The 57,671-nt window shown below is 67.8% G+C and carries 51 protein-coding genes (1 of these 51 running past the window's edge); 29 read left to right on the top strand and 22 right to left on the bottom strand.

Features of this window, described 5'->3' with window-relative positions; genetic code table 11:
• A partial coding sequence (locus JW364_RS12525; protein ID WP_205334267.1) for a helix-turn-helix domain-containing protein occupies window positions 1–226 on the bottom strand: 226 nt, incomplete at its 3' end.
• Between the two features lie 671 nt (window positions 227–897).
• Between JW364_RS12525 and JW364_RS12530 the strand changes: the two genes are divergently transcribed.
• The 9 genes from JW364_RS12530 to JW364_RS12570 all read left to right on the top strand — a co-directional run bounded on the left by JW364_RS12530 (window position 898) and on the right by JW364_RS12570 (window position 11,375).
• A complete protein-coding gene (locus JW364_RS12530) occupies window positions 898–1,746 on the top strand; it encodes a glycosyltransferase family 2 protein (RefSeq protein WP_137809090.1) in 849 nt (282 codons plus the stop codon).
• A gap of 3 nt (window positions 1,747–1,749) precedes the next feature.
• Window positions 1,750–2,856, top strand: coding sequence for a glycosyltransferase family 4 protein (locus tag JW364_RS12535; RefSeq protein WP_065631352.1), 1,107 nt, complete (start codon window positions 1,750–1,752; stop codon window positions 2,854–2,856).
• A complete protein-coding gene (locus tag JW364_RS12540; RefSeq protein ID WP_065631351.1) occupies window positions 2,853–3,887 on the top strand; it encodes an NAD(P)-dependent oxidoreductase in 1,035 nt (344 codons plus the stop codon). Before JW364_RS12535 ends, JW364_RS12540 begins: the two co-directional genes overlap by 4 nt.
• Window positions 3,884–4,651 carry a glucose-1-phosphate cytidylyltransferase gene (gene rfbF, locus JW364_RS12545; RefSeq protein WP_065631350.1) on the top strand — a complete coding sequence of 256 codons (768 nt, stop codon included), beginning with the start codon at window positions 3,884–3,886 and terminating at the stop codon, window positions 4,649–4,651. Before JW364_RS12540 ends, rfbF begins: the two co-directional genes overlap by 4 nt.
• A complete protein-coding gene (locus JW364_RS12550) occupies window positions 4,648–5,832 on the top strand; it encodes a DegT/DnrJ/EryC1/StrS aminotransferase family protein (RefSeq protein ID WP_205334268.1) in 1,185 nt (394 codons plus the stop codon). Before rfbF ends, JW364_RS12550 begins: the two co-directional genes overlap by 4 nt.
• A 2-nt stretch (window positions 5,833–5,834) precedes the next feature.
• The gene (locus JW364_RS12555) at window positions 5,835–8,048 is read left to right on the top strand and encodes a hypothetical protein (RefSeq protein ID WP_205334269.1); all 2,214 of its coding nucleotides are present in this window, start codon (window positions 5,835–5,837) and stop codon (window positions 8,046–8,048) included.
• Window positions 8,049–8,235: 187 nt separating this feature from the next.
• Window positions 8,236–9,066, top strand: a complete 831-nt coding sequence (locus JW364_RS12560; protein ID WP_240199041.1) for a family 16 glycosylhydrolase — start codon at window positions 8,236–8,238, stop codon at window positions 9,064–9,066.
• A 42-nt stretch (window positions 9,067–9,108) separates the two neighbouring features.
• Window positions 9,109–10,095, top strand: coding sequence for a glycosyltransferase family 2 protein (locus tag JW364_RS12565; protein WP_137809087.1), 987 nt, complete (start codon window positions 9,109–9,111; stop codon window positions 10,093–10,095).
• 5 nt (window positions 10,096–10,100) lie between these two features.
• On the top strand, window positions 10,101–11,375 hold the full coding sequence (locus JW364_RS12570; protein ID WP_205334270.1) for a lipopolysaccharide biosynthesis protein: 1,275 nt from the start codon (window positions 10,101–10,103) through the stop codon (window positions 11,373–11,375).
• Here the strand turns inward: JW364_RS12570 and JW364_RS12575 are convergent.
• A complete protein-coding gene (locus JW364_RS12575) occupies window positions 11,354–12,151 on the bottom strand; it encodes an SDR family oxidoreductase (protein ID WP_205334271.1) in 798 nt (265 codons plus the stop codon). The two genes, JW364_RS12570 and JW364_RS12575, sit on opposite strands and share 22 nt — an antisense overlap.
• Before the next feature lie 239 nt (window positions 12,152–12,390).
• Here JW364_RS12575 and JW364_RS12580 point away from each other — a divergent pair, with 239 nt between their 5' ends.
• On the top strand, window positions 12,391–12,933 hold the full coding sequence (locus JW364_RS12580) for a dihydrofolate reductase family protein (protein ID WP_205334281.1): 543 nt from the start codon (window positions 12,391–12,393) through the stop codon (window positions 12,931–12,933).
• A 77-nt stretch (window positions 12,934–13,010) separates the two neighbouring features.
• On the opposite strand, the gene JW364_RS12585 is transcribed toward JW364_RS12580, so the two are convergent.
• From JW364_RS12585 to JW364_RS12610, 6 genes are all read right to left on the bottom strand, one after another.
• Complete coding sequence (locus JW364_RS12585) at window positions 13,011–14,300, bottom strand: hypothetical protein (protein ID WP_205334272.1); 1,290 nt, start codon at window positions 14,298–14,300, stop codon at window positions 13,011–13,013.
• An 87-nt stretch (window positions 14,301–14,387) separates the two neighbouring features.
• Window positions 14,388–15,185, bottom strand: coding sequence for a hypothetical protein (locus JW364_RS12590; protein WP_205334273.1), 798 nt, complete (start codon window positions 15,183–15,185; stop codon window positions 14,388–14,390).
• Window positions 15,186–15,328: 143 nt separating this feature from the next.
• Complete coding sequence (locus tag JW364_RS12595; RefSeq protein WP_065631395.1) at window positions 15,329–16,498, bottom strand: hypothetical protein; 1,170 nt, start codon at window positions 16,496–16,498, stop codon at window positions 15,329–15,331.
• A gap of 285 nt (window positions 16,499–16,783) precedes the next feature.
• A complete protein-coding gene (locus tag JW364_RS12600) occupies window positions 16,784–17,245 on the bottom strand; it encodes an ATP-binding protein (protein ID WP_065631341.1) in 462 nt (153 codons plus the stop codon).
• Between the two features lie 6 nt (window positions 17,246–17,251).
• A complete protein-coding gene (locus tag JW364_RS12605) occupies window positions 17,252–17,683 on the bottom strand; it encodes an STAS domain-containing protein (RefSeq protein ID WP_065631340.1) in 432 nt (143 codons plus the stop codon).
• A gap of 147 nt (window positions 17,684–17,830) precedes the next feature.
• Entirely contained in the window at window positions 17,831–19,030 is a 1,200-nt protein-coding gene (locus JW364_RS12610) for a lipase family protein (RefSeq protein ID WP_205334274.1), read from the bottom strand.
• 137 nt (window positions 19,031–19,167) lie between these two features.
• Between JW364_RS12610 and JW364_RS12615 the strand changes: the two genes are divergently transcribed.
• A complete protein-coding gene (locus JW364_RS12615) occupies window positions 19,168–19,818 on the top strand; it encodes a hypothetical protein (protein ID WP_065631338.1) in 651 nt (216 codons plus the stop codon).
• A 30-nt stretch (window positions 19,819–19,848) separates the two neighbouring features.
• Here JW364_RS12615 and JW364_RS12620 read toward each other — a convergent pair whose 3' ends face one another.
• The 4 genes from JW364_RS12620 to JW364_RS12635 all read right to left on the bottom strand — a co-directional run bounded on the left by JW364_RS12620 (window position 19,849) and on the right by JW364_RS12635 (window position 25,600).
• Entirely contained in the window at window positions 19,849–21,369 is a 1,521-nt protein-coding gene (locus tag JW364_RS12620; RefSeq protein WP_205334275.1) for an acyl-CoA synthetase, read from the bottom strand.
• Between the two features lie 69 nt (window positions 21,370–21,438).
• Window positions 21,439–22,071, bottom strand: coding sequence for an LGFP repeat-containing protein (locus tag JW364_RS12625; RefSeq protein WP_065631336.1), 633 nt, complete (start codon window positions 22,069–22,071; stop codon window positions 21,439–21,441).
• Between the two features lie 71 nt (window positions 22,072–22,142).
• Window positions 22,143–23,918 carry a DUF6777 domain-containing protein gene (locus tag JW364_RS12630; protein WP_205334276.1) on the bottom strand — a complete coding sequence of 592 codons (1,776 nt, stop codon included), beginning with the start codon at window positions 23,916–23,918 and terminating at the stop codon, window positions 22,143–22,145.
• A 203-nt stretch (window positions 23,919–24,121) separates the two neighbouring features.
• Window positions 24,122–25,600, bottom strand: coding sequence for an NAD(P)/FAD-dependent oxidoreductase (locus JW364_RS12635; protein WP_205334277.1), 1,479 nt, complete (start codon window positions 25,598–25,600; stop codon window positions 24,122–24,124).
• A 132-nt stretch (window positions 25,601–25,732) separates the two neighbouring features.
• Here JW364_RS12635 and JW364_RS12640 point away from each other — a divergent pair, with 132 nt between their 5' ends.
• Window positions 25,733–27,973, top strand: a complete 2,241-nt coding sequence (locus JW364_RS12640) for a molybdopterin-dependent oxidoreductase (RefSeq protein ID WP_205334278.1) — start codon at window positions 25,733–25,735, stop codon at window positions 27,971–27,973.
• A 231-nt stretch (window positions 27,974–28,204) separates the two neighbouring features.
• Here the strand turns inward: JW364_RS12640 and JW364_RS12645 are convergent, their stop codons facing one another.
• On the bottom strand, window positions 28,205–28,870 hold the full coding sequence (locus tag JW364_RS12645) for a fasciclin domain-containing protein (RefSeq protein WP_171011559.1): 666 nt from the start codon (window positions 28,868–28,870) through the stop codon (window positions 28,205–28,207).
• A gap of 135 nt (window positions 28,871–29,005) precedes the next feature.
• Complete coding sequence (locus JW364_RS12650; RefSeq protein ID WP_205334279.1) at window positions 29,006–29,587, bottom strand: DinB family protein; 582 nt, start codon at window positions 29,585–29,587, stop codon at window positions 29,006–29,008.
• 192 nt (window positions 29,588–29,779) lie between these two features.
• On the opposite strand from JW364_RS12650, the gene JW364_RS12655 reads away from it, so the two are divergent.
• Window positions 29,780–30,415, top strand: coding sequence for a pyridoxamine 5'-phosphate oxidase family protein (locus tag JW364_RS12655; protein ID WP_205334520.1), 636 nt, complete (start codon window positions 29,780–29,782; stop codon window positions 30,413–30,415).
• Between the two features lie 211 nt (window positions 30,416–30,626).
• On the opposite strand, the gene JW364_RS12660 is transcribed toward JW364_RS12655, so the two are convergent.
• Entirely contained in the window at window positions 30,627–32,204 is a 1,578-nt protein-coding gene (locus JW364_RS12660) for an AMP-binding protein (protein WP_205333948.1), read from the bottom strand.
• A gap of 95 nt (window positions 32,205–32,299) precedes the next feature.
• On the opposite strand from JW364_RS12660, the gene JW364_RS12665 reads away from it, so the two are divergent.
• Entirely contained in the window at window positions 32,300–33,103 is an 804-nt protein-coding gene (locus JW364_RS12665) for a LuxR C-terminal-related transcriptional regulator (RefSeq protein WP_205333947.1), read from the top strand.
• 115 nt (window positions 33,104–33,218) lie between these two features.
• Window positions 33,219–34,106: a DUF5995 family protein gene (locus JW364_RS12670; protein ID WP_205333946.1), complete on the top strand. Its 888-nt coding sequence runs from the start codon at window positions 33,219–33,221 to the stop codon at window positions 34,104–34,106.
• A gap of 240 nt (window positions 34,107–34,346) precedes the next feature.
• Here the strand turns inward: JW364_RS12670 and JW364_RS12675 are convergent, their stop codons facing one another.
• Window positions 34,347–34,622 carry a Rho termination factor N-terminal domain-containing protein gene (locus JW364_RS12675; protein ID WP_058253403.1) on the bottom strand — a complete coding sequence of 92 codons (276 nt, stop codon included), beginning with the start codon at window positions 34,620–34,622 and terminating at the stop codon, window positions 34,347–34,349.
• 328 nt (window positions 34,623–34,950) lie between these two features.
• On the opposite strand from JW364_RS12675, the gene JW364_RS12680 reads away from it, so the two are divergent.
• From JW364_RS12680 to JW364_RS12700, 5 genes are all read left to right on the top strand, one after another.
• Window positions 34,951–36,039: an S-(hydroxymethyl)mycothiol dehydrogenase gene (locus JW364_RS12680; protein ID WP_205333945.1), complete on the top strand. Its 1,089-nt coding sequence runs from the start codon at window positions 34,951–34,953 to the stop codon at window positions 36,037–36,039.
• Window positions 36,036–36,668 carry an MBL fold metallo-hydrolase gene (locus JW364_RS12685; RefSeq protein WP_137810970.1) on the top strand — a complete coding sequence of 211 codons (633 nt, stop codon included), beginning with the start codon at window positions 36,036–36,038 and terminating at the stop codon, window positions 36,666–36,668. Before JW364_RS12680 ends, JW364_RS12685 begins: the two co-directional genes overlap by 4 nt.
• A 250-nt stretch (window positions 36,669–36,918) precedes the next feature.
• On the top strand, window positions 36,919–37,161 hold the full coding sequence (locus JW364_RS12690; protein WP_205333944.1) for a hypothetical protein: 243 nt from the start codon (window positions 36,919–36,921) through the stop codon (window positions 37,159–37,161).
• Window positions 37,162–37,510: 349 nt separating this feature from the next.
• Entirely contained in the window at window positions 37,511–38,878 is a 1,368-nt protein-coding gene (locus JW364_RS12695) for an MFS transporter (RefSeq protein WP_205333943.1), read from the top strand.
• 73 nt (window positions 38,879–38,951) lie between these two features.
• Window positions 38,952–40,469, top strand: a complete 1,518-nt coding sequence (locus JW364_RS12700; protein WP_205333942.1) for an ATP-dependent DNA ligase — start codon at window positions 38,952–38,954, stop codon at window positions 40,467–40,469.
• Between the two features lie 81 nt (window positions 40,470–40,550).
• On the opposite strand, the gene JW364_RS12705 is transcribed toward JW364_RS12700, so the two are convergent.
• The gene (locus tag JW364_RS12705) at window positions 40,551–41,417 is read right to left on the bottom strand and encodes an anti-sigma factor (protein ID WP_205333941.1); all 867 of its coding nucleotides are present in this window, start codon (window positions 41,415–41,417) and stop codon (window positions 40,551–40,553) included.
• Window positions 41,418–41,783: 366 nt separating this feature from the next.
• The gene (locus tag JW364_RS12710; protein WP_065631321.1) at window positions 41,784–42,191 is read right to left on the bottom strand and encodes a YccF domain-containing protein; all 408 of its coding nucleotides are present in this window, start codon (window positions 42,189–42,191) and stop codon (window positions 41,784–41,786) included.
• Window positions 42,192–42,274: 83 nt separating this feature from the next.
• Here JW364_RS12710 and JW364_RS12715 point away from each other — a divergent pair, with 83 nt between their 5' ends.
• Window positions 42,275–42,538 carry a hypothetical protein gene (locus JW364_RS12715; RefSeq protein WP_205333951.1) on the top strand — a complete coding sequence of 88 codons (264 nt, stop codon included), beginning with the start codon at window positions 42,275–42,277 and terminating at the stop codon, window positions 42,536–42,538.
• Between the two features lie 353 nt (window positions 42,539–42,891).
• Here JW364_RS12715 and JW364_RS12720 read toward each other — a convergent pair whose 3' ends face one another.
• A complete protein-coding gene (locus JW364_RS12720; protein WP_205333940.1) occupies window positions 42,892–43,455 on the bottom strand; it encodes a maleylpyruvate isomerase family mycothiol-dependent enzyme in 564 nt (187 codons plus the stop codon).
• 37 nt (window positions 43,456–43,492) lie between these two features.
• Here JW364_RS12720 and JW364_RS12725 point away from each other — a divergent pair, with 37 nt between their 5' ends.
• From JW364_RS12725 to JW364_RS12740, 4 genes are all read left to right on the top strand, one after another.
• Window positions 43,493–44,320, top strand: coding sequence for an AraC family transcriptional regulator (locus JW364_RS12725; protein WP_058253393.1), 828 nt, complete (start codon window positions 43,493–43,495; stop codon window positions 44,318–44,320).
• Window positions 44,321–44,442: 122 nt separating this feature from the next.
• Window positions 44,443–45,735, top strand: coding sequence for a GAF domain-containing protein (locus tag JW364_RS12730; RefSeq protein WP_205333939.1), 1,293 nt, complete (start codon window positions 44,443–44,445; stop codon window positions 45,733–45,735).
• Window positions 45,736–45,892: 157 nt separating this feature from the next.
• Window positions 45,893–47,416 (top strand): aldehyde dehydrogenase, encoded by a 1,524-nt coding sequence (gene adh / locus JW364_RS12735; RefSeq protein WP_058253391.1) that lies wholly within the window; start codon window positions 45,893–45,895, stop codon window positions 47,414–47,416.
• Between the two features lie 103 nt (window positions 47,417–47,519).
• Complete coding sequence (locus tag JW364_RS12740; RefSeq protein WP_205333938.1) at window positions 47,520–47,945, top strand: DUF779 domain-containing protein; 426 nt, start codon at window positions 47,520–47,522, stop codon at window positions 47,943–47,945.
• A 77-nt stretch (window positions 47,946–48,022) separates the two neighbouring features.
• Here the strand turns inward: JW364_RS12740 and JW364_RS12745 are convergent, their stop codons facing one another.
• The 3 genes from JW364_RS12745 to JW364_RS12755 all read right to left on the bottom strand — a co-directional run bounded on the left by JW364_RS12745 (window position 48,023) and on the right by JW364_RS12755 (window position 50,594).
• Window positions 48,023–48,487: a hypothetical protein gene (locus JW364_RS12745; protein ID WP_205333937.1), complete on the bottom strand. Its 465-nt coding sequence runs from the start codon at window positions 48,485–48,487 to the stop codon at window positions 48,023–48,025.
• A gap of 153 nt (window positions 48,488–48,640) precedes the next feature.
• Window positions 48,641–49,972, bottom strand: coding sequence for a sensor histidine kinase (locus tag JW364_RS12750; protein WP_205333936.1), 1,332 nt, complete (start codon window positions 49,970–49,972; stop codon window positions 48,641–48,643).
• Complete coding sequence (locus tag JW364_RS12755) at window positions 49,956–50,594, bottom strand: response regulator transcription factor (RefSeq protein WP_065631308.1); 639 nt, start codon at window positions 50,592–50,594, stop codon at window positions 49,956–49,958. Before JW364_RS12755 ends, JW364_RS12750 begins: the two co-directional genes overlap by 17 nt.
• A 156-nt stretch (window positions 50,595–50,750) precedes the next feature.
• On the opposite strand from JW364_RS12755, the gene JW364_RS12760 reads away from it, so the two are divergent.
• The 4 genes from JW364_RS12760 to JW364_RS24425 form a co-directional block, all read left to right on the top strand.
• Window positions 50,751–51,743 (top strand): hypothetical protein, encoded by a 993-nt coding sequence (locus JW364_RS12760; protein WP_205333935.1) that lies wholly within the window; start codon window positions 50,751–50,753, stop codon window positions 51,741–51,743.
• A gap of 94 nt (window positions 51,744–51,837) precedes the next feature.
• Complete coding sequence (locus tag JW364_RS12765; protein WP_159369778.1) at window positions 51,838–53,253, top strand: NAD(P)/FAD-dependent oxidoreductase; 1,416 nt, start codon at window positions 51,838–51,840, stop codon at window positions 53,251–53,253.
• A 54-nt stretch (window positions 53,254–53,307) separates the two neighbouring features.
• Complete coding sequence (locus tag JW364_RS12770) at window positions 53,308–55,509, top strand: DUF2254 family protein (RefSeq protein WP_205333934.1); 2,202 nt, start codon at window positions 53,308–53,310, stop codon at window positions 55,507–55,509.
• A 49-nt stretch (window positions 55,510–55,558) separates the two neighbouring features.
• Window positions 55,559–57,671, top strand: partial view of a LuxR C-terminal-related transcriptional regulator gene (locus tag JW364_RS24425; RefSeq protein WP_307814782.1) — the 5' portion only. It continues 623 nt past the right edge of the window; 2,113 of the gene's 2,736 nt are visible here — the first part of the coding sequence; the start codon lies at window positions 55,559–55,561; its stop codon lies off the right edge, out of view.

Below are 57,671 nucleotides of genomic sequence, written 5' to 3' on the forward strand. Positions count from 1 at the left end.
TGTCCTGCTTGGACGGAAAATACCGGTACACCGCCGGCCCGGTCAGTCCGACGGCGGCGCCGATCTCCTCGACGCTCACATTCCGGTAGCCGGCGTCCTGAAAGAGCGAGGTCGCTTCCGCGATGAGCTGCTCGACCCGCGGTTCCGGGGGTCGCCCCGGCCTCTCGTCTCGAGGCGCGGGAGCCGGCGCCGACCGTGACGGGGACCGAGGTGTGGGTGAGTTCATCGCGCGCCGGCAGCCTTTCCTGCTCGAGGTCTGACGACCTCGGGGTCACTTTCCATTCGTTGGAGCCCGCCGGGTGGATCCCAACAGTGCCGCGAATCACACTCGCGATTCTGAGATCGAAACCGAACGACTCTTGACCACGCGGCGTAGGCGTGTGTTTCCGGCTCGGGGCCGCAGACCGCGGTCGTCGGACGACGCTTCGAACCCAGCTGTGAATCGCAGGTCGACGACGCAGCGCGTGTAACGGCGACTCACTGAATCCGCCGACCGCGTGTGGAGGCCGGCCGCTGTGCTGGGCTTTCAACCCGTGTTCGCGCCCGGAAGGCAGTGCGTTACCGCGTGTATCGGCCATTAACCCTGGATGCGCATTCAGGGCCGAGAGGACGGCTGACCATACCGCCCGGTACGTGGTCTGGCACGAGTTTGGTTGCGCTGCCACGCGTTCCGAGTTCGGAATCCGTTCGCCTCGCGAAGCTCAACAGGCGCGCTGTACGCCTCCCCATCTCGCCGATCCTCTGCTACTGTCCGAATCGGGTCGTCGGGGAGGACGGCCCTGTCTCTCTACTTCAGAACGCGCACTCGCTCGACTCGTTCAGTCGATGCTTCCGGGGGGAAGTCTCGTACACACACGTGTGGTTGGACCGTGCGCGGGATTGGACACAGTGATCGAAATGACCGGCCAGAACAACGGGACCGCAACTGTTGCGGCGCAACCAGATGCCCAGCATCGACTCAGCAACACTCAATTCGTCACTCACCGAGATCGTGGCCCCACGACATCCACGGTGAGCCTCATCATTCCGGTTCGCAACGAAGCACGGAACATCGGGTGGGTGCTGGAACAGATCCCCAAGCGGATCGACGAGATCATCCTCATCGACGGAAACTCCACCGACGCAACACTCATCACCGCGCGGAGTTACCGCCCCGACATCAAGATCGTGCAACAGAGCGGACCCGGCAAGGGCAGTGCGTTGCGTACCGGTTTCGCCGCCGCGACGTCCGACATGATCGTCATGATGGACGCCGATGGCAGTATGGCTCCGCAGGAGATCACGCATTTCCTGCACTTCCTCGAGAACGGTTACGACTTCGTCAAGGGGTCGAGGTTCATGGGCGGGGGCGGGTCACTCGACATCACCCGGTTCCGGCGGTTGGGCAACTACGGGTTGCTCGCGTTCTTCAACAGCTTGTACCGAACCGAGCTGACCGATCTGTGTTACGGCTTCTGCGCTTTCCATCGGCGATACCTGGATCTTCTGGATCTGCAGGCGACCGGCTTCGAGATCGAGGCCGAGATGACTGTACGCGCGGTGCAGGCCGGCCTGCGGATCGCCGAGGTTCCGAGCCTGGAAATGCCGCGTCGCACAGGTAATTCCAATCTCAACGCGATCTCCGACGGCCGACGGGTGCTGCGCACCGTGTGGCAGGCGCGAGGTGGCAGGCGGCCGGCGACGATACGTCCTGATGACAATCATCGAGGCGCCGCCCAGGTCTCCTCGGGTCACCCGGCCGGCTGAGCCGTGACCTCCGTCAAGGTCGACGACGCCGGTGAGCGGCGTGGTCGGATCGTGGTGATGACGGATCGGATGAGTCCCGGCGGGGTGAGTCATTTCATCCTGCAGGTCGCGACCCACTTCGCGGGCGAGGGACATCAGGTCGACGTGCTGTCGCTGGCGGCCGGTGAATGGGACCATCGGCTCGCCGATGCCGGCATCCGACGGCTTCGTCTCACGGACTCCGCAGCACTCCGCGCACTGCGATCCGCCGACGTGATCCATTGTCAGCAACGATTTCTCGGACTGATCGCCGCTGCGCTCGGGCGTGGTTCCCGCACAGTCGAACACGTACACAACGTGCTCACCGACCATCGCGGCCTGTCGTATCGCACGCAGCGGATCGTCGCGGTGTCGGGCGCCGTCCGGGCGTCACTACTCGCGAACTTCCCGCACGTGACTGCTGAGCGGGTCTCGGTCGTGCACAACGGAGTACGGAAGCTGGGCGCCACCATTGCGGCCTATGAAGACAGGCCATACGACCTCGTGAACGTCGCGCGGTTCGACGAGCAGAAGGACCCGCTGCTGTTCCTCGAACTGGTGAAGGAGCTCTCGGAACGGCGGGAGAGTCTTCGTTGCCTGTGGATCTCTCCCGGTACGGGACCGCTACAGGACGACTTCCTCCGAAGACGCCAGGAACTGCTCCTCGAGGACGTGGTCCAGATCAGCGTCGGGGACACCCACGCGCACACACGCGCACAGGTTGCCCGGTCCCGGATGTTCCTGCTCACATCGCGGTGGGAGGGCCTACCGCTGTCGGCGCTGGAGGCGCTGGCCAGCGGCACGCCGGTGGCGACAACCCCGTGCGGCGAGATCGCACACATCGTGAACGAGAGGTCGTGCGGTGTCGCCATCGACCCGCAGGCAGACGACCGTGCCGACCGGATCAACGACGTGCTGACCAATCGGACGTCATGGAATCGGCTCGCGCACAGAGCTTTCGCCGTAGCGGATGACTTCAGCGAAGTCCGCATGACGGAACAGATCAGACACATCTACGCCGGGATCGCCCCGGTATTCAGCAAGGTGCCCAGTCGGCACCTCGACAGCCAACGAACAGGAGGACGGGGATGAGGGTTCTCGTCACCGGACATCTCGGATACATCGGAGCCGAGTTGGTCCCCATGCTCGTCGACGCCGGACACGACGTCGTCGGGCTCGACACCGATTACTATCGGGACCGCGACTTCCGCACGGAACCGCTGCGCGTACCCACGCTCGACATGGACATCCGTGACGTCGAGCAGCGTCATCTGGCGGGGTTCGACGCCGTCGTACACCTGGCGGCACTGTCCAATGATCCGGTCAGCGAGCTGAACCCGGAGCTCACCTACGACATCAATCTCGATGCCAGCGTGGGCATCGCCCGAGCTGCGAAGGCGGCCGGCGTTGCCCGCTTCGTCTTCTCGTCGTCGTGCAGCCTCTACGGGGCGGGCGCGGAGGGTGCGCTCACCGAGGATGCCGAGATGGAGGCCGTCACTCCGTACGGCGAATCCAAAGTCCGCGCCGAACAAGCGATCAGCGAGCTGGCCGACGACGCCTTCTGCCCCACCTTTCTCCGGAACGCCACCGCGTACGGGATCTCCCGTCGCCTCCGCACGGATGTCGTGGTGAACAACCTCGTCGGGCATGCGGTCACGTCCGGAAAGGTGCTGTTGATGAGCAATGGCGCCGCCTGGCGACCGCTCGTCCATGTCCGCGACATCTCGCACGCGATCGTCACGGTCCTGCAGGCGCCACCGGCGACCGTGCACAACGAGGTGTTCAACGTCGGTCGCAACAGCGACAACCATCAGATCCGGGATGTCGCGAAGATGGTCGCCGACATCGTGCCCGAGTGCGAGGTGGCCTTCGCCGACGACGTCGTCGTCGACATCCGGAACTACGTCGTCGACTTCACCAAGATCGAGACGTCGCTACCGGGCTATGCGCCGCAGTGGACCCTGGCCACCGGCATCGCGGAGATCCACGCCGCCTACGTCGACGCGGGCCTGAGCGCGGACCGGTTCAACGGAAACGACTTCGTCCGGCTGCGAGTCCTGCGCGAGCTCCTCGACGCCGACGTGCTCGACGCCGATCTGCGATGGACGGGTGATCGGTCATGAAAGCGGTGATCCTCGCAGGAGGCAGAGGCACCCGGATCAGTGAGGAGTCCGTCGACCGGCCGAAACCCATGGTCGAGATCGGCGGACGCCCGATCATCTGGCACATCATGCAGATCTACGCGGCCGCCGGCGTCACGGATTTCGTTGTGCTGCTGGGCTACAAGGGCTACATGATCAAAGAGTTCTTCGCCAACTACTTCCTGCACGCCAGCGATGTCACCGTGGATCTGGGCACCGGCGCGATCGAGAACCACTCGTCGAACGGTGTGCCGTGGCGCGTCACCCTCCTCGACACCGGTCTGGACACGATGACCGGCGGCCGCCTCCTGCGCGCTCGCGAACACATCGGCAACGAGACCTTCTCGTTCACTTACGGTGACGGTGTCGCCGACATCGACATCCGAAAGGTGTTGGCGCACCACGAGATGTCGGGCAGCATCGCGACGGTGACGGCCGTGCAACCACCCGGGCGGTTCGGCACGCTCGACGTCTCTTCGCCGCAGACCAGATTCGTCGAGAAGCCGGAAGGCAGCAGCGGCTGGATCAACGGCGGGTTCTTCGTCTCGTCGCCGAAGATCCTCGACTACATCGCCGGCGACGCCACCCTGCTGGAGAAGGAGCCGCTGGAGACCCTGTCCGCTGAGGGGCAGCTGTCGGCATACCAGCACGACGGATTCTGGCGCGGGATGGACACCATCTGGGACAAGGTCTTCCTCAATGATCTCTGGGATCGCGGAGAGGCGCCGTGGAGGTGCTGGTCATGACGACCTCGATGGAACGAGCCACCTCGACGGTGCCCGTCTACCGCCCCTACCTGGGCGAGGATGTCCAGCAGGCTGCAGTCGATGCCCTCGCGGCCGGATGGCTGGGCATGGGTGCACTCAGCAAGCAGTTCGAGGAGGAGGTCGGAACCTACCTCGGCGCATCCGAAAGAACTGTCGTGTCGACGAATTCGTGTACCGAAGCGCTTCATCTGGCGGCCCGGCTGATCGGACTCGGCCCGTCCGATGAAGTGATCTGCCCGTCGTTCACCTATGTCGCGGGTCATCAGGCGTTGACACGAACCGGGGCTGAGGTCGTCTTCTGTGACGTCGAACCGCGGTACCTCAACATCGACCCGCAGCGTGTGCGCGAGCTGATCACGCCTCGCACCAAGGCGATTCTGGTGGTCGACTATCTCGGCTTCCCGTGCGATCTCGACGAGCTCATGGCCATCGCGCGCGAGCACGGGTTGCGGGTGATCGAGGACGCCGCCCACGCCTTCGGCAGCGTCCGGGCTGGACGCCGCGTCGGATCACACGGTGACATCACATGTTTCAGCTTCGGACCGGTGAAAATGATCACGACGCTCGAGGGTGGGGCGATCGTCACCTCCGATCCCGCTGATCTGCAGGTGCTTCGGGAACTTCGGCATCTCGGCATCGACTCCGATACCGACGCGCGATATCGGAACCAGCGCAACTGGGACTTCGACGTCGTCCGGCAGGGCTACCGGTGCCACCTGGGCTCGGTGCCCGCCGCGATCGGACTGTCGCAATTGGCCAGGGTCGACGAGTTCATCGCCAATCGCCAAAGCTACTGTCGGTTCTACGATTCGGCATTCTCCGACATCCCCGAGCTCGAGCTGTTCGACACGGACTGGTCTGACGTAGCTCCGTACATCTATGTGATCAGGACCGGGGGTCGCTCCGAACGCGCCCGGTTGGTCGAACACTTGAAGTCCGCCGGAGTCGCCACCGGGATTCACTTTCAGGGGGCGCATGAATTCAGCTACTACCGAAACAGCCGACGCGGCGATTTGTCCGTGACCCACGCCGCTGCCGACCGGGTTCTGACCCTTCCGCTGCACTCATATATGAGCGAAGCGGATCTCGACCGGGTTGTCTCCGCGGTGACATCCTTCTACCGCCCCGCGATCGGTTCGGGCCGGGCCACGGAAGGATAGCCGTGGTTCACCGACTCGAGGACGCGATCGCGCGGGCGGTACCGAACCCGCCGACCGCGCACTCGATTCCTGACCGCGCACCGGCCGTCGTCGCGCTCCTGTCGATCATGGCGATCGCGGTCTCGGCGCTGATGTGCGTTCTGACGGCGTCCGGGGTGGCTCCGCTCCTGCCCGAGGGGCTCCGTGCCGTGGCGGTGGTGAGTGTGACCCTGGTTCTCCCCGGGCTACCGATCGCGGGGCTGTTCGGCTGGCCGCGCAACGGACTTCTGCCGAGCGTCGCCATCGCCTTGTCGTTGAGCACGACCGCCATCATCGGGCTGGCCTCGCTCCTCGCCGGCTTCTGGCATCCGCTGCTCGCGCAGGCGGTCATCCTCGTGATCGCTGCCGTCGCAACCGGTGTACTCATCAGAGCACGATGTCCGCGTCCGTCGTCCGACCTGCGCGCGGGCGCCGGAGCGGCGGCGTTGGCGGTGATCACGTCGGTCCGGACGTTCGATCGGGTCACCGCGGCGCTGCTGGGCGGATCCCTCGTCCTGTTTCTGATCGCGGTCGCCCGATTGCATCCCGAGCAGGCGGGCGTGTACGGGCTCGTGCCGATCCTCGGGGTCTCCTACTTCGTCGGATTGGCTGCGCTCTGTGTGGCCCTGTTCCGGGAGTATCGTCGACGCCGTCTGCACCGGACGGGGCTCGCCGCGAGCAACGTGATGCTCATCGTCTACATGAGCATGCCGGTCGCATGGTCCAGTGGCACACCGCCTTTCCCGACCGCCTACGTGCACCGGTTCCTGACCGATTGGTACTCCGAGCTCGGCGCGCTGCCGCCCGCGGTCGACGGCCGGATCAGCTGGAGCGGCTTCTTCGCGGGCGCGGCGCATGTGATGAGGACGGGTGGGCTCGACGACAGCACGGTCTTCCTCACCAGCGCGTCGCTGATCTTCGGCACTCTGCTGATGTTTCCGCTGTACGCACTCGGACACAGCGTGTCCGGAAGCGCGCGCGTCGGATGGGGGACCATCACCATCTACATTCTCTTCAACTGGTACCAGCAGGATTACTTTGCGCCCCAGGCGCTCGCGATGCAGTTGTACGTGACGATCGTGGCTGTGCTGATCTGGCAGCTGAGGGTCTCACCCCTCCCGCCCGTCGGCTTCTGGCGCGCATGGCGACGCGTGCCAGGACGACCACGTGGTCGTGGACCTGGATTCTCATACGCGGTCGAGGGAGTTGTGATCGTCCTCGTCGCCGCGATGGTGGTCAGTCACCAGTTGACCCCGATGGTGACCATTGCCGCCCTGGCGGGGCTCGCCCTCGTCGGGTCCACACGACACAAACTGCTCTGGCTGGCCGGACTGCTCCTGTTCAGTGCGTGGTTCACCTTCGGTGCGAGCGGGTATTGGCTCGGGCACCTCGATCAGATCCTGACCGAGATCGGCGACGTCACCGCGAGTGTCAGCTCCGGGCTGTCTGACAGAATCACCGGGGATCCGGTCTACGGTCGGATGCAGTACCTCAGGATCGGTGGCACCGCCCTGCTCCTCCTGGTGGCCACGATCAGCTGGTTCCGTCTCGGCAAGAGCCGATTCCGATCACCCCTCGCCATCCTCTCCATGGTCCCGTTCGCACTCGTCGTGGTGCAGAGCTACGGCGGCGAGGTGCTCGTACGGTGCTTTCTGTATGCGTCACCCGCGCTGGCCGCACTGGCCGCGCTCGCCGTGGTCGGTGCGGCGCGTCGAATCCGAGGTTCCGCGCGCATGCCCGCCACCGTGTTCGCGATCGGTGCAGTCGCACTCACTCTCGTGGTCGCGGTGTTGGGGGTCTCCAATCGCGCTCTCAACACCTCGTTCGAGTATTCGCGGCCGGCCACCGTGCGGGTTTCCGACGAGCTGGTGGCCCAGGCGCCGTCTTCCGCGATCGCCTATTGGGGGCAGGGCTCGACGATCGGACTGCCGCGGGCCTACGACATCGGGGCCTCATGCATCGCCGAACAGCGCGAGTTGGCGGAATGCACTGCGGCTGAGGACATCGACTATCTGCTGGTATCCGAGGAGGACGAGAAGCTGTTGCAGTACCGGTACGGGATCAGCCCGGACGAGGTCGCCCGACAACTCGCGCTGATGGTGCAACGGGACGGTTTCGTCTCCGCCTACGACGACGGAGAGGTCCACGTGCTGAAGCGCCTGGGGGCTCCCGACATCGATCTGGAGGCCGCGCCGTGATCGCGACCGTCCTACTGTTCGTCACGGCCGCAGCTCTTTTCGTAGCCGCCGCCGTTCGGCGCGAGCATCGGGTCCCTCCATGGGGAGCGGTGTCCACCGATCGCGTGTCACAGGTCCTCACCGTCGTGGCGATCACGACCACGGCGATCGCCTGCGCTTCCGCCCTGCTCTACATGGTGGGCCGGATATGACGCGTGCGCGAGGTGGTTGGTTCCGTACATTCCTGCAACTGCTGACGGTGGTTCTCCTCGCCCCGATCGTCGGATGTGGGATGACACCGGCGCGGGGGTTTCCTCGCGGAGACCTCCCCGGCTGGAAGCAGGTGTTCTTCGACGATTTCGATCGTGATGCGCCGGTGGGCAGTTGGGCCAACGAGTGCTCCCCGTACGACGTCGTGTACACCGGCGCGGAAGGTCAGCAGTGGTTGACCTATCCGCGGTGTTTCCCGGACACCTTCGACCGTCGGCCGTATCGAGCGGACGAGGTACTGAGTGTGGACAACGGGTACCTCGTCTTCGATCTGCACAACGTCGACGGGGTTCCGGCGGGTGCGAGTGCATCACCGATACTCGACACCGGTAGCCAATACCAGACCTACGGGCGTTACTCGGTCCGGATGCGGGTCGACACACCAGACCTCGACGAGTACTACGTCGCATGGCTCCTGTGGCCGCAATCGGAACAGTGGCCGCGGGACGGCGAACTCGACTTTCCCGAAGGCTGGCTGTCGAGAACCGTTGGTGGATGGCAGCATTTCGCGGGCGAGGGTTCCTGCGACGGGTGCAAGATCCCGTCCCGGGACATCGGGGCGCGCTTCACCGACTGGCACACCTACACCATCGAATGGTCGCCGGGGCGTGTGCGGTACCTGCTCGACGACACCGTGGTCCTGGACAGCACGCAGTGGGTCCCGACGACACCGATGCGCTGGCAACTGCAGACCGAGACCCGAGGCGACGGGAACAACCGCGGCCGGGTTCTCGTGGACTGGGCTGCGGTGTGGTCGTACGAGGAATGACCTTGCACGAGCGAAGACTTCGACCGGAACTGAAGAGGACTGATGGAAAAGAGTGACATCGGCAAGTTGTCGGTGGTGATCTGTGCGTACACCACCGACCGATGGGCTGACCTGATCCGATCGGTCGACGCCGCCGAACGCGAACTGACCGACGACGATGAACTGATCGTGGTGATCGACCACAACGACGAGCTGTTCGACCTGGCGAGGCGGGAGTTCGCCTCGTCGCTCAAGCCGCTGATCTGGGTGGTGGCCAACGACGAGAAGCGCGGTCTCTCCGGTGCCCGCAACTGCGGCACCCGTCTCGCCTCCGGTCAGATCGTCGGGTTCGTCGATGACGATGCCGCCGTCGAAGCCGGTTGGCGTCGGCGACTTTCCGGGCAGTTCACCGACTCCGATGTTGCGGCGGTGGGCGGATACGCAGAGCCGGTGTGGCCCGGCGACCGACCCCGTTGGTTTCCCCGGGAATGTGACTGGACAGTGGGATGCAGTTACGCGGGTTTGCCGACCGCGCCGGCGCCGGTCCGCAATCTGATGGGGTGCAACATGGCGTTCCGTCGCCGGACCTTGCTCGACGTCGGGGGATTCGACACCGACCTCGGACGGGTGGGCACGCTGCCGGTGGGCTGCGAAGAGACCGAGTTGTGTATCCGGATCGCCCGTCAAGACCCGGCTGCGAAGATCATCTTCGACCCGGATGTCCGTGTGCGACACCATGTGAGCCGCGCCAGGACAAACGTCCGCTACGTCTTGCGGCGGTCGTTCGGCGAGGGCGTCTCCAAAAGACAGATCAGTGGCCTCGTCGGGGCGGCGGACGCTACGAGCTCGGAGCGTTCGTATCTCGCCAGGACGGTCCCGGCGGCCGTCCTGCGTTACCTTCGTGACAGTGTGACGGTCGAGCAGCGCCGGACGGATCCCGGAGGACTCGGACGTTGCACCGTTCTCGCCGGGACCGTCGTCGCAGCAGCTCTGGGCTACCTCTTCGCGATGATGACCGAGGCGCGAAGCGCGTTGAGTCCACAGACGTGAGCATCGTGAGCAGGACGGTGATGCTCGGTTCGAGGGCGATGACGGTGGACTCCGTCGCCGTGGTGGCGAGCTTCTTCGTCACGGCTGGGGCGGGAATGCTCTTCTGGGTGGTCTCGGCCCGGGTCATCCCTCCACATGCGCTCGGCATCCAGACCGCGCTGTTGTCACTTGTCACGACGGTCGGCACCATCACCGCGTACGGGGTGGGAAGTGCCTACAAGGCGATGCTGTCGACGCTCGACTGCCCACGTCGCGAACGGTTGCTCGAGGGCCTGCTCATCACCATCGGCTCGGCCGCTGTCTTCGGCGTGATGGGCGGGATGATCGCGGGCGACATGCTCGAGAACCGGGTGGCGACCGTCGTGCTGGTGGCCTGCGGGTCCGTCGTCATGGCGCTGTTCGTACTCAAGGACGCCGCTCTGATCGGACTGCACGCCTCGCGCTGGCTTCCGATCGTCAATGTGGCCGCCGTGGTTCTGAAAGTGGCCCTCGTCTGCGTGTTGGCGAGTGTCGTATCGCTCGCTGCGGTGTGGGCCACGATCGTGCCCGCCGCGCTCGGGGCGTGCGTGGTGTTCGTCGTCCTCGTGCCGCGGATTCTGCAGCGCCCCGAGAACCGCCCAAGCCCGCACCGTGTCGTGGTGGTGGATCGCGCCCAGATGCCGATGTTCGCTCTTCGCGATGGCATCGGAAGCGCGACCTCGTTCGGACTCATCCTCGTGCTGCCGTTCCTCACCACGCTCGTCGCCGGACCGGTCGCGGGTGCGACTCTGGCCTTGGCGCTCGCGGTGGCACAGGTGCTCGACTTCGTGCCGGATGGCATCGGAGCAGCCCTCACCGCGCATCTCGCGCGCGATCCGGCGGCACTGGCCGGGCAGATCCGTCGAATCTGGGCCATCTCGCAATGTCTGGTCGTCGTCGGAGCAGGGGTTCTGATCGCAGCCTCGCCGATCGTCGGGAAGATCTTCGGCCCGGCCTACTCGGGCTCAGAGTTCACGACGTCGTTGTGCCTGCTCGCGGCCGCCTCGGTCCTGCGCGTCCCCTATTCGATCTGGATGTCAGTACTCCGGGCGGAGTTGGACACCAAGTCGATCCTGCGATGCAACACGGTGGTGTTCGTCATCACCTTTCCGGTCACCCTCGTGCTGGCGGGCACCTGGGGCAGCATCGGTGCGGGCTCGGGTCTGCTCGTCAGCTCGCTCCTGCTGGGCGCTGTCGGCACTTGGGACCTGCGACGACGATGGTTGTCGAACGTAGAGGGTCATCGCAAGCTCGTCTGGTAGCGGCGCATCCCGCGAAGCCAGCGGTCGTAGTCGGCGCCCTTCTGGCGGTACATGTCGAGGACCTCCGAGTGCGGGAGGATGAGGAAGCGCTCGTCGGCGACGGCTTCCAGGACGATCGCGGCCACCGTCCCGGGGGTGAGCACCGCGCCGGCGCTCTCCACCGCCCGCTGCATCAACCGCTGGTCTGCGGTGGCGGAATTACCGTCGGGCCGTAGCAGTTTGGTGTCGACACCCATCGGGCAGAGGCAGCTGACGCGGACCCCGTCGTCGCCGTGGGTGATGTTGAGCCATTCCGCGAAGCCGACCGCGGCATGTTTGGTGACCGAGTACGGCGCGTTGCCGATCTGGGTGAGCAGACCCGCGGCCGACGCCGTGCTGACGAAGTAGCCGCTGCCTCGTTCCACCCAGTCCGGGATGAGGCGTCGAGCAGCTCGTATGTGGGCGCGGAGGTTGACGTCGAAGGCGAGATCCCACACGTCCTCCCCGGTGTCGACACCGCCGCCCAGTCCGACCCCGGCGTTGGCGAAGTAGAGGTCGACCGGACCGAAGGTGTTCTCCGCCAGCCGAACCGCGGCGTCGATGTGTTCGTCGGACGAGGCATCACCGGCGAGCGCGGCCGCCGAATCGCCCAGCTCCTCGGCGACGGCCCGGGCACCGGACTCGTCGAGATCGGTGACGACGACCCGCGCGCCCGCGTCGACCAGGGCGTGCGCCATCGCCGCGCCGATACCTCCACCGCCACCCGTGACGATGGCAACCTTGCCTGCGACGTCCATGGATCTCCTTCGATCGCCGATGTGTGGGTCCAGAGTTACCAGACGGAGGGGCGAAATCCCGCTCCCTGAGGTGCGAGGAGCGTAAGCCGCCGGGCCGAGCAAGCGACGAAGGAGCGCGTCGAGGTCGACGAGCCTCGAAGGGCCCCGACAGAGGTCACGAGACTCTCGACGCCGATGACTTTCCCGCCGCCCCACGGTCTGACATCGTGACGTTCACCGAAGTGACGAGAGGCAGCGCAATGGGAAAGATCCACGTCCACGAGTTCATCACCCTCGACGGCAGCTACGAGGACCCGAGTTTCACGATGCCGTACGGGTTCCCCGACGCGCTGGGCGAGACGCTGAGTTCGTTCATGACCGACTGCACCGGAATACTGCTTGGACGCAACACCTTCGAGATGTTCGGCCCGTCCTGGTCGGACCGGACCGTCGACGACGATCCCGGCGCCCCGTTCTTCAACGACACCACCAAGTACGTGGTGTCCTCGACCCTCGGGGAGGCGACCGGGTGGCAGAACTCCGAGGTCATCGGGGCCTACGACGCGGACTGGATCCGCGACCTCAAGAAGGACCGTGACCTCTACATCAGCGGCAGTGGCACCCTCGTGCGGGCGCTGCTGCGCGACAAGCTGATCGACGAGTTGCACCTGCTGGTCTATCCGGTCGTCCTCGGCAGCGGTGCCCGCCTGTTCGACGGTCTGGCCGACCTGCCGCTCACGCTCGTCGGCACCGACGTCTTCGACAACGGCGTCGTGCACCTGTCGTACAGCTCCACCGACTGAGCGGCTGTTGCCGGATTGGCCTCGGAGGTGCTCGGGACGTCACCCCGCTCTCTGAGGAGCAGGGACACCGGCGGAGATCACACCCCCGGCGAGCCGTCGGCGAGGTCCATCGCGGTGAGGAGCAACCGGGCGACGCGGGCGTAGGCCTGGTGTTCGGCCTCGCACAGGGCGATCTCCTCGTCGCCGAGTTCAGCCTTTCGGGCAGTCGTGAGGTTGTCCATCCACTCACGCATCTCGGCGGCGCAGATGTCGAAGAACTCGTGGACCCGCTCACGGTCTTGACGGCACATCGCCAGCACGGTCGTCGGGGAGAGCTTGTTGTCGAGCTTCTGGTTGACCCGGAGGAGCCCCTGCAGCGCCACGGGAAGGCGGTCGCCGCGACGGCGGTGCTCCAGTTTGGGGCCGCTCTCGAGGCGTCGGATCATCTCCCCACGTGCCGACCGGGCGAAGTCGTCCCAGCGTCGAAGTGCGGCATCGAGATTGGCGGGACTGAAGACCGCGACGTCGATGCTGCGCTGGGCGAAGACGAGCCCGTTGCGTACGACCAGCGCGACTTCGGGCCACCGCGGCGAGAACTCGGCGACGACCATCCCGAGCAGTGAGGGTGCGGGCACCGACGAGCTGAGGATGGTCACGATCTCGAGGGAGCGGGCGTCTCGGGTCGGCCGTAGCAGTGAGGTACCCGTCGAGCGCAGGAAGATGGCCTTGCGCGGACTGACCACGGCGGGACGTCCGGCCGCGCTCATCGCGGCGCGGGCCAGTTCCACGAGATGGTCTTTCGACTGCGGCACCACCCCGCCCTCGACGGGGGCGTCGAGGAAACGGGCCGGGGCGGTGAAGCGCAGGGTGTCGGCGTCCGTGCTGCCGGCTCGATCCGAGTCGGTCGGCCGGCCGGCGTCGGTCTCGTCGGCGTCGTCGGTGTCGAGACGGTCAGCCGGGGAGTGGTGTCGGGCGAAGGACGGGTCGCCGATGCTCACGAACGATGGGTGGATGACACCCCACACCTCGCGCAACGCCCGTACGGCGGCGCCGGCGAGGTCGCCGGACCGAACGGCATCGGCTTCGAAGCAGAAGGCGCTGCGGCCTTCGAGCCGGCACCAGCCACGATCGACGATGTAGGTGGCCTGGCGCATCCACCGGTCCTCGTCGGTCCAGGTGAGGTCCCCCGCCGAGATGGTGCAGCGCAGGCGGTCCGCCGACTCGGGACTTCCGGCCACCGCGAAGGTCATCCGTCGTCGCCATCCTCCGGCGGCCGCCTCGACGATCGACAGCGTCTGACCCGGCAGGAGACGTGGCACCCGAACCGCGAGAGTGTCGGCGAAGTCCCGCCAGGCCGCCTCGAGGTCGGCGTCGAAATCGGGGGACATGCAGGCTCCTCGTGGGCGGGACGTACGCGGACCGGATCCGAATAGTACGACGCCGCGCAGACACCCGTGGCGACACCCGCAACAGAACTACAGGGGGGCGGAGTGCTCGACCGTCTCGTCGTAGACCGGGTCCCAGGGGAGGCCGTGGTCGGCGTAGTCGGCGCTCGTCAGCGCCACGCGGGGCACCGGTTCCCCGGTGAGCGATTTCCACGTGATCGAATTGACGATGCGGACCGCGGCGGCGTCGGACGTCGTCGGATGCCAGGTGTCCGCGGACTCCAGCGGACCCATCACGCGCGGCGCGGGGAGCCGGGGATGCGCACCGGACTGCCCGGCTCGCGACATGTCGCAGAGCACACAGGTCCCCGACGCCGACGGCAGATGACGGCGGCGTCCGGCCCACGCTTCGGCGCGCATCGGGATGACCGTCAACTGCACGAGCGTCCCGGCGGCGCTTCCGACGGCGTGCGTCGACGGTGCGACGAACTGACGGTTGTCGCCGGCAAGGCTCCGATACGAGGCGAGGGACGGTTGCGTGGGCACCTCGAGGTAGTCGCCGGCGTCGAAGTCCGGCACGCCCGTGAACGCACTACCGCTGACGACGTTGACACCGTCGACGCCGACCATCACCAGGAACGGGTGCAGGTGCGGCGAGGAGAAGTCGAGCCAGGTGGCCTCCGACTGCCACATCGGGATGGTCGCGTGCGCGTCGCCGTCGGGTGAACCCTGCGCCAGGCGGAGGGCGCCATGGCCGCCGACCGAGCCGGGCCGTCCGACCGGGTCCGGGGTGCGCAGAGCCCGCTGGAACGTGACGTGCAACCGCGCGTCACGACCCAGTTCGGGAAAGGTGATCGTGAGTGCGCCGCGATCCGTGGTGATGGCCATGTGAGGGCTCCGATCGATGACTGGAACCGCTGAGGGTTGCCTAACCGATTGAACGCCTCATCTGGCCGCGGTGCGATGCTCCGCGTCGAAAATCGTCCGCGCAGACTACGTGCAGAGGTGTTGCCGGTACCGATTTGCCTGAGTCACTTGGCCGGTGAGCTGCGATCCGCGGCGTCGTCGTCGGACAGCACGACGACGCGCAGCGCCGCCCGCAGGTTGTGCGTGGTCGCCTTCCAGGCTTCGGCTTCATGGCGGCACGCGTCGGCCTCGGCCGGGTCCGACGCGGCGGCCGCGTCGACCGCCGACCGCCGCCAGGTGAGGTGCTGCTCCTCGCTGGTGTTGATGTACGAGAGGATGTCGGCCTGGCTGTACCGGCAGATCTTGGCGACCTCGCGGGCGGACAGCGAGCGGCCGTCGGGGTCGAGTTCGAGCAGTGTCTGCAGAGCGTCGGGGAAACGGCCGTCGTTCCTCGCGGTCAGTGGTGCGTCCTCACCGACCTTGGCGATGACCGACGGGGCGCAGTCGGCCAGGAACGTGAACCACTCGGCCAGCGCCGAGCTCAGGTTGTGCGGATGGAATACGGCGCACTCGACGGTCAGCGTCGCGAAGACCTCGTCCTCGAGGAGATGCACACGTACCGCCGACCCCATGGTCGGCTGGGCGGCGACGATGTCGGCGGCGCGCCGGCGGTCGGTGATGTCACCGGCGAGGCGCGCGAAGAACTCGAAGCGGGGTGCGTCGCTGCGCGGACTCAGCCACGACGAGACGGGCTTGGTGGGCAGGGCGATGTCGCCGTCGGCGTCGGTCTGGATACGGCAGCCGGTGAGGTCCTCGAGCGAGCCGACGAGCAAGGCCCGCAGATGGTCGGCGTCGAACGGCTGGACCGCGACCTCGATCTGGGGTTCGGGGCGCGCGGCAGGCGAATGGTCCAGGAACGCGGGGTGCACGACCTCCCAGACCTGCCGGAGCGTCAGCACCGTCGTGTGCGCGAGCTGATCGACGCGGCGCCGCCCGACTTCGAAGATGTGGGTTCCGTTGCGCAGACGTCGCCACCCGAGGGCGGCGAGGAGGTCGAGATGCTCGGCGAAGTACTCCGGCGTGGGATGCAGGTCGGTGTCCTCGATGGTGCAGCGCAGCCGGCGCGAACCGGTGACCGAGAATCGCATCGCCCCGTGCGGACCCTCCGGGATGGCGGGGTCCTGCTGGATCGTGAGGGTCTCGCCCGGCTCGAGATGCGACAGACGATCTCCGACGTGCAACGCGAACGTGCGCCACGCGTCGTCGATGTTCGAGTCCACGGTGAAGTCGGTCATCTCGACTCCCTTCCTCGTGCGCTGACGTGCATGCGCATTGTGCAGCGATGCCAGGATCGGGAGCACGCTCCACCGAGCTGTTCGACGGCCGGCCCCGAACCCGCCTTCGGACTTCAGGTTATGTGACTCGGCCGACAGACTTGGTCACTTGAACAGACCCGTCGACGAAGCCTTGCCCGAACCGTACCCCTAGGTCGGCGGCCCGGCTGACTCAGGCATCGGTTGTTAACCGACAAGAAGTACTTGTGTCCCCAGCCCGGGGGACACCCGTCTCACGGGCGGTTCTCAGACGCTCTGTCGTTGACGCCAGCTCAGGGTCACCGAGGTCCCGTGCGGTCCGCTGGTGACGTCGGATGCGTCGCAGAGTGCCGAGATCAGGGCGAGTCCGCGACCGCGGTACGGCGACGACGACGCATCTGTCTTCCACTGCCCCGTGTCGGTGACGATGACCTCCAGGGAATCGTCGCGCGTCTTCCGCGCCCGGACATCGATGGCACCGGGCCGGGTGCCGGGCGATGGGGTGGCGTAGGCGTGCTCGGCCGCGTTGGCGACCGCCTCGTAGACCGCGAGGACGATGTCGCTGCGTCGCTCGGCGTCCACGCTGATCGTCGCGTCCAGCCACTGCGCGAACTGTTGCCGGAAGCGGTAGGCGGACTCGGGAGAGGCCGTGACCGAAAATGCGAGACCGGTCGCGTCCGTCCCGTCCGAGTCGCCGGGGTCTCGGTGAGCCGATGAGATCCGAACCATCTGTGACTAACCAGCCGGACGGTCGGCCAGCCCCTCTGTGGTGGTCATGGCCGTGATCGCATGGTTCAGCGTCGGGTAGAGCACCATCGTCTGGTCGAGGCCCATGATGGTGAGGGGGCGGGCGGTCGCCGGTCCGGCGGCCACGACTCCGAACATGCCGGTGGGTGCGATGGCCTCGTGTGCCGCGACGAGCGCCGCCATCCCGGCGGAGGCCAGGAACTCGGTGGTCGTCAGGTCGATGATCAGACCGTCGGGTTGTCCGCTCAGCGCCTGCGACACGGCGTCGGACAATTGCGGGGCGGTGAGCACGTCGATGCTGCCCTCCACGGTCAGGATCACCAGTTGCTCATGTGCTGCGGACACCACCGACATCAGCGCGCGTCCGGCACTCAGGCCACTGTCGTCGACGATCACAGCATCAGGATTCTCTGCCTGCATCGGGTGGCCCTCTCTACGGGGGACGGCGGCAGCCCGACTTGCGGCCCCGTCCCGGGAGATGTACGACGGCAGCTGCTCAACCGGTGATCCCATCGTGCCACGGCATGACGCCACGCCGGTACCGGGGTGCGCGAACGCCCTCGGCGGTTACTTTCCGAAGAGCCGGCCGAGGAAGGGGATGGTGTCGGCTTGCGACCGGACCAGCGTGCCGCTGTGGTCGCTCGGATAGGTCCGGAAGGTCACCGGCTGGCGGTTGGCGGTCAGCGTCGCCGCATAGGCCGCGGTGGTGGGATACGGCACGTCGGTGTCGAACAGGCCGTGGCCCATGAAAAATGGCTTGTCGAAACCCTTTTCGGGCATGCCCAGGTAATTCGCCAGGGTCGCGGAGAATCTCGGCAGACTGGTCAGCGGGGCGGTGAAGTAGTCGCCGAGCGAGACGCCCCGGAGCTGCTCCTCGAACTCGCCGACGCAGCGGGTCTCGGCGAGGGCCACATACTTCCGGCCGGTCGGCGTGAGGATGCGATCGATGCCGAGCTCGGGGTGTGCGTATCGGAGTCCGGCGAGGATGTAGCTGAGGTAAGCGGTCAGCGCCGGGGTGATCGCCACCGGCGGGACACCCGGACCCGCGATCTGGACCAGTCGTTCGATGTAGGCCGGCGTGCCGGTGCCGACGGCACCCCGGTAGTCGAGCTCTTCACCGCCGAACTCGGTCGCGTAGCGCGCGGTGTAGATGGCCGCGCCGCCGCCCTGTGACTGCCCGACCGCCGCCCAGGAGCGCGACAACCGTTGTGCGACAGGTCGAGTCGAAGAGAACTCCCGGCCCGCTCGCACCATGTCGACGACGTTGTGAGCCGTCGTGCGGCCGTCGAGGTAGGCGTGCAGACCCGGGGTGCCCAGGCCGGCGTAGTCGCTGGCCACGATGGCGTAGCCCTGCTGCATCCACTTGGCGAGGTACGGCAGGTCGCGCTCGGGCAGGCCCGGACCCCGGACCGAGGGGGCGCAGTCGTCGCCGATCCCCGACGTCCCGTGGGCCCACGAGATCACCGGCCAACCGCCCGGCGGTGCCGTCCCCCGTGGGGTGAACACGGTCCCGGTGCTGAGCGCCTTCTTGCCGAAAGCGTCGGTCGTGACATAGGTCAGGACGGTGGCGTCGGCGGAGCCGGGCACCCAGAACTGCGGGGCGAGCGGCCTGGCGGAGACGACCGTGCCGACGTCGCCGAGGTTCGACGGCGAGGAGATCGCCGGGCCGGCGGCGAGGGTCCCGGCCGCTCCGGAACCGCCGATCGCGACCGCCGCACACACGGCCAGTGTCAGAACCTTGCGGTGCCATCGCGTCACGATCCACACCGTACTGCGAACGGGTGCCGGTCGTCGATTCCTCGCCTGTTCCGTTATCGCTCAGTTCCTTTCGGTGCGCCGGGAGCGGGACCGTCGGCCACGGCCATACCCTGGTTCGGACAAACCCGGCAGAGAGGTGTCACGGCATGGCGTTGCGAACGGTCGGGTTGCCGACCCCGGCGGAGATGAAACCGAGGTGGGCTGCGTATGCGGCACTGCTGGCCGTGCGGGGTGAGCGCTGGGCGCAGGAGGCGCATGCGACCGCTCACGGGTGGCACTACGACGACGGCGGAGGCAACTGGGCCGACGTCGTGTCGGCCGGATCCGGCCGCGCGGTGCTCGTCGGGCACGACCATGAGTACTCCGAGACGTATTTCCGCGAGGGGGCGACGTACTTCGGCGAGGAGGAGACCGACCTGCTCGCCGATGCGCCCGGCTGGTGGGAAGCGGCGATCGTGCCGTACCTCGACCGGCAGCGCACCGAGGGGATGTGGATCGGGTTCATCTACGGCTTCGACGGCCGGTGGATGCGGTCCGACTACGACGCCGATGACGGCTTCACCAGCGTCGGTCTGCCGTTCACCGACGACGAGACAACCGGCGACGCACTCGTCGATCTACTCGGCAACTGGTTCGGCGAGCTGGGACTCACGTCGCAGGCCGACCTCGGCACCCGGCTCCGGGCGATGGTCGCCGCCGGTGATGCGCCGACGGCGGCAGACCTGCGGCGGATACTCGGACCGGCGGCCGCGCACGCCGACATCGACGCGGCAGTGGCTGCGGCGCAACGGTTCTGACGATGTCAGGTCCGTCGCGCCGCGCGTCCGTCACCGCGAGCGCAGTTCCCGCTTGAGCAGTTTGCCGCTCTGGTTGCGGGGGAGTTCGTCGACGAACCGCACCTTCTTCGGGACCTTGAACGGCGCGATCCGGGAGCGGACGTGCTCGATCAGTTCCTGCTCGGTCACCGACCGGCCGTCCCGCACCACGACGACCGCGGTGATGGCCTCGATCCACTTCTCGTCCGGCTCGCCGATGACGGCCACCTCCGAGACCGCCTCGTGGGTGTAGATCGCGTCCTCCACCTCGCGGGAGGCGACCAGGATGCCGCCGGTGTTGATCACGTCCTTGATGCGGTCGACCACCGTGATGAAGCCCTCGGCGTCGCGGGTGACGAGGTCGCCGGAGTGGAACCAGCCGTCACGGAACGCGTCCTCGGTGGCGGCCGGGTTCTCCCAGTAGCCGCGGCACAGTTGCGGCGAACGATAGAGGATCTCGCCGGCAACCCCGGGTTCGACGTCGTTGCCGTCGGAGTCGACGACCCGGGTCTCGACGAAGAACACCGGCCGGCCGCACGACGACGGCCGGTCCTCGTGCTCCTCCGGTCGCAGAACCGTTGCCAACGGCCCGATCTCGGACTGCCCGAAGCAGTTGTAGAACTGCATGCCGGGGAACTGCTCGCGGAGCCGGTTCAGCACGGTCACCGGCATGATCGACGCGCCGTACTGGGCCTTGCGCAGCGAGGACAGATCTCTGGTCGCCAGGTCCGGGTGACCGGCGAGCGGAACCCAGACGGTAGGCGCGAGGAACAGCGACCCGATGCGGTCCGCCTCGACGCGACGCAGGATCTCCGGGATGTCCGGGGTCGCCATCAGCCGGACGGTCGCGCCCACGGAGAGGTACGGAAGCATGAAGACGTGCATCCCCGCCGAGTGGTAGAGCGGCATGGCGATCAGCGGGTTGTCATCCGCGGTGAAGTCGAGGGCGATCACCGACGACACGTACTCGCTGATGAGTGCCGCGTGGGACATCATGGCGCCCTTGGGCTTCGAGGTGGTTCCGGAGGTGTAGAGGAGCTGGGCGAGATCGTCGCCGTCGGCCGCCGAGGTGAACTGGCCGGCCGGGCTGGTCGCCGTCTCGAGAAGCGAATCGTCGGCGTCGCGCAGCGGGACGATCTCCTCGACCTCGGCGAGATCGCCGCGGATCTCGTCGATCCGTTCGGACAGGGCGGGGTCGACGAGGACGGCACGTGCGCCGGACTGCACGACGAGATAGCGGAGTTCCTCACCCCGCAGCGCGTAGTTGATCGGGACGTGGACGAGTCCCGCGCGGCAGCACGCCAGGAAACCGATGACATACGCGTCCGAGTTCGTGCCGTATGCCGCCACCCGGTCGCCCTGCTGCAGTCCGCGGGCCACCAGCCCGGCGGCGGCAGCGGACACCGCGTCGTCGAGTTGTCGATAGGTGAAGGAACGGTCGTCGAAGACCAACGCGGTGCGGTCGGGATGCCGCGCCGCGGACCTGCGGAGGATGCCGTCGATGGTGTTGGCGGAAGAAGGTCGCGAAGCCATGCCGTCGACGATACTTGGACGTCCTAGTGAACCGTGGCGGATCCGCCCATCAGGGCCCGGGTGTGCCCGTCAGGGCCAGAAGATGGTGCCGTTCAGGAAGTCCTGGGCGAATCGGTTGCCGGTTCGGTACTCGCCGCCGAGTGGGACCCCGAAGTAACCGCCCGCTCCACCGGTCTCCTCCCACTTGCGCCGGATCTGGCCCCAGACGATCTGCGCGCCACCGGTTTTCGACCAGGTGACCACACCGCCCTGGAAGTCGTTGCTCCGTCCGCTGCCCGACCGGTACTCGTTGCTGACCGGATAACCCAGCGCGCCGCGCTCGGCCCCGGCCTTCTGCCACCGGCTCCGGATCGCGCCGCCGACCTGGTGTGCCGTACCGCCGTCGGCAGCGGGGTGCCAGTAGAACGACGTGTCGCGTGAGAACACCTGGAATCTGCCGCGCTTGGCTCCCGCGCGCTCGGGGCCGGTCGGGACGCCCCACTTGAAGAAGCCGCCCGTCGACGAGTAGGCCTCGCCGATCTTGCCGCCGACGAGGTGACCGTTGATGATCCGATCGGCCTGCGCGCTGGGCGCGAGCATCACCAGCGACACCATCGTCGCCACGACCGCGACGCTCGCCACCCGTCGTCGGACGCGTCTGCGAACGGACTCCGGACGGAGGTCGCGGGCGGGGCTCGGCGTCGACGTGGTGAGAGCAGACATGCGCGCGATGGTACGGACGTCCCACGACGCCTGCTGTTGGGCAGCTCACATCAGGGGTGTCACCGCAGGTGTCAGGGGCCCGCGGGAGCCTCGGGTAGGGGTGGGTTCTCCGTGGTGGTCGTGGTGGTCGTCTCCTCCGGGGCTTCTGCGGCGGGCGGCGCGGCATGGGTGGAGGGGTCCGGCGCCGGCGGATCCGTCGTCAGGGGGTCCGGCGCAGACGGTTCGGGAGCCGGGGCGGCGGGCGGTGCGACGATCCAGTTCGCCGACCGGACGGTCACCGGCTTCGACGCGCCGACCGCCGTCAGCGTCAAGGTCCACACCCCGGTGCTGGTGGTGGAGCCGGACACCGAGGTGCGCTGTAGGGCCGAACCGGCGACCGACCGGGTCACGCCGTCGGTGCACGAGAGGGCGACCGTACCCGCCGAAGAGTTGCCGGGGGCCGTGCAGCCCACCGACAGCCCGGCGTCGTCGAAGCTGAAACTGTTGATGAACTCCCCCGAACCGCTGAACGAGGTCGGCGTCGCGGGGGCCTCGGCCGGGGCTTCCGGTGCCGGCGCGCCGGGGAGGCCCGGCTCCGACCCGGGTTCGGGCGCCGCCGGACCCGGCGCCTCGTACCCGGGCGCCTCGGGGACCGGGGCGTCGGAGGCGGGCACCGATGCATCCGGAGGCGGCGCGTCCGAGGCCGGTCCCGGGCTGCCCGGCGCGGCGGGTGGCACCGAGGAGTCCGATTCGGACGAGTCCGGTCCAGCGGAGTCCGGAGCCGCCGAGTCCGAGTCCGGAGCTCCTTCCGGCAGACCGCCGTGCTCTGCGGCGCGATCCTCGAGGGCCGGGGCGGCCGCGGGATCGCCCGGCGCGATCAGTCCGTTGTGCTCGGCGTCTTCTTCGGTGTCTGCCTCGAACGGCGTGTTGAGCGCGGCCGGGGTGGGCAGGAGACCCGACGGTGGCGGGAAGCGGCTGAGGTCGAGCAGTCCGCCGAGCGGTTGCGAGAAGATCTGCCCGGTCAGGAAATTCAGCAGTTGGAGCGCGTCGCCAACCGGTGTGCCGGGGGCAGCCGGGACCGACGGCGCGGGCACGATGGTCGTCGACTTGCCGACCGCGGTGACGTTCTGGTTGTTGTACGCGATGCGGGTGACCGATCGACTCTTGTAGCCCTCCCACGTCTGGCCCTCCAGCCGGTACCCGCCGAGCGGGGCGGCGGCCGGCGGAGCGAGCGGATTGCCGCACGAGCACATGGCGCGCGGGACGCCGGCGGAGTCGACGTAGACCGCTGTCCCACGCTGCAGGACGGACTGGAACGGGACCGCTCGGCCGGAGGTGTACGAGTGGTTGGTCACCCAGGTGTCGGTGGTCAGCACCACGGGGGTGAGGGTGTTCAGATAGTGCGGGATGTCGGCGGTGCCGATGCCATAGACGCCGGCCCAGGCGCGAGCCGCCGGGGGATCGGCGAGCAACCGGTTGCTGAGTGCCGCGGTGTCGCAGGCGGCGGTGTCTCCCGCGGCATACAGCCCGGCGTCGGTGCCGTTGACCGCGCGGCCACCGAGGCCGGCTGCGCCCGCGGTACCGGTGAGTGCCACGTTCGCCGGGAGGTCGCCGGCCCCGGACACGAGGACCGGATCGGTGAACGGATCGATCCCGGGGTCGTTCGCCGCGGTCAGGGTGAGGCCGGGGACGTAGATGTCCCCGTCGCGGGCCTTGACGACGAAGACGATGCCCGCGGCGAGGACGAGCGCGAGGACGACCACGACGGCGCTCAGTACGAGGGTCAGTGCGCGACGACCGTCGGGCTGCGGCGGGATCGCGCCGTACGGGGTCGACGGGTGGGTCGGGGGACCGGGTGGATAGGTCATCGCGCAGCTCCTACTGGTCCACTCCTGCCCGGGCGGGCAATCGTTCGACCCGAGCCCAGTATCGGCGCGTCACAGAACGGGGAGCAAGGCTTGACCAGCATTTTCACGTCGTCGACGGCAAATCTCGACCGTTTGGACCACACCGCCGTAACGCCGCGCGGCGGGGCCCCGACACCAGTCCGGGCCCCGCGCGCGGAGCCGGGTCAGGCCCGGCCGAACACCATCGATTCCTCGACCTTGTTGATGCGGTGGTCGATGGCGTCGCGGTAGTAGTTGTGCCGCACCTGCCAGTGACCGCGGGTGCCCGACTTCGGCAGTGCATCCGGGGACCGTTCGACGTACCCCGCCTTGAGGTCCCACAGCGGCCGCGAACCCATGACCTCCGAACCCAGATGCGGATAGGCGTGGGTGTAGCCGTTCGTGCGCATGTGCTTGATCAGGTCGGCGACGGCGCGAGCGGTCATGTCCGCGCGAAGGGTCCACGAGGCGTTCGTGTAACCGACCGACCAGGCGAGGTTCGGGACGTCCTCGATGAGGTAGCTCTTGAAGACGAAACGGTCGTGTGGTTTCACCTCGGCGCCGTCGACGCGGAGCCGGGTACCGCCGAAGCCGAGCAGTTGCAGTCCGGTCGCGGTGACGATGATGTCGGCGTCGAGGTGCTTGCCCGAGGTGAGGGTGACCCCTGTGGCGTCGAACCGGTCGATGTGGTCGGTGACCATCTCGACCTTGCCCTCGGTGATATCGGCGAAGAGGTCGGCATCGGGGACCATGCACATCCGCTGGTCCCACGGGTTGTACGTCGGATTGAAGTGGACGTCGACCGGATAGTCCTCGGGCAGGTTCGCGACGACGTTGTTGCGGATCATCTTGCGTCCGAGCTTCGGGAACCGGTGGGTCAGGTGCACGATCGCGGCCGTCTGGGCGGCGTACCTGGTGCGGATGACCTTGTGCGCCGCCTGCGGTGGCAACAACTTCTGCACGAGCGGTGCCAGGTACTGCTTCTGCTTGGACGAGAAGATGTATGACGGCGAGCGCTGCAGCATCGTGACGTGCTCGGCCTGCTCGGCTAGGCTCGGGATGAGACTGACCGCCGTCGCGCCGCTGCCGATCACCACGACGCGCTTGCCCCGGTAGTCGAGGTCTTCGGGCCAGTGCTGCGGGTGCACGATCTGGCCGGTGAAGTCGTCGGCACCGGCGAACCGTGGTGTGTAGGGGTTGTCGTAGTCGTAGTAACCGGTTGCGAAGATGACGAACCTCGCCCGGTGGGTCTCGCGGCGCCGGTCCTCACCGACCTCGACCCCCAGCGTCCAGGTGTCCGTCGCCGAGTCCCAGTCGGCGGTCAGGACGTGCTGCCCGAACCGGATGTGCTCGGCGATGGCGAACTTGTGGGCGGTGTCCTCGATGTACTCCCGGATGTCGTTTCCGTGCGCCAGCGCCCGCGGCTTGCGCCACGGCTCGAACGGGTAACTCAGCGAGTAGATGTCGCTGTCGGACCGCACGCCGGGGTACCGGAACAGGTCCCACGTCCCGCCCATGCGTTCGCGGCGTTCGAGGATCAGATAGTCGGCGTCGGGATTCTGCTCCTTCAGCCGATAGGCGCAGTCGATGCCGGACAAGCCGGCGCCGATGATGATCACGTCGCGCACGGTTGGCTGTGTGGCGTTCGGTTCGCTGTCGGTCACGGGGACCTCCTCGGTGGGGATGCCTCAGGTGCTGTCATCATGCAACACTTGTCTTCAGATGTGAACGGAATCACACCAACCGTAGGCCTGCCCGCCTGCGGCCAGTCATCGCGCGAGGTCAGGGGACGCAAGATGCCGATGGAAAAACACACTTACTGCCGAATCTGCGAGCCGCTGTGCGGCATGATCGCGACCGTCGAGGACGATCGGCTGGTCTCGTTGCGGCCGGACAAGGAGCACCCGTTGTCGCGGGGCTTCGCGTGTCCGAAGGGGATCGCGTTCACCGAGATCGTCAACGATCCCGATCGTCTCCGGCACCCGCTCCGGCGACGCCCCGACGGCGAGTTCGAGCAGATCTCATGGGACACGGCGCTCGACGAGATCGGCCGCCGGCTCGTCGAGGTGCACCAGAAATCCGGCAGCGACTCGATCGGCTGGTACTTCGGCAACCCGGCGACGTTCTCGACCGGACACACGCTGTGGACCGCGATCTTCATGAACCTCCTCGGCACGCCGCACGTGTACTCGGCGGGATCCCAGGACGTGAACAACCGCTTCGTCGCCAGCCACTTCCTGTACGGCAACCCGCTGACCGCGCCGATTCCCGACATCAACCGCGTCGACTACCTCGTGATCATCGGGGCGAATCCGGTGGTGTCGCACGGCAGCGTGATGAGTTCGCCGCGTATCCGTGAGGGACTGAACGCGATCACCGCACGCGGCGGGTCCGTCGTCGTCGTCGATCCCCGGCACACCGAGACGGCCCGAGAGTTCGACTGGCTGCCGATCACGCCCGACACCGACGCGCTGTTCCTGCTGTCGCTGTTGCACGTGCTGTTCGACGAGAACCTCGCCGACCGCGACCGGCTCCGGCGGCAGGCGCGCGGCGTGGCGGAACTCGAGACGCTCGTCGCGGCCTACGCGCCAGAGGCGACCGCGGGCCGTACGGACATCGATCCGGAGCGTGTGCGCGCTGTCGCCCGCTCGCTCGCCCGCACGGAGCGGGCCGCGGTGTACGGACGGGTGGGTACCTCACTGGGGCGCACCGGCACGCTGACGACCGCCCTGCTCGACATGGTGAACCTCGTCGCGGGCAACCTGGACGTGCCGGGCGGATCGATGTTCGGTGATCTGGGGATTCCGGGTCAGCGCCTGGGCGTCACCGCGCTGCAACGGCTTTCGAGCTTTCGCTGGGCGGGGCGCCGAAGCCGCGTCGGCGGCCTGCCGCAGGTCCTCGGGACCGCGCCGGCGTCGTTGATGGCCAAGGAGATCACCACCCCGGGCCGCGGGCAGCTGCGCGCGCTGTTCGTCAGCGCGGGCAATCCGGTGCTGTCGGTTCCGAACGGCGACGAATTACGTTCGGCGTTGGACGAACTCGACCTCATGGTGTCCCTGGACATCTACCGCAACGAAACCAACGCCCGGGCCGACTACATCCTGCCGGCCACCACGATGTATGAACGCGAGGACTTCCTGCTCCCGTTCCAGGCCCTGTTCACCACTCCGTTCAAGCAGGCCACCGAGGCGGTGATCCCACCGCAGGGCGAGGCGCGAGAAGAGTGGACGGTGATCAACGAACTGATCGGCTTCCTGTCGTCGGAGAGCCTGCTGATCCGTTCGCTGCACGTCGGCAACCAGCTGGCGCGACGCGTGGGCCGGCCGGTCACCCCGCGCCGGGTCTCGGACCTGGTGATCCGAATGGGATTGGGAGGAGACCGATTCGGCCTTCGACGCGGTGGACTCACCTACCGCCGGCTCGTCGAGGACAATCCACACGGTGTCGTGGTCGCCGACGACCTCGCGCCGGGGCAGCTGGCCAAGAACGTCACGTATCTCGACGGCCGGATCCGGTTGACCGCACCGGAGTTGATGACCGAGGTCGAGCGACTCGGTGTCGCTGACGACGCAGGGTATCCGTTGCGGCTCATCGGGATGCGCGAGATCCGGTCGGAGAACAGTTGGCAGCACAACGCGCCGATGTTGTTGCGCGGCGGACGGTCCCACGCGGCCCGGATGCACCCCGACGATGCCACGGCACGCGGGCTGGCCGAAGGCGACCTCGCGACGGTGGAGTCCCGGCACGGTCGGATCTCGTTGCCCGTGACCGTCACCGAGGACATCAAGCCCGGCGTCGTCGCGATCCCGCATGGATGGGGACACAACGGCTCCGGCGGTTGGACGCAGGCGAACGCGGCTGCGCAGAACGATCTGGGTGCCGGCGGCGTGAACGTCAACGCACTCATCTCGTCCGACCCGGCCGACCTGGAGCGACTTGCCGGGATGGCGAACATGACCGGGGTGCCGATACAGGTGTCGGCGTTGACCGAGAGCCGGATGCGGTCCGAGACGGATGCGCAACCCGCTCGAACCTGAACGCACACAACGGTTCCCCAGACGAGCAGTGATGCTCGCGCAGGGGACCGGTGTGTGTTCAGGGTTTGGCGCGGTGTCCCGTGCGTCCGTACGTCATCCCGCCCACGGAGTCCGGACTCTTCCGTGTTCGAGGCGAACGGATCGCACCCGGGTCACGCAGCACGATTCTCACCGACGGATCGCGTCGGTGAGAATCGTGGAAAGCACTCTCGCGCAGTGTTTACGGAGAGATCACATGCCGGCCGGGGGCATGAGCACGCTGTCGATGAGGTACACCTGCGCGTTCGAGGTGGTGACGCCACCGCAGACCACGCCGGCCTCATTGACCTTCAGGTTGTCGCCCGATCCGGTCACGTTGACCTGCTGACCCTCGAGAGTGGTGTGCTCTCCGACGATCTGGTCGGGGGTCGCCTGGCCCTCGACCACGTGGTAGGTCAGGATCTTGTTGAGCAGGTCAGCGTCGGTCTTGAGCTGCTCGACGGTCTCCGGGGGCAGCTTCGCGAATGCGTCGTCGGTCGGCGCGAACACGGTGTACTCACCCTCGTTGAGGGTCTTCACGAGGTTGACCTCGGGGTTCAGCTGACCCGAAAGTGCTTGTGTCAGAGTCGTGAGCTCGGGGTTGGTGGCCGCCGCGGTGGCAACGGGCACGGTCGACATCCCGTTCACCGACGCCGGTCCCGAGGGATTGGCCTCGGCGTAGGCGGCGCAACCCGGTCCGACGAGGTTGGCGGCCGGATCGGCCATCGCGCTCTCGCTCATCATGGCGCTGGATTCGGTTGCCGCGCCGGTCGTTTCACTCGAGGTGTCCGAATCGTCACTGGAACAACCGGCCATCACGCCGACAGCGAGGACCAGTCCGGTCAACGCTCCTGCTACACGGGGAATTCGCTTGATCATCGTCGATCCAATCTGTGTTGGGGTGTCGACTGCGCCTGGCCGGCAGCCTCACAACGTCTTCGGCGCCCGGGGGCCCGCGGATTGGTCGATGACGAGATTGATCGTCAAGTACCCGGTGTAGCTACCGCGCCGGCGTCACTTCGCCCAGTCGGCGTCGGCCCACTGCTCGGCCCATTCCTGCCCTTCGGAGATGGCGCCCATCGTGGTCTGGCCGTCGAGCGCCTCTCGGATGATGTCGGCGTGACCGCAGTGGTGGGCGGTCTCCCGGATGAGGTGGATGATCATGGCCCGAATCGACAGCCACTCGCGTTCCGGCTGCCACGGCGCCGTGGGCTGAGGGATCAGCTCGTCGAGGCTCTCGGCGTCGGCGATCACGCGGTCGAACTCGGCTGCCCCACGGTCGTATGCGGTCAGCCAGCCGGCGAGAGTCTCGTCGCCGATCATCTCGTACTCGGTCATGGCCTGGCTCATGTCGAACTCGGCGTTCTCGTCCCGCTCGGTGATGACGCGGGCCGCGTTCTCCTCGCCGTGCGCGAGATGCTTGATCAGCGCGCCGATCGTGAGGGTGCTGACCGTCGACTGCTTGCGGGCATCGTCGTCGGAGAGGTTGCGTGCGGTGATCTTGAGCATGTTGCGCTGATCCTGCAGCAGGATGAGCAGGTCGCGCTTCTCGCCGGTGACGTCGACGCTGAGTTCGGTGGAGGTGTAGGTGCTCATGATGTGTCCTCTCGGTTGGTGTGAGGACCACGCTATGAGCGATAGAGGACAATTCCGGTCCTCGTTCTTCCGTTGCTTGGAAGGCAATTCTGGAAGCCTCATCCTGCTCCCCGGGTGGATCCCCCTCTGCGGTCACCGACGCCGGCGAGCAACTTTGTTGAGCCGGGCGCGTTCGGGGGCGACCATGTCCGCATGACTTCGACCGGCGGTACCCCGTCCGACGTGACTTCGCGTCTGGCGTCGTTGACGCGCAAGCCTGATCGGGCAGCCGATCGCGAGCTGCTCGACGCCCTGCTCGACGAGACCAAAGTCGGGACCCTCAGCACCGTCGTCGACGGTCTGCCATGGTCGGTGCCGATGCTCTTCGCCCGGGACGGCGACTCGATCCTGCTGCACGGATCGACCGGGGCGGGTGCGCTCCGGCACGTCGCCGCGGGTGCGCCGGTGACGTTCACGGTGTTCGCGCTGGACGGGCTCGTCGTCGCCGACACCCTCTTCGACCATTCGGCGAACTACCGGTCGGCGGTCGTACGCGGAGTCCTCGAAGTCGCCGACAACGCCCGTGTAGCTTTGGAAGTGTTGTCCGACAAGCTGATTCCGGGGAGGGTGGCCGAGGTCCGGCCGACGACGCGCAAAGAGTTGGCAGCGACGGTGGCCCTGCGACTGCCGATCGTCGACGGCCAGTGGATCGCCAAGGCGCGGACGGGCGGGCCGGGTGGGGAGTCGGCGGACTGGACCGGCGTGGTTCCCGTGCGGACCGTGTACGACGCCCCGGTCACCTACAGCGGCGACGTGCCGCCCGACTCGGTACGAGCGCTCCTGGACTGATCTCGCCAGAACCGGAGATGCGCAACCAGCGGATAGGGGTGTGACCCGCTGGTTGCGCGTCCGGTGATCGCGTCGTGGGGCAGGCGAGGTCCTCGGAGTCTGCCCGACGCGATCGGCTGTTGGCGCGGCCCGGCTGCGGGTCGCGCAGTCGGTTCATCGTTCGCGCACGGTGGCGCCGTTACGCGCCAGGTTGGCGCACCACGGCAGCCATTCACCGCTGGCGCAGCAGGAACCGCTGGATCTTGCCGCTCGGCGTCTTGGGCAGGGCGTCGACGAAATGCACGGTGCGCGGGTAGGCGTGCGCGGCGAACTGCGTCTTGACCAGCTGCTGGAGCTCGGCTTCGAGCGCATCGGTGCCCTCGACCCCGTCCGCGAGGACGACGAACGCCTCGAGGACCTCGCCGCGGAGCTCGTCGGGGCGCCCGACGACGGCGACATCGACGACCGATGGATGAGTGATCAGCACGCTCTCGACGTCGAACGGGCCGATCCGGTAGCCGGCCATGATGATCACGTCGTCGTCGCGTGCGGAGAAGAAATAGCGGCCCTCGTCGTCCACTCGCCCGGTGTCACCGGTCAGGTACCACCGCCCGTCCGGCGAGAAGCGCTGCTTGGTCTTCGCCGGAGCGTCGAGGTAACCCTCGAACCACATCAGCGGGCTGGCCGGGACGTCGATGGCGATCTGACCGTCGACGATCCCCGCGGCGAAGCCGGGCATCGGCTGTCCCATCGAGCCCGGGACGAGGGTCTCGTGGACCGACTCGTGCCAGTGGTTGTTGATGAACATGCCGTGTTCGGTCTGGCCGTAGTGGTCGCGGACCTCGGTGTTGATGGCCCGCAGCGCCCAGTCGATGACGTCGGGGGTCAGCGGTTCGCCCGCCGACGACGCGCGGCGCAGCGAGAAGCCCGAGATGCGCGGGTCCTTGCTGAGCGCCCGGTAGACGGTCGGTGCCGCGGCGAAGTTGGTGACGCCGAGGTCGCCGAGGATCTTCGCGGTCAGTTCGGGGGTGAAGCCGGCGTGTAGCAGGAGGTTGCGCCGGCCGGCGGCCAGCGGCCCGAGCACGCCGTAGTAGAGGCCATAGGCCCAGCCGGGGTCGGCGGCGTTCCAGAACACGTCGTCGGCGCGGACATCCAGGCCGAAGTGCATGTAGGCGACGAACGAGGCGAGCGCCTTGACCGGGACCGGCACACCCTTCGGCGCGCCGGTGGTGCCGCTGGTGAAGAGCAGGATCAGGGTGCCGTCGCCGCCGACCGCGACCGACTGGGTGACCGGCTCGTGCGAAGCGATGAGTTCTTCGAACTGGTCGCCGGTTACCACCGTGGTGATCCCGTCGATGCCCGCGAGCTTGTCCGCCTGACTCGGCTCGGTGATCACGACCTTCGCGGCGCCGGCCTGCAACCGCATCTCGATCGCGGGTGTCGCGAACGCGGTGAACAGCGGGATGTAGATCGCGCCGAGACGGGCGATGGCCAGGAGCGAGACGACGAGCTCCTCGCGCTTGCCCATGAGGACGCCCACCGTGTCGCCACGACCGATGCCCATCTCCGCAAGGGCCGCCGCGAGTCTCTTGGACCGCTCGGCCAGTTCGCCGTAGGTGATGTCGGTGGTGACCGGACGTACGCCGCCGGACTGCTGATCGTCGGTCTGCTCGACCTCGATCACCGTGAAGGCGATCGCCTCGGGATCGTGCCCGTCGACGAGGAGTGCCGCCGCATCGGCGTCGGACGCCCCGTAGATTGCCAACCATCGTTCGACCATGTCGGTGGGGGTCGTGGTGGCCTGTGTCATCGTGAACCTCGCTCCGTACTGAGTAAGCTGAGTCACAGTGTCCTCCGCGACCGGCCCCAGGAACACCCTCGGAAGAGGGGGAGAAGTGAGGTGAGATGCCCGAGCCGCTGAGCGGGATCGTCACCGAGGCGTTGCGCCGGGTGCGCAAGTCCAGTGGGGTGCCACTGGCCTTCGCGGGTGTCCTGAACGGACCGTCGAACCTGCGTCTGCAGCATTTCGCCGGTACGACCGTGGGCGCGTTGAACGGGGTGTCGGTCGACGTCGGGCACGGGCTGGGCGGCAAGGTCGTCTCGCTGAACCGCCCGATGGTCGTCGACGACTACCTCCGCACGCCGCGGATCACCCATCGCTACAACACGATCATCGAGCGGGAAGGGTTGCGCGCCATGATGGCCGCTCCGGTCATCGTCGATCGGACGCCCGTGGCGGTGCTCTACGGCGCGCTGCACACCCCGGACCCGATCGGCGGGCGGATGCTCGACGTCCTCGCGATGGAGGCCCGCACCGTCGAACACGAGATCGTCGCGTCCCGCGCGCGGCTCGAGCACGCCGCGCAGGACGAGGCGGAGATGCGCGACCGGATGACCGCGGCCTACGCGCGGCTCCGGTCGCTGGCCGAGACGGTCGACGACGCCCGGCTCGCCGACGAACTCGCCGCGATCACCGAGGCCCTGATCGCCGCGAGCCCGGCGTCGACGGCGCAGGTGGAACTGACCGGCCGGGAGCAGGACGTGATCTCCCTTGCCGCACTGGGCTATTCGAACGCCCGTATCGCGGAGACCCTCGGGGTCACCGTGTACACGGTGAAGGGTTACATGAAGGACGCGATGCGCAAGCTCGGGGCGTCGTCGCGGCTGGAGGCCGTCGTGACCGCCCGCAGTACCGGTCTGCTGCCCTGACGCTTCCTCTGCTCCCTGAGGAGCGCCCGGAGCTTGCGGAGGGCGCGTCACGAAGGGTCTCGCGTTCCCCGGTCGGAGGGATTGACCCGCGCGCAGATGGGTATCACCGGGTCCCATGCGAGCACTCTCGGCGGCACTGCTGGCCCTCGGCCTCATCGGAACACTCGTGGTCGCCGCCCCGGCGCCGGCGCATGCGGCACCGGCCGAGACGTGTGGAACCGATCTCCGCCCGGCCGACCGCGAGCGGATCGTCGAACTCAGTACCTACGAGCAGGATTCGAAGGACCTCCCTCTCGTCCAGCTACGACGAAACGTCGACAAGCTGTACGGGATCGTCGACATCCTCACCGACCGCCGCGACCGGCGCGGATTGTTCGCCCTCGGGCTGGCAGCGGTGGAACGCGACGCGGTGATGCCGCTGCAGAACAACCCGCGCGTCTTCCAGACTCCGCGGTGGGCGCCCGTCATCAGTCTCGAACTCCTCAACCGGTTCCTCGACGCCGTGCGAGGCGAATTCGGCGGCGGACCTGTCGCACCCCAGTGGCGGCACTACTTCGACATGGCCGACGACTGCGCAGTCCCCGGCCAACGGGTCGCGATGGCCGGTTACAACGCGCACATCACCGTCGACCTCGCCTATGCGACCGCCGACGCCCGGGCCACGACGGCGAATGCGCGGGATTTCTTCTTCATCGTCGATGCGATTGCCGCACATGGTAATTCGATCGTCATCGCGACACTCCGTGAATACGGCGTCAACCTCGGACCGATCTTCCGGTTCTACGTGGTCGGTGAGGGCCTCGACCGCGTCGTGGGCGCCGGCCGGGCGACCGGGCCGATGCTGCGGGCCGCCGACGTCGGATACAACGTGCTGACGTTCCGCAACGGACTCGCGCTCCAGGATCCGGCGACCGCTGCTCGGGCACGCGGCGACGTGACCGGGCTGTGGAACACCGGCGAGACGGCGTTGACCGCGTTCCAGCGGGTCGGGCTGGTCCGATGACCGGCCGGTCGGCCTCATCGGCGGGTGTCGGGCAGGTCACGTCGGACGGGCCGGAATATCCCGAGCGGGGTCGTAGTTGTACCCCGCGACGGTGACGGACTCAATGCCCCGGGTCCCACCCTTTTGCCGCTTCGAGCGGCCTGTTTGCCGAGAGGCGCACTGACCGGCACCGTCCCTTTACACATCGAAGCCGCCGACCCCTCGGGTCGGCGGCTTTGATGTTCTCCGAGCAGACGGGTCTCAGTGGTCCCGCAGCTTCTCGATGAGCTCGTCCTTCTTCAGGTCGGAGTAGCCCGAGAGGTCGAGTTCCTTGGCGCGGTCCTTGAGCTCGTCGACCGTCCAGTCCTCGTAGGACCCGGACTTGCCGCCGCTCTTGCCGACGTCCGACCGTGAGCTGTTGGCCGCGGCGTTGGCGATCCGAGCGGACTTCTCCTTCGAGTTGCCCTCGTCGCGCAGCTTCTCGTAGAGCTCGTCGTCCTTGACCGAAGGTCCAGGGTCCTTCTTCTTCTCTGCCATGGTCTACCTCCTCGTGGTGGAGATGAGCGGTCCGCACCAGGGTTGCCAGATGCGTCGGTGGTCAAACAACGGGATCGGGGTGGACGGATCGGACGCTGTGTTCACGATGACCGAACCCGAAGCGGGTGCGCGGTTCGTCGAACTACGGTTACATCCGAACGGGCGCGTAGATAATCACAGTAGACGACGACCACTCTGAGTAGTCGATATTGATCGGTACCGATAAGGTTGTGGCGATGTGTTCCGGCGACGTCACCCATACGTCGCCGCACTCGCAGCACACGTCGCACCCGTACCCCGAACAACGCAGTTGCGGAAGGAACAACGTATGTCGCAGACAGTCAAGGGAGTCATCTCGCGCAGCAAGAAGGCGCCGACAGAGGTCGTGGACGTGGTGATCCCGGACCCGGGTGCGCGTGATGTGGTGGTGGCGATCAAGGCGTGCGGTGTCTGCCACACCGACCTGGCCTACCGCGAGGGCGGCATCAACGACGCGTATCCGTTCCTGCTCGGCCACGAGGCCGCGGGTGTGGTCGAGTCGGTCGGTTCCGATGTCACCCACGTCGAGGTCGGCGACTTCGTCGTCCTGAACTGGCGGGCGGTGTGCGGGCAGTGTCGAGCGTGTAAGCGGGGGCGTCCGTGGTACTGCTTCGACACCTTCAACGCCAGCGTCCCGATGACCCTGACCGACGGCACCGAACTGACCCCCGCACTGGGCATCGGGGCGTTCGCCGAGAAGACCCTCATCCACGAATTGCAGTGCACCAAGGTCAATCCGGACACCGACCCCGCTGTTGCCGGGTTGCTCGGCTGCGGTGTGATGGCCGGAATCGGGGCGGCGATGAACACCGGCAACGTCGGCCGCGGCGACTCGGTCGCGGTCATCGGGTGCGGCGGTGTCGGTGATGCCGCGATCGCCGGCGCCCGTCTGGCCGGTGCGACGACGATCATCGCGATCGACCGCGATGCGTCGAAGCTGGAGTGGGCGAAAGATCTCGGTGCCACCCACACCATCGACGGCTCGAAGGTCGACGATGTGATCGCCGCGGTGCAGGAACTGACCGACGGCAACGGCGCCGACGTCGTGATCGATGCGGTCGGCCGCCCGGAAACCTACAAGCAGGCCTTCTACGCGCGCGATCTCGCCGGGGTCGTCGTGCTGGTCGGTGTGCCGACCCCAGAGATGACCCTGGAGATGCCGCTGGTCGACTTCTTCTCCCGCGGTGGTGCGTTGAAGTCGTCGTGGTACGGCGATTGCCTCCCCGAACGAGATTTCCCGATGCTGATCGACCTCTACGAGCAGGGTCGTCTGCCGCTGGACAAGTTCGTCACCGAACGCATCGGCATCAACGACGTCGAGGCCGCGTTCTCGGCGATGGAGGCCGGCAAGGTGCTGCGATCGGTGGTCGAGCTGTGAGCGGCGAACTGCGTATCGACAACGTCGTCACCTCGGGCACCTTCAGCCTCGACGGCGGCACCTGGGACGTCGACAACAATGTGTGGCTCGTCGGCAACGACGACGAGGTCATCATCATCGACGCCGCACACTCGGCGCAGCCGATCCTCGCCGGCGTCGGCAACCGCACGGTCAAGGCGATCGTGCTGACCCACGGGCACAACGACCACGTCACCGTTGCCCCGGAACTGTCGCAGGCCACCGGAGCGCCGATCCTGCTGCACCCCGGCGACGACATGCTGTGGAACGACACCCATCCCGATGTCGCGCACCAGGATCTCGAGGACGGGCAGAAGATCGGGGTCGCCGGTACCGAGCTGACGATCATCAACACCCCGGGCCACTCGCCGGGCTCGTCGGTCATCCACCTGCCCGAGGCCAAGGTGCTGTTCTCCGGCGACACCCTGTTCCAGGGCGGGCCCGGCGCAACAGGCCGCTCGTACTCGAGCTTCCCGACGATCATCGCCTCGATCACCGAGAAGATCTTCACCCTCGACCCCGAGACCAAGGTCTACACCGGACACGGCGACGGCACGACCGTCGGCGACGAAGCACCTCACCTCGAAGAGTGGATCAAACGGGGTAGCTGACGGCGTTGTGGCTCGGCTGACTACCGGCAGTTGCCGGTAGTCGGCCGGCCGGGAAGACCTTCAGGAGATCGCTGCGAACGGCTTCTCCCGTGCGGTGCGGGAGCATCCTCTCATCATCGCGGTCCACCGGGGCTGATCGACAGATTGATCGGGCACTGTCCGGAAGAAGGCACGTCGAATGGATACATCGGCTTTGCGGGCGGTCACTGACGATGTGGGTGCGCAAGTCTCGGAGATGACAGTCGGTGACATGGCCATCCGGACCACTTCGGGGTGGGGCGACCTCGGTGATCTGTACCTGGCCGCCGTCGAACGAAACACGCGTCTCACAGCGCTCCTCACCGGCGAGGAGCTGAACTCTCGGCGAGCTGCACCGATGGACAGGGCATCGTTCCCGCTGGTGGCGGACCAGTACGGAGGCGGTTTCGAGCACCGATACCGTCGAAGTGCCGACCTGCTGGTCGCCGCCTTCGCCGGAGTCCTCGACACGTAACGGGTCGTCGACCTCGACGGCACCCACACAACTGTGCAAGCTCTCTACGATCACGCGGTCCGCGATGCCTTCCTGCTCACGTGGAACATCGCGACCGCAATCGACATCCGGTACCAGCCGCGACCCGACATCGTCCGAGGGGTCGTACAGACAATGCTCTCGGACCTCGAAGGATGCCGATCTGGCAACGGCAGTCGACGTCCTCGTCCAACTGACGGGTCCACACCGGGACCAGTGAGCAGTCGCGGTTGGACTGCGATGAGCCGCGTCCGCCGGGTGTCGCGGTCCGCTCAGCTTGTTCTCAGGGGTCGGAATCGATCGCTCGAGCCGCAGGCGTAACGTCGCGCGGATGAGCGATTCCGCGGTCCGCAACGTCGACCATCCCGATCAGGCGCCGGTACCCCGTAGCCGCATCGTGGTCGCGTCGATGATCGGGACGAGCATCGAGTTCTTCGACTTCTACATCTATGCCACGGCCGCGGTCCTCGTGTTCCCGGTGCTGTTCTTCCCCAAGGGGGATGACACCGCGGCGCTGCTGTCGTCGTTCGCGACCTTCGGGCTCGCGTTCGTCGCGCGACCCATCGGCTCGATCCTGTTCGGACACTTCGGCGATCGCATCGGGCGCAAGGCGACCTTGGTCGGGTCGCTACTCACCATGGGCATCGCGACCTTCGTCATCGGCCTGCTGCCCACCTACGATTCCGTCGGCTATCTCGCGCCCGCGCTGCTGGCGCTGATGCGGTTCTGTCAGGGCCTCGGGCTCGGCGGGGAGTGGTCGGGCGCAGCGCTTCTCGCCACGGAGACGGCCGAGAAGGGCAAACGGGCGTGGGCCGCGATGTGGCCGCAGCTGGGCGCGCCGATCGGGTTCTTCTTCGCCAACGGCACCTTCCTGCTGCTGATGCTCGCCCTCGATTTCGACGCCGCGACCGCCGACCCCGACCACGCTTTCATGACCTGGGGCTGGCGAATCCCGTTCCTGGCCAGCGCCATCATGGTGGCCGTCGGACTGTATGTCCGGCTGAAGCTCACCGAGACACCGGTCTTCGCGAAGGCCGTCGCCGACGGCAAGAAGGTCAAGGCGCCGCTGGCCGAGGTCGTCAAGACCAGCTGGCGTCCGCTCATCGCGGGCACGTTCATCATGGTCGCGACGTACACGCTGTTCTACATCGTGACCACCTGGGTGATCTCCTACGGCACCGGCAAGGTGACCGACGAATCGGGTGTGAAGCTTTCCATCAGCTACGTCGACTTCCTGCAGCTGCAGCTCGTCGCGGTCCTCTTCTTCGCCGCGTGCGTGCCGATCTCGGGTCGCCTCGCCGACCGGTACGGCCGCCGCGCGTTCCTCATCGTGATCACCGCGGCGATCATCGTCTTCGGGCTGTGCTTCCAGTGGCTGCTCGACCCGGCGTCGATGACCGACGGCATGATGCTGTTCTTCCTGATCCTCGGAATGACGCTGATGGGTCTCACCTTCGGGCCGATGAGCGCGATCCTGCCCGAGCTCTTCCCGACCAACGTGCGCTACACGGGATCGGGCGTGGCCTACAACGTGGCGTCGATCCTCGGCGCCGCCGTGGCGCCGTTCATCGCCACGTGGATCGTCGCCGACTATGGCGTCGGCTGGGTGGGCGTGTACCTCGCGGTCGCCGCCTGCGCCACGATGATCGCCCTGCTCAGCGTCCGCGAGACCAAGTCCGTCGACCTCACCGAGGTCTGAGTCCGAACGGGTTATCGGGGGCTCGGCGTACCGTCGGACAGGTGAATGCGCGTCCGGCAGCTGGTGAGGCGACATGAGGCTGATCGACGTCGTCGAGACCTCCGCAGATGTAGCGCGAGACCGGTCGCGGATCCGTAAGACGACGGTGCTCGCCGACGCGCTCTCCCAGGCGACCGACGAGGAACTGCCGGTCGTCGTCGCCTGGCTGTCGGGTGAGATCCCGCAGGGCCGGCTCGGTGTCGGGTGGCGGTCGCTGTCCAAACTGATGGCACCACCGGCCGATTCGCCGACCCTCGAGGTCGCTGCCGTCGACGCCGCGCTCGGCGAGCTCGCGTCCGCGTCGGGTCCGGGTTCGACGAAGCGCCGAGGTGAGATCATCGCGTCGTTGTTCGGCGCGTCAACCGAGTCCGAGCAGAAGTTCCTCGTGGCACTGCTCACCGGTGAATTGCGGCAGGGGGCGCTGGCCGGTGTCATGACCGACGCCATCGCGAAGGTCACCAGCCAGGATCTGGCTCTGGTGCGTCGCGCGAACATGCTGACCGGTTCGCTGCCGGTCACCGCCGCGCTGGCCCGGTTCGGCGCGGAGTCGCTGGCGGGGGTCGGCCTGGAGGTCGGACGCGCCGTCGAACCGATGCTCGCGACACCCGCCGACGACCTCGACTCCGCGCTTGCGCTCCTCGGGCCCGACCTCGTCGTCGACTACAAACTCGACGGGGCCCGAATCCAGGTGCACCGCAGAGGGACCGAGATCTCGGTGTTCACCCGCACGTTGCGCGACGTGACCTCCAATGTGCCTGACCTCGTATCGGTGATCGCTTCCCTGCCCTGCGATTCGGTCATCCTCGACGGCGAGACGCTGATGCTATCCGACGACGGACGCCCGCGGTCGTTCCAGGACACCATGAGCCGGTTCGGCTCTGGACCTACCGCGGCCGGCGAACCCGAACGCCTGCTGAAGCCGTTCTTCTTCGACTGCCTGCACATCGACGGCGTCGACCTCATCGACCGGCCGCTGTCCGAGCGGCTCGCCGCGATCGACTCGATCGCCCCGCAGTTGCGCATCCCCGCGGTCACCCGGCCGAGCGTCGAGGAGGCCCGCAGCCACTTCGACGCCGCGATGGCCGACGGCCACGAGGGTGTGATGGTGAAGTCGCTCGACGGACTATATGTGGCGGGTCGCCGCGGAAAGGCCTGGCAGAAGGTCAAACCGACGCACACGTTCGATCTGGTGGTGCTCGGTGCCGAATGGGGCTCGGGCCGGCGGTCGGGGTGGCTGTCGAATCTGCATCTCGGCGCCCGCGATCCCGAGACGGGTGAGCTCGTGATGGTCGGCAAGACGTTCAAGGGCCTGACGGACGAGCTGTTGCGCTGGCAGACCGAGGAGTTCCCGAAGCACGAGACGCACCGGGACTCGTACACGGTGTACCTGCGTCCGGAGATCGTCGTCGAGATCGAACTCGATGGCGCGCAACGGAGTTCGAGGTATCCGGGCGGGGTCGCGCTGCGCTTCGCGCGCGTGGTGCGTTACCGCCCGGACAAGACTCCCGCGCAGGCCGACAGCATCGAGGCGATTCGCGCGCTGTTGAAGTGAGTCCGAAAACCACCCGTAGGAAACGGACAGCCGACGATGCGTCGCGTGTCCGGTTCCACAGGGTGGTTTTCGACGAGGTACTCAGAGCAACGACAGTTGTGCGACCGGGGTGGTGGTGGGACGGTCCGAACCGCCGGGCGGTTCGACGGTGAACGCGAGCGTCGAGGCGTCGTTGATCCCGGACAGCACCGCGGTGGTGACCGGTTCGACGTCCTGGTCGGTCATCGTGCCGGCCGAGCGAGCGCCGCCCGGCCCGATGAGCCACATCTGATAGACGGTCCCCGGTTGGGGCGGTGGGACCGAATCCATGACCAACACACCGGTATCCGCCGACTTGGCGAGATAGACGGTGACATTGCCGGTAGCTACCGGGCCGCCCGTCGACCGCAGGTCCTCCGCGGAGAAGACCTGTTCGGCCGGTGAGGCGAGTGGGCGGACCTCCGGTTCCGGCGAGCTCGACTCTCCCATGACCCACCCGGCGGCGCCGATGGCGACGGCCGCCACCGCCGCGGCGGCGAGATACGTCCAGCGGCGAGGCAAGCGCCGTCGGTCGTCCGATCCGACCGTCGGCGTCACGGGGGCGGGAACCCTCGGATCGGATGCGGCAGGCGCGGATTGCTGCTGCGGAGGCGGCGATCCCGGCCCGGTCGGCGCCTCGGCGCCCGGAGCACCGACGTCCGGCGCGTCGAGACCGGCGTCGGCACGCGCAGCGGTGAGGATGCGATCGCGGAGCGTCGGCGGGGGCGGCGTGGCCGTCGTCTTGCTCATCGCGGCCAGCGCCTCGCGGGTCGCGCGGACCTGCTTGTCGAACAAGGTCTGGAGATCCTGCGGCGCGGCCGCGACCCGAGCCTGGACGTCGCGCAGTTCGTCGGCGGACAATGCGTCGAGCGCGACCAGCGGTGCCATCTCCAGCAATTCGGCAGCGTCGGGATCGAGATGATCAGCCATCACGTGCCTCCTGCCGTCGTCGAACGATCTGGTGCTGTCCCCCCGAACGCCGCTCTCGGCGAGCGGGCGTCACGTTTCCGCGTGGGCCCGGAGGCAACGAGGCTGCGGCAAGAAGGATGACGTGCGCGGATGGTGTCCGGGGTACTCGGGCCGTCGGCTGAACGACTCCTGGTGGAGTCGGGCGCCGGTCGCGTACAGCGAGAGACAGGCCGTCGCCACCGGCGGCAGCGTCGCGTCCGTGCCGAGCCACGCGCTCGCGACGTCAGTCTGGGACCCGAGTGTCATGCCACCTGTTCGGATCCATCGGCGTCCCGGATGGGTTGGGTGGCGGATGGGTCGGGGGAGGTCAGCGCGACGTTCGGTGGATCACATCCGCACCGGCGTACCGCCGGGCATCTGCTGATCGGTCGGGACGATCTCGGCGCCGAGGGGCAGAAGCGACACCGGCACCATCTTGAAACTCGCGATGCCGAGGGGGATGCCGATGATCGTGAGGCACATCGCGATGCCGGTGGTGATGTGCCCGATCGCGAGCCACAACCCGGCCACGATGATCCAGATGACGTTGCCGATGGTCGACGCGACGCCCGCGGTCGGCTTGCGGATGACAGTTCGTCCGAAGGGCCAGAGCGCGTAGCTCGCCATCCGGAACGAGGCGATGCCGAACGGGATCGTGATGATCAGGATGCAGCAGATGATGCCGGCGACGACGTAGCCGATCGCCATCCACAGTCCGCACAGGACGAGCCAGATGACGTTGAGGATGGTCTTCATCCCACCATTGTCCATGCGGCGCCGACCGGTGGGGACAAATGCGAGACGCGCGAGGCCTGCCCGCGGCCCGGCCCGACATTACGATGACCGTCGTGGCGGGAAGTCCGGGGCGGGCGCGTGAGGCGGTGTGGGCGGTGCTCGCCACGGTCGTCCTCGTGATCCGCATTCTGGCGACCATCGCGCTCGTGCTGTTCGTGATCGGCTGGGCCGTCGCGGCGGCCCGCGATTCGCTCGACAACGCGTTCCTCTGGCCGTCGATCGGTGCCGGCATCGCGCTGCTCGCGAGCACCTACGTCTACGGCCACCTCCGCGCGCGCTACCCGCGGCACAACGGCTGGATTCCGTGAGTTCTGCGCACCGCTCCCTCGGTGCGTGCGGGCCCGCCCCCGCTCCCTCAGTTGCGAGCGAGGCCCCGCTCAGCGCTGTTTGAGTTGCGGGCTAGGCCCGCCCCCGCTCCCTGAGGAGCGTCCGGAGCTTGCGGAGGCCGCGTCACGAAGGGTCCTGGTGAGACATGCTCACCAGGCCCTTCGAGGCTCGTCGCTATCGCTCCTCGCACCTCAGGGAGCAAGAGGAGACTCGCACCGCAGGGAGCAAGAGGAGACTGCGCACCTCAGCGAGCATGGGGAGGCTCGCACCTCAGCGAGCATGGGGAGGCTCGCACCTCAGGGGCAGAAGGGGCCGTCTGGTCCCCGCAGGGACCTCAGGACGCGACGCGACCCAAACGGGCGAGCAGCGTCGTCTGCCGATCAGCACCGGCCGGGATCTCGACCTTGCGACACACGCCTTCGGAGTAGATCGCATCGCCGAAACCGTCGACCGCGGCTTCCATCTCGGACAGGTCGTCGTCGGAGAACCGATGGTCGGCGCCGGCCGCGCGGGCGATGTCCCAGCGGTGGGCGACCATGTCGAAACCGTAGAAGCGGATGAGGGTCTCGCCGATCGTGGTCGGTCCGAAGTGTCCGTCGAAGGTGCGTTCGCCGACGGTCGGGTCGGCGAGTAGTCCGGCGACGGTGTCGCGGTGGGTGTGCCAGGCGGCGGCCGGGTCGTCGAGCGAGGGTGCCGGTCCGGCATCGATGTCGTGGCGGGAGAAGAACTCGCGCTGGGTGTCGATGACGTGGCCGACGACGTCGCGTCCGGTCCATCCCTCGCACGGCGAGTCCGCGGTCCAGGTGCCGGCGGGCGCGGCATCGAGGACGGTGGCGAAGCCGTCGGCGAGGCGGACGTAGTGGGCGAGCAATGGTGAGGTGTCGTTGATTGCGGTCATGATGAGAGTCAACCGCGAGACCACGGGACGGTGATTGATGAAACCCGACAATCCGGCGCGGCTCGACGACGTCGAGCGCGCGCACCTCATCGACCCGTCGGACGCGAGCTTCCGCATCGGACGGTGGGCGCCGAGCCCCGATCTGGACGAACTGGTGCGCCGCTTCTGGGTGCCGGTGTGGTGGGTCCCGCCCGGGGCGGAGGCGCCGCAGCGCGTCCTGCAGTACCCCGTCTGCCTCATCGTCGTCAGCAACACCTACGCCCGCTTCTACGGCGTGGTGACCGGGTTGTCGGAGACGGTGCTGACCGGCGACGGCTGGGCAGTCGGGGTGATGCTCACGCCGGGCGCCGGGGGAGTGCTGACCGGTGACGTCGGGAAATGGACCGATCGGCATGCCGAACTGTCCGAGGTCTTCGGCGACCGGGGCACCGACCTCGAGCGGTCGGTGCGGTCGGTGATGGCCGTCGAACCCGGCGTCGAGGCAACCCAGCGTTCTGCGACCGACCGCGTCGAGGACTGGCTGCGGTCGTATCTCCCGCTCGACGACGACGGCCGGCTGATCAACGCGATCGTGGAGTACGTGGAAACCGATTCGTCGGTGGTGGCGGTCGCGCAGATCTGCGAGCGATTTCACCTCACCGAACGCAGCCTGCAGCGGCTGACCCGGCGTCGTCTCGGTCTCACCCCGAAGTGGCTCATCCAACGTCGACGGCTCCACGAGGCGGCTGAGCGGTTGCGCGACCGGTCGGGAACGCTCGCCTCGCTGGCGGCGGAGCTGTCCTACGCCGACGAGGCGCACTTCGTGCGTGACTTCAAGACAGTCACCGGTATGACCCCGCGGACGTTCTCCGCGCGGTTCGGCTAGGCCGGGTACGTCGAGCGGGGCGCAACGACGACGACCTCGGTGGTTGTTGCCGAGATCACACCGCGGCAGGCAGAATCGTCGACATATCGGGCAATCGACTCGGCTGATCGTACGGAGGGTGCATGACGGACGCGGCTTCGGTGGCCACGCGCATCCGCCGGGCGTACGAGGACTTCCTCTCCGGCGGCAATCCGCCGGCCGATGCGGTTCGGTCGATCGTCCGCGACTCGTGGGCGAGGTCCCTGACCGGCGGAGTGGACCCCAGCGACGCGACCCCGAACGGCGATCGTGCCTCCGCGATGTCGCCTGCGGAGTTCGCCGCCTACCGCGCCGCGCATCCCATCACCGCCGTCCGGCCGTTGGTGCAGTCCCTGATGGTCGACGCCATCGCCGACACGGGGGTCGTCGTCGCCCTGACCGACCAGTCCGGGCGCCTGCTGTGGATCGAGGGCGACTCGGCCGCCCGTGATCGCGCCGGCCACATCGACTTCGTCGAGGGCTCGGTGTGGAGCGAGGAGGTCGTCGGCACCAACGCCCCCGGACTGGCACTGGCCGTCGATCGGAGTGTGCAGGTCGTCGGGCCCGAGCACTTCGCCGGACCCGTCCAGGAATGGAGTTGTGCGGCGGCGCCCGTGCACGACCCGCTGACCGGGCACGTGATCGGTGTCATCGACGTGACCGGCGGGCGCGAGGTCGCGGCGCCGTTCGCGCTGGCGGCGGTCCGGTCGGTGGTCGCCGCTGTCGAGCGCGAACTGCGGGCGGGCGCCGTCGATCTCGCCGACCCGGCCACCTTCGACCCGTCACCGGGCGCGCGGGCCGCGGCCCACCTCGCCGTGCTCGGTGACGGTCCGGGACGCTGGCATCGCGCCGCCGACGGGCCCGGCGCCCGCACCCTGTCGCGCCGGCACGCCGAGATCCTCGTTCTGCTGCAAGCATTTCCGGAAGGTCTGAACACCGAACAACTCGCCTTGAAGCTGGCCGAGGAAGGGCTCGACCCGGTCACCGTGCGGGCCGAGATCTCCCGACTCCGCCGCGACCTCGGTGCCGACGTCGTCGCGAGCCGGCCCTACCGGCTCACACTCGACATCACTTCCGACGTCGACGATCTCCGGTCGCGCATCTCGTCGGGTTCGGACCTCGCGTCGGTCGTCGACGACCTCGGCCGCGGCGGACTGCTCGCCGAATCGAGCGCACCGGGCATCGTCGACATCTTCGAGGAACTCCGCGAGGACCTGCGGTCGCGGCTCTTCGCGACCGGCGACGTCGCGGCCCTGCGGCGGTGGACGTCGTCGACCCACGGACGCGACGACCTCGCCGCCTGGCGGCGCCTCGAACATCGCCTGCCCGCCGGCGACCCCGACCGTGCCGTCGTCGGCGGCCGCATCCGACTCCTGGACAAGAGGTACGGGGCGTAACCGGTCTGAGCTGCGTGAACAGCAGGTGGCCAACGTTGCAACGCGCGTGCAACCAACCCGCTCCTAGAGTGTGCAGCAGATCACAACGGACGCCTTCGGTGTCCCGTGTGACATCCGCAGAGCGTCCTCAGCTGAGGCCCACACGCAAGGAGCAACCATGACCGTCTTCGCAAAGCCGGGTGCCGATGGCTCGGTGATGAGCTACGAGTCGCGTTACGACAACTGGATCGGCGGACAGTGGACCCCGCCGGTGAAGGGTCAGTACTTCGAGAACCCATCGCCCGTCGACGGCAAGGTGTTCTGTGAGGTGGCCCGCTCGACCGCCGAGGACATCGACCTCGCGCTCGACGCCGCACACAAGGCCGCACCCGGATGGGGCAAGACCCCCGTCGCCGAGCGCTCGCTCGCCCTGCTGCGCATCGCCGATCGCATGGAGGAGAACCTCGAGAAGCTGGCCGTCGCCGAGACCTGGGACAACGGCAAGGCCGTCCGCGAGACCCTCGCCGCCGACCTCCCGCTGGCCATCGACCACTTCCGCTACTTCGCCGGCGCGCTGCGCGCCCAGGAGGGGTCGATCTCCGAGGTCGACGAGGACACCGTCGCCTACCACTTCCACGAGCCGCTCGGCGTCGTCGGCCAGATCATCCCCTGGAACTTCCCGATCCTGATGGCCGTGTGGAAGCTGGCACCCGCTCTCGCCGCGGGTAACGCGGTGGTGCTCAAGCCCGCCGAGCAGACGCCCGCGTCGATCCTGTACCTGGTCAGCCTCATCAGCGACCTGCTCCCCGCCGGAGTCCTCAACGTGGTCAACGGATTCGGCGTCGAGGCGGGCAAGCCCCTCGCCTCGAGCAACCGCATCCGCAAGATCGCGTTCACCGGTGAGACCACCACCGGCCGGCTCATCATGCAGTACGCGTCGGAGAACCTGATCCCGGTCACCCTCGAACTCGGTGGCAAGAGCCCCAACATCTTCTTCAACGACGTGATGTCCGCCGACGACGGATTCCTCGACCGTGCGCTGGAGGGCTTCTCGATGTTCGCGCTCAACCAGGGCGAGGTGTGCACCTGCCCCAGCCGCGCGCTGATCCAGCAGGACATCTACGACGAGTTCATCGCCAAGGCCGTCGACCGCGTCGGAAAGATCAAGCAGGGCAACCCCCTCGACACCGACACCATGATGGGCGCGCAGGCCTCGAACGATCAGTTCGAGAAGATCTCCTCCTACCTTGCCATCGGCAAGGACGAGGGTGCCGAGGTGCTGATCGGCGGCGAGGCGGCGGATCTCGGCGGTGACCTGTCGGAGGGCTTCTACATCAAACCGACTGTCTTCCAGGGCAACAACAAGATGCGCATCTTCCAGGAAGAGATCTTCGGCCCGGTTCTGGCGGTCACCACCTTCAAGGACTTCGCCGACGCCATGCACATCGCCAACGACACCCTCTACGGACTCGGCGCCGGAGTGTGGAGCCGCGACGGCGCGACCGCCTACCGGGCCGGCCGCGAGATCCAGGCCGGCCGGGTGTGGACGAACACCTACCACGACTACCCGGCACACGCTGCCTTCGGCGGCTACAAGCAGTCCGGTATCGGTCGCGAGAACCACCTCATGATGCTCGAGCACTACCAGCAGACCAAGAACCTCCTGGTCGGTTACGCTCAGAGCGCCAAGGGTTTCTTCTGACCCGTCGAGCCCTTCGAGGCTCGTCGCTAACGCTCCTCGCACCTCAGGGAGCGGAGGGGTCGCGCTCCTCGCACCTCAGGGAGCAGATGAAAGGTGATTGACGATGACCGCCGAGCAGAGTGTCCCTCATCGCGTGGTCGCCACAGACTCCGCCGTGCAGCTCCTGACCAAGTTGTCGGAGCTGCACGGCGGCCTCATGATCCACCAGTCCGGTGGGTGCTGTGACGGCTCGGCCCCGATGTGTTATCCGGTCGGGGAGTATCGCGTGGGCCAGCGAGACGTGCTGGTCGGCGAGATCGAACTACCCGAACCCATTCCGGCCGTTCGGGTCTGGATCAACGGTGACCAGTTCGAGCTGTGGAAACACACTCAGCTGATCCTCGACGTCGTGAAAGGCCGCGGTGCCGGATTCAGTCTCGAGGCGCCGGAAGGAGTTCGTTTCCTCTCACGTGCACGGACTTTCACCGACGAGGAGAACGACCTGCTGGCGACGTCGCCACCACTGACGGGGGCCACCGCCGGCCCCTGAGGTCCGACCCACACAGAATGCGTCGTAGGTACCGGAAACCGGTACCTACGACGCATTCTGCGTTTGTCCGCGGTAGTTCACCACTGGTCGAAGCCGACGTTGACCTGGGGGTATCCGGTGTCGATGTGGTTGTTCATCCAGTAGTTCTGGGCGTGGGGTCCCCAGATGCTGCTCATGGCGGTGTTGACGTTGTGGGGGTGGTTGGTGAGTTGGTAGTTGGCGGTGGGGCCGAACAGTCCGATGCGGTAGATGGCGTTGACGTCGAGGTGGTTGGTGAAGGGTGCGGTGGCGGTGATGGTTTCGGTGGCTCCGGGGTAGAGGATGTGTTGGGGTGCGTTGATCCATTGGCCGCCGTCGGCGTTGGCGCCTTGGAGGTATTCGGGCTTGTCGGTGTGGTTGGTGATGGTCATGGCGACGGTGGGTTCGCCGGGGCGGGTGATGGGGAGGGTGCCGGCGTGGGCGGCTCCGGCGGCGCCGAGGGCGATGCTGGTGGCGGCGGCGAGTCCGAGGGTGGCGGTGGCGATGCGGGTGGTGGTTTTCATGGTGGGCTCCGGTGTGGTGTGGGGGTTGTGTTGGTGACACCACTGACTCTGCCGGGGATGGGTGGTCGGGGGATTCCGCTGACCGGGTGATCGAGCGGGTGAACGCTGCATCCACCGATCGGGGGACACCGGGTCGGTACGGGCACTCGCGCCTCAGATGACGCGAGCGGGAACCTCGACGATCGCGACGGTTCCGCCGCCCGGATGGTTCGACAGCGACAACGTGCCGCCGGCGCCTTCGACGCGCACGCGTCGCGAGGCAAGTCCGATGTGGCCCTTGGCTTGTCGTCGACGCATCAACTCCTCGACGTCGATGCCGGCAGGTAACCCGATGCCGTCGTCCACGACGACGAGGCGCGCTCGGCCAACATCGAACTCGGCGGTGACGTCGACCGTCGTCGCGGACGCGTGCTTGATCACGTTCGTCAGGAGTTCGCGGGCGGAGGCGAACAGCAGCGAGTCGGCGGACGTGCGTAGGTCGGGCGGCCAGCCCGCGGTGTCGACGGAGATCGTCGGGGCACCGGCGCGGCTGCCGAACGAGGCGGCGAGGTCGGTGAGGGCCACCGACAGACCGGCCTGTTCCAGAACCGCCGGGTGCAGCTCACTCAGCGTCGACCGCAGCAACTGCGCCGCGTCGCGCAGCGCACCGTCCACGCGGTCGAGGGTCACCGGATCGGCGGAGTCACGGAGCGTGGCGAGTTCCTGACGCGCCGCCAGTACGTACTGCAAAGCCCCGTCGTGGAGGTTGTCGGCGAGATCCCGGCGTTCGCGTTCCTCGATCTCCATCGTCGCGTCCAGCAATCGGGCGCGTTCTGCGGCGAGCGCCCCGATCGTTCTCACCCGGGATCGCTGTAGGCGAGACAGCAGGATCGCGCCGACGGCCAACGCTGCGACGACGAGGATGCGCAGGATGATCACCGACCACGGCTCGCCGTTCGACGTGCGGGCCAGCATGGAAGAGACGGCGTACACCACGGTCGTGACGATCACTACCACCGCACAGGTCCTGGGCTGCAACGCGATCGCCGCGATCATCGGCACCAGGACGAACCCGCTGAGGAGAACGTCGGTGGTCCAACTCAATTCGTTGGACCGGCTGGCGGCGACCGCGAGCGCGGTGAGCAGGAGGAGGTCGATCGGCAGCGCTATCCACGAGTACCGGATCATCGACGATTCGTGGCGGACGACCACGACGGCTCCGCCGATGCACCAGGCCGCGTACAGGATCGCCGTCACGAGGCTGAACGTCTCCGCGTGCGCGGGTGGGTCGAGGCTGACGGTCAGTAGCACGAACAGCGACAGGAACAGTCGGAGGACCACCTGAATCCGGATGCCACGGATCGCATGGTCGATCAGGATGTCGTGGATTCGCGGCTCGTCGGCGAACTCGTCGAGACCCAGATAGCGTGTCGCCCCCGCGATCTCGACGCTGCCAGCGTCGTCGTCCCCTGGCCTCGAGGGGTCCGCGCTATTCGAGGAGCCCACGACGCATCGCCTCGGCGACCGCGGCCGCACGGTCGGACACGCCGAGCTTCTCGTAGAGGCGCTGGGTGTGCGTCTTGACCGTCGACGCGCCGATGTAGAGTTCGGCGGCGACCTGTGGAATCGACTGTCCGCGTGCGAATCCCGTGAGAACCTGGCGCTCTCGCTCGCTCAGGGCCGGCGCGTCACGCTGGGTCTGCGCACGGATCTCGCCGGCCAGTCCCGCGGCGAGCTCCGGCGGTACCACCGTCTCTCCCTTGGCCACCCGGGTCACCGCGCCGACGATGTCGTCGCGATCGGCGTCCTTCGACAGGTAACCGGCCGCACCTTCCTGCAGCGCCCGGAAGACGATCGGGCCGTCGGTGACCGCGGACAGCAGCAGCACTCGGGTCGGCAACCCGTCGCGCGACACCGCATGGGCAACCTCGACGCCGGTCATGTGCGGCATCTGGTGGTCGACCACCGCGACGTCGGGTTTCTCCCGACGGATCAGCTCGAGCCCGGCCAGACCGTCGGCGGCCTCGCCGACGACCCGTACCCGTCCACTGGCCGCCAGGCCACGGGATACACCGTCGCGGAAGAACGGGTGATCGTCGACGACGACCACGGTGACGAGGGTGTTCATCGGATCAGGATAGGCGGGGTGAGGACCTGAACCGAGCCGAACAGTGCTCCCGTCCCCGAATGGGTCATACCGAGAGACCAGCCACCGCCGGTCGCGCAACTCGACGCGATTTGGCAACCTCGGATCGGGGACCGATACCGAGGATCGGAGTGGGGGATGTATCGACCGGACCTGCACCTGGGAGCGCTGAGGGGCCCGCTCCCGCGATCGCCGCTGCATGTGCTGCGGACCTATCTGGCGGTGACGACGCTGCTGTACGCGGTGGGCGTGGCTCTCACGCTGTTCCCGACCGACGACTCGGCGACCCTGTCCGACCCGACCGGGGGACTGGTCGCCGTCGTGCTGGGCCTCGCGGCGCTGGGGTGGCTGTCGGTGCGGCCGCAGCGCCCGCTACCGGCCATGATCGCGGCCGGTGTGGCCACCCCCGCGGTGATGGCGTTCCACGAGCTGATCAGTGCCGAGTTCCTCTGCATGATCGCGGCGATGTTCCTGGCGATGTACGTCCGTGCCACTCTTCCGCGTCGGCAGGCGTGGGCGTTCATCGGTGTGCTGACGGCCGGGTGCGTCGTCGCGCTTGCCGTGGCGCCCGCACCGAAGTACCTCAGCACCTACATCGTCGTCGCCGTCGCCATCCCGGCGGCGGCCGAGTCGTTCGGGTTGCTGACGCGGACGCTGCTCACCGCGGTCTGTGCTGACCCGCTGACCGGCGTGTTCAACCGCGCGGGCTGGGAACTCGCGACCGCGGGGCTCCTCGACGGACGGCGGTCGGCCGCGGCGGTCACGGTGATCTCGTGGTCAGTCGACGACTCCGGGACGACCGACGACCCGCGCGAGCGGGAGCAGCGACTGGTTCGCCGGGCCCGGACCTGCGTCGAATTGCTTCCCGCCGATTCCGCCCTGGCACGCCTGGCCGATTCGGAGTTCGCGATCTGCGTGGTGCACGACGACGATGGTCCACCCGGGCAGGCGGCGGCGTTGATCGAGGAGCTGCGTCGACACCTGCCCGATGCCTCACTCGCGGCGTCCACCGCGCCCGCGCCGGCAGCGGACGTCGCCGCCCTACGCGCGCAGGCGTCGTCCCGCCTGGCGTCCGTCAGACGCAGCGAGCCCGGGCCGGCCCGACGTTCCGATCACCCCGACATGCAGTGAGGCGGGCGGCTCATCCGGGCAACCACCATGTCGAGCCCGGCATCGAGTTCTGCGATCGCGGTTGTGCCGGTGCACATCGAATACGATGCCGCTCATGACCTCGGCCATCGTGGTGGGGGCGGGCCCCAACGGGCTCGCCGCCGCCATCACCCTTGCGCAGCGGGGCATCGTGGTGACCGTGCTGGAGGCGGCCGAGACGATCGGTGGTGGTGCCCGCTCGTCCGAGCGGATCCTGCCCGGCCTGATGCACGACGACGGCGCGGCCGTCCACCCGATCGGGCTGGCATCGCCGTTCTTCCAGAGCCTCGGACTCGCCGACCATGGGCTCGAATGGGGCTGGCCGGAGATCGACCTCGCACATCCGCTGCCCGACGGCCGGGCCGGCGCCATGATGAACTCGCTGGACGAGACCAGTCGGTTTCTCGGGGTCGACGGCCCACGATGGCGGAGCCTGTTCGGTCCGTTGGCGGAGAACTTCGACGACCTGGCGCAGGAAGTGCTGGGCCCGCTCCTGCACGTGCCGCGTCATCTCGGCCCGCTTGCCCGGTTCGGGCCCGCCGCTCTCCTGCCCGCAACCGTCCTGGGACGGGTGTGGCACACGGACGAGGCGGCGGCCTTGTTCGCCGGGAACGCCGCCCATGGGTGGTACCCGCTCACCCGGCCGACCACTTCTGCGTTCGCGCTGATGTTCGCCGCCATCTCGCATCGGTACGGCTGGCCGATCATCAAGGGCGGGACGGCCCGAATGCCGGAGGCCCTCGCCGCGGTGCTGACAACGCTGGGCGGCCGCATCGAAACCGGCCATCGGGTCAGCTCCCTCTCCGACCTCCCACCGGCGGATGTGATCCTGCTCGACCTGGAGCCCGGCGCGGTCGCCGACCTTGCGGGGGACGCACTCCCGAGCCGAGTCCGTAGAGCGTATCGACGATTTCGGCGGGCGCCCGCCGCGGTCAAACTCGACCTCGCCGTCGACGGCGGAATTCCGTGGCGGGACGAGTTCTCCGGTCGGGCGGGCACCGTGCACGTGTGCGGCTCCGCCGCCGAGGTCGTCGCGTCCGAGGCCGAGATCCATCGTGGCCGGATGCCGGAGCGGCCCTTCGTCCTCGTCGCCCAGCAATATCTGGCCGATTCGGCGCGGTCGGTCGGTGACGTCCATCCGGTGTACGTCTATGCACATGTGCCGCATGGCTACAGCGGCGACGCCACGAACGCTGTGCTCGCGCAGCTGGAACGCTTCGCGCCGGGGACGCGCGATCGGATCGTCGGGTCCGTCGTGCGCACGCCCGCAGATCTCGCCGCGAGCAATGCCAACCTCGTCGGCGGCGACATCATCGGCGGCGCAAACGATCCCCTCCAGGTCGTGATGCGCCCCCGGATCGCTGCCGACCCGTACGCAACCGGAATCCCGGGTGTCTACATCTGCTCGGCGTCCACGCCACCGGGCGCCGGCGTGCACGGAATGTGTGGCCACAACGCGGCTCTGAGTGCACTGCGCCGGCTCGGCCCGTAGATCAGAGTCGCGATTGCCCGCGAGAACCCCCGGCGCTCCCGCTAGGGTCGGGGGATGACCGGGTGGTTCGATGAGCGGATCGTCGAGACCGGTCGTCTGCCGTTGTTCTTCCTATTACTCGCCTTCGTCCTGACCTTCCTCTTCATCCGCTTCAGCGTGCGGATGATCCGCGCTGAGGTCAGTTGGTGGCCGGGCAACGTGACGCCGGGCGGGGTGCATGTGCACCACGCCTTCTTCGGCATGATGGCGATGTTGGTGGCGGGCTTCGGATTCGTCGCGGTCGACCCGCTCCGGACACCGGTGATCGACTGTGTCCTGGCGGCCCTGTTCGGCATCGGAGCGGCGCTCGTGCTCGACGAGTTCGCGCTCATCCTCCACCTGCGCGACGTCTACTGGGCGGAGGAGGGGCGGACGTCGATCGACGCGGTGTTCGTCGCGATCGCCATCGGTCTGCTCTTCCTCCTCGGGTTGCAGCCGTTCGGGGCGTTCGAGGTCGTCGGGGACATCCGGAACGAGAACGGCCTGGTGGCACGGCTGGTCGCGGCGGGTGTCGTCGTGCTCAACGTGCTCCTGGCGATCGTCACCCTGATCAAGGGCAAGGTCTGGACCGGACTGGTGGGCATGTTCGTCCCGGTCCTGCTGTGGTTCGGTGCCGCGCGACTCGCGCGGCCGCGATCACCATGGGCCCGGTGGCGATACAAGAACCGCCCCCGCAAACTGGCTCGCGCGATCGGGCGTGAGCAGCGATATCGAGAACCGTTGATGCGATGGAAGATCGTCGTGCAGGAGGCAGTGGCGGGGCGTTTCGGGGTGCCCGACGCGCCGGCTCCCGTTCCGGTTCCCCCGCCGGCGTCTGTCCCGACGGCGGTCGACGTGGTGACCGAGAAGGTACCGAGCGCGCTGGCGACCGCTATCCGATGGCGGCGCACGCGCCGGGCCCTGCGCTCGGTCCCGATCTGGCGGCTGCCGGTCGTGCTGGTGACGTTCGCGATCGTCGCCGCGTGGACCACCGTCGGATTCGATGAACTCCTCGAATTGGAAGTCGATCCCGGAACGCTGGCGACGCTGCTCAGCGTCATCGCTGGTTCGATGGCGACCCTGACCGGTCTCGTGTTCACCGCCGTCACGCTCGCGATGCAGTTCGGGGCGTCGTCGATCTCGGTGCGGGTGATCCCGATGTTGCAGCAGGAACCCGTCATGCGATGGTCCACCGGCTTCTTCCTCGCGACCTTCGTCTACAGCGTGATCATCGCGATCGACCTGTCGGTCGGGGGTCCGGACGAGCCGACCCCCGGCCTGTCCACGGCGATCGCGTTCATGCTCACGACCGTCAGCGCGTACCTGTTCATCGCGCTCGTCGGGAAGGTCGGGACGATCCTGAACACCGCGCGCCTGCTGCAGTGGATCGCCGACGACGGCCGGTCGGCGATCGTGCGGCAGCTGCCGCCGGCGGACAGGCACGACGAGAGCACCGCCGCAACCGAGTTCGGTACCCGCTCCGATTCCGACGCGAGCGACGCCGAGCTATTGGGGACCGGCCCGGGCGCGGCGACGGACCCGAATGCGACGGATGAGATGCGAACGCAGATCAGGCTGGGCGAGGTGACCGCGCGGGGGCGGGTCCTGCTGGCGGTCAACGGTGATCGTCTTCGTCGATACGCAGCGTCGTGGAACGTCCGGATCGACGTGCTCGTCGCCGTCGGCGACCATGTGCCACACGATCTCCCGGTGATCGAGATCGTCGGCGATCCGATCCAGGTGGAGAAGCGTCGCGTGCTGGCCTGCCTGCTCTTCGGCGACACCCATCAACCCTCGGTGAGTCCCGCCGCGGCACTGCAGGCCATCTCGGACATCGCGCTCAAAGCGATGTCCGCGGGCAGCAACGACCCGAGCGTCGTGGTCCAGGCGCTCGACCACACCGAGGACCTGTTGCTCCTGCTGGCTCCGCGGCTTCGCGGCGAACAGTTCTCGAGCGACCCCTCGGTCCGCGGCATTCGGCGCAGCTGGGCGGACTACGTCGCGATCGGGACCGACGAGATCCGACGGCACAGCACCGGCCAGGTTCAGGTGCAACGCCGCCTGCGCGCGCTGTTCGAGTCCCTTCTCGCCGGGTGCGGGCCCGCGCAGCGCGCGCCCGTGGCCGAGCGATTGGCCGTGCTCGACGCGCAGGTCGCCCGCGACTGGACCGACGACCTCGACCGGCGACTGGCCGCGGCTGCGGACCGGCAGGGATACGGGTCCGAGTTCGGCCGGTGAGGTGAGCAGATGGATCACGCGAATCGGACACAACCGATACCCTGAGTTCGTGCTCGCGTCCCAGTCCGCCGACCGTCGTGCGGTGGTCGACGAGATGCACCACTTCGTCGCCGCTGCCCAACGCGATTCGGGTTCCGCCCGCCGTGGGGTCGGCGTGATCACCGCCGGCCCGGGCGCCGGAAAGACCCATACGCTCCGGGAACTGGCCTCTGCCACTGATGGTTCCGTTCGCACGGTGCGGGCAGACGAACTGTCATGGCGCCAACCGTTCGGACTCGCCGGGCAGCTGCTCGGAGTGGATCTGCCGACGCCGGTTCCCGATGGCTTCGACGACGATCTCTACGCGCGCGTGGACACGCTGTGTGCCGACGGGCCGCTCGTGCTCGTCGTCGACGACGCCCACCACGCCGATGCGGCGACGCTGGAACTGTTGTCCCGCCTCGTAGCTGCCACGCGGGTGCTACCGCTGGTGATGCTCCTCGGCCGGCGGCCGCTCCCAGAACGGGATCTGCTGAACCGGTTGGTGGCGCGAGCGGAGGTCGTCGACTGGTCCCTGCCCCCGCTGGGCGCCGACGAGGTCCACCGGATCTCGATCGAGACCGTCGGTGCCGCACCGGACGCCGAACTCTTCGGGCTGCTCGGTGCATCGGGTGGGAACCCGATGCACGTGATTTCGGTGCTGCGCGCGCTGCAGCAGTCGGGCGGTCTCCGGATCGTCGACGGTCACGCGGCGGTCGACGCACGCACCGCGTCGGGGGTACCGAGTGGACTCGAGGACGCGATCGCCGAACACGTCGCCCTCCTCGACGGTCGTGCCCGCGAGCTGACGCAGAAGCTCGCGGTGTGGGGCCGCCCGGCGACGCTCGCCCAACTGGCCGCGGTCGACGCGGTTCCACCCGCCTCGCTGGTCGGGCCGGCCCAGTCGGCGATCGACGCCGGGATCGTCGGCGTCGACGACGGGGGAGCGCTGCGGTTCACCCACGATCTGTACGCCGATGTCACCTATCGACAACTCGATCCGATGCTGCGCTCGGTGCTGCACGATGCGATCGCCAGCCATCCCAGTACCCGGCACGATCCGCAGTCCGTGGCTCATCATCGAATCGCTTCGGGCAGTGACGAATCCGCGATGTTCGCGGCGGTACGCCGCGCCGAGAGCGAACTCGCCAGCACACCGGCGGTCGCGGCGGAACTCCTGGAGACGTTGGCCGGCACCGCACGTCCGTCGGCGGGGGTCAACACCGCACTCGCGCTCGCCCTCGCCCGAACCGGGCAGCTCGACCGGGCTTCACGCGTCGCCGAGGACGGCATGGCACTGGCGACCGAGATCGCCGAGTTCGCCGAGCTGCATCGGATCCTGTTGTTCGCCCTGATCGCCAAGGGGGACACCGACCGGGTGCGGGACCTGATCGACGAGACCCTGCAGCTCCCGGTCGGCGACGACGTCGCCGGCACGCTCACCGACCTGCGGCACTACGTGGGCATTCTCGACGGACGAAGACCCGCGCCGGACACCCCGTTCTTCGACGTCGAGCGGGACGCGTCCACCCGATCGGTGTCCGGCCTGATCGCCGAGGCGCTACGCCGGTTCCTGCGCGGCGAGGTGGAGGAGGCGCTCGGGATCGCGCTGCTCGCCTCGCGTCGGGACGCGGCGGAATCCGCCGGCGGCACACTGTCGACGTCGTCGGCCGACATCTGGCCGTCGCTGATCGAACAGTACGCGCACGGCCCGGCGGCGGCGGCCGACCTGCTCGCGGGTGCCGCCCGGTTGCGATCGAGCCGGGGCGCCGACTGGATGACCGCCTACCACGAGTTCACCCGCGGCGGAATAGCTCTCGGGCTCGGCGACCTCGACGACTCGGCGGCATCTTTCGATGCCGGACTGGATCGCGCGGACTCCGCGGACATGGGCTGGAAGTCGATGGCGGTCGGCGGGCGGGCCATGGTCGACGTGCTGCGCGGCGATCTGGCGGCCGCGTCGACCCGCCTCGACGCGTGGGACGACACGGGACTACCGGACCAGTTCGGTTTCCCGGTGCCCACCCACGCCCGCGCCCTGCTGCTCGAGGCGAACCGGAAACTACGTGCGGCCGCGACGACAGCCGGCAGCGCATGGGACCACGGCCGCCGGTTCGGTCTGTACTCCTGGCTGCCCACCGTCG

Source organism: Gordonia sp. BP-119, from assembly GCF_016924115.1.
Taxonomy (GTDB): domain Bacteria; phylum Actinomycetota; class Actinomycetes; order Mycobacteriales; family Mycobacteriaceae; genus Gordonia; species Gordonia hongkongensis.

Coding starts and splice junctions, on each gene's coding strand:
- JW364_RS12530 (WP_137809090.1), top strand. CDS start 898: ATGACCGGCCAGAACAACGGGACCGCAACTGTTGCGGCGCAACCAGAT.
- JW364_RS12725 (WP_058253393.1), top strand. CDS start 43,493: ATGAAACCCGACAATCCGGCGCGGCTCGACGACGTCGAGCGCGCGCAC.
- JW364_RS12710 (WP_065631321.1), bottom strand. CDS start 42,191: ATGAAGACCATCCTCAACGTCATCTGGCTCGTCCTGTGCGGACTGTGG.
- JW364_RS12600 (WP_065631341.1), bottom strand. CDS start 17,245: ATGGTTCGGATCTCATCGGCTCACCGAGACCCCGGCGACTCGGACGGG.
- JW364_RS12550 (WP_205334268.1), top strand. CDS start 4,648: ATGACGACCTCGATGGAACGAGCCACCTCGACGGTGCCCGTCTACCGC.
- JW364_RS12705 (WP_205333941.1), bottom strand. CDS start 41,417: ATGGCTGATCATCTCGATCCCGACGCTGCCGAATTGCTGGAGATGGCA.
- JW364_RS12650 (WP_205334279.1), bottom strand. CDS start 29,587: ATGAGCACCTACACCTCCACCGAACTCAGCGTCGACGTCACCGGCGAG.
- JW364_RS12620 (WP_205334275.1), bottom strand. CDS start 21,369: ATGGCTTCGCGACCTTCTTCCGCCAACACCATCGACGGCATCCTCCGC.
- JW364_RS12630 (WP_205334276.1), bottom strand. CDS start 23,918: ATGACCTATCCACCCGGTCCCCCGACCCACCCGTCGACCCCGTACGGC.
- JW364_RS12740 (WP_205333938.1), top strand. CDS start 47,520: ATGACCGCCGAGCAGAGTGTCCCTCATCGCGTGGTCGCCACAGACTCC.
- JW364_RS12580 (WP_205334281.1), top strand. CDS start 12,391: ATGGGAAAGATCCACGTCCACGAGTTCATCACCCTCGACGGCAGCTAC.
- JW364_RS12625 (WP_065631336.1), bottom strand. CDS start 22,071: ATGTCTGCTCTCACCACGTCGACGCCGAGCCCCGCCCGCGACCTCCGT.
- JW364_RS12700 (WP_205333942.1), top strand. CDS start 38,952: ATGAGGCTGATCGACGTCGTCGAGACCTCCGCAGATGTAGCGCGAGAC.
- JW364_RS12770 (WP_205333934.1), top strand. CDS start 53,308: ATGACCGGGTGGTTCGATGAGCGGATCGTCGAGACCGGTCGTCTGCCG.
- JW364_RS12645 (WP_171011559.1), bottom strand. CDS start 28,870: ATGATCAAGCGAATTCCCCGTGTAGCAGGAGCGTTGACCGGACTGGTC.
- JW364_RS12680 (WP_205333945.1), top strand. CDS start 34,951: ATGTCGCAGACAGTCAAGGGAGTCATCTCGCGCAGCAAGAAGGCGCCG.
- JW364_RS12665 (WP_205333947.1), top strand. CDS start 32,300: ATGCCCGAGCCGCTGAGCGGGATCGTCACCGAGGCGTTGCGCCGGGTG.
- JW364_RS12690 (WP_205333944.1), top strand. CDS start 36,919: ATGGCCATCCGGACCACTTCGGGGTGGGGCGACCTCGGTGATCTGTAC.
- JW364_RS12560 (WP_240199041.1), top strand. CDS start 8,236: ATGACGCGTGCGCGAGGTGGTTGGTTCCGTACATTCCTGCAACTGCTG.
- JW364_RS12585 (WP_205334272.1), bottom strand. CDS start 14,300: ATGTCCCCCGATTTCGACGCCGACCTCGAGGCGGCCTGGCGGGACTTC.
- JW364_RS12655 (WP_205334520.1), top strand. CDS start 29,780: ATGACTTCGACCGGCGGTACCCCGTCCGACGTGACTTCGCGTCTGGCG.
- JW364_RS12715 (WP_205333951.1), top strand. CDS start 42,275: ATGACCGTCGTGGCGGGAAGTCCGGGGCGGGCGCGTGAGGCGGTGTGG.
- JW364_RS12590 (WP_205334273.1), bottom strand. CDS start 15,185: ATGGCCATCACCACGGATCGCGGCGCACTCACGATCACCTTTCCCGAA.
- JW364_RS12565 (WP_137809087.1), top strand. CDS start 9,109: ATGGAAAAGAGTGACATCGGCAAGTTGTCGGTGGTGATCTGTGCGTAC.
- adh (WP_058253391.1), top strand. CDS start 45,893: ATGACCGTCTTCGCAAAGCCGGGTGCCGATGGCTCGGTGATGAGCTAC.
- JW364_RS12595 (WP_065631395.1), bottom strand. CDS start 16,498: ATGACCGACTTCACCGTGGACTCGAACATCGACGACGCGTGGCGCACG.
- JW364_RS12760 (WP_205333935.1), top strand. CDS start 50,751: ATGTATCGACCGGACCTGCACCTGGGAGCGCTGAGGGGCCCGCTCCCG.
- JW364_RS12660 (WP_205333948.1), bottom strand. CDS start 32,204: ATGACACAGGCCACCACGACCCCCACCGACATGGTCGAACGATGGTTG.
- JW364_RS12670 (WP_205333946.1), top strand. CDS start 33,219: ATGCGAGCACTCTCGGCGGCACTGCTGGCCCTCGGCCTCATCGGAACA.
- JW364_RS12540 (WP_065631351.1), top strand. CDS start 2,853: ATGAGGGTTCTCGTCACCGGACATCTCGGATACATCGGAGCCGAGTTG.
- JW364_RS12755 (WP_065631308.1), bottom strand. CDS start 50,594: ATGAACACCCTCGTCACCGTGGTCGTCGTCGACGATCACCCGTTCTTC.
- JW364_RS12695 (WP_205333943.1), top strand. CDS start 37,511: ATGAGCGATTCCGCGGTCCGCAACGTCGACCATCCCGATCAGGCGCCG.
- JW364_RS12575 (WP_205334271.1), bottom strand. CDS start 12,151: ATGGACGTCGCAGGCAAGGTTGCCATCGTCACGGGTGGCGGTGGAGGT.
- JW364_RS12640 (WP_205334278.1), top strand. CDS start 25,733: ATGCCGATGGAAAAACACACTTACTGCCGAATCTGCGAGCCGCTGTGC.
- JW364_RS12720 (WP_205333940.1), bottom strand. CDS start 43,455: ATGACCGCAATCAACGACACCTCACCATTGCTCGCCCACTACGTCCGC.
- JW364_RS12605 (WP_065631340.1), bottom strand. CDS start 17,683: ATGCAGGCAGAGAATCCTGATGCTGTGATCGTCGACGACAGTGGCCTG.
- JW364_RS12730 (WP_205333939.1), top strand. CDS start 44,443: ATGACGGACGCGGCTTCGGTGGCCACGCGCATCCGCCGGGCGTACGAG.
- JW364_RS12765 (WP_159369778.1), top strand. CDS start 51,838: ATGACCTCGGCCATCGTGGTGGGGGCGGGCCCCAACGGGCTCGCCGCC.
- JW364_RS12615 (WP_065631338.1), top strand. CDS start 19,168: ATGGCGTTGCGAACGGTCGGGTTGCCGACCCCGGCGGAGATGAAACCG.
- rfbF (WP_065631350.1), top strand. CDS start 3,884: ATGAAAGCGGTGATCCTCGCAGGAGGCAGAGGCACCCGGATCAGTGAG.
- JW364_RS12745 (WP_205333937.1), bottom strand. CDS start 48,487: ATGAAAACCACCACCCGCATCGCCACCGCCACCCTCGGACTCGCCGCC.
- JW364_RS12675 (WP_058253403.1), bottom strand. CDS start 34,622: ATGGCAGAGAAGAAGAAGGACCCTGGACCTTCGGTCAAGGACGACGAG.